This window comes from Mycolicibacterium frederiksbergense, from assembly GCF_012223425.1.
Classification (GTDB): domain Bacteria; phylum Actinomycetota; class Actinomycetes; order Mycobacteriales; family Mycobacteriaceae; genus Mycobacterium; species Mycobacterium frederiksbergense.
Window position 1 is genome coordinate 1 of record NZ_CP038798.1, and the last position, 57,671, is coordinate 57,671.

A 57,671-nucleotide genomic window follows, 5' to 3' on the forward strand; every position below is an offset into this window, starting at 1 on the left:
CAGCGTCTCGGGTCTTGTTCTGAGACTTGGCTTTTCGCTGCTTGGGTGAGTGCGGTGATGCGGCGTTCTCGGGAGTCGGTCATGGGGTGCTCCTGCGGTGGGCGTGAGATCGAGAGTCAGCGGGACTGGTCCAGCGCTGGCTCGATGACACTGGGTTTGTCGCGCCGTGGGCTGCGGAGCCGGGCGCATCGTCGAGGGCGGCCAGGAGTCGGGTAAGCGCGTGGTGTTCAGCTCGGCGGCGGATCAGCCAGACGTTGTCCTCGGGCATGGGATGGCCGTGTCGCTGTTCGAATTCCGTTGTGGCCCGGTCGATCAGGTCGGTGGTCTCGCGCGGAGTTGACGTTGCAGTACGTCGTGGTGGGTGTGGTCGGTGACGAAAAACTGAGCAGGTCAGGCAGGCGTTGCCTTTGTCGCAGGATTGCAGCGGTGGCAGCATGCACCACCCGTTGGGCAGGAACCGGTCTGCGCGGCGGAACAGGTGCAGACTGTCGTGGTCGTCGCTGGAGAGTTGGATGCGGTGCCGTCGGATCGCAGCTTGGCCGTGGCCAGGAATGCCTGCTCGGTGTTCGTCGCGGGCGGCGATGTAGTGCATCGTCATGGTGGGGGTGGCGTGCCCTGCATAGCGCTGTAGACGTGAATCGGCAGACCGAGTTCGGCCAGTCGGGTCAGCCGGGTGTGGCGGAAGCGGTGAGTGTGGCTTAACCGCACGGCGTGGCCCTTGGCGTCGGTGATCTGAACGAGGTCGCTGAGGCTGCGCAGCACCCAGTTGTAGGTACCTGCCGGATAGGGTTTGTCACCGCGGCGGTTGCCCAGACGCGCGCGAACAGATACCGCCTGCTGCCTTCTGGATGCTGGATTTGGAGCCAACGGTGTTGTTCGGCAATGACTTCGGTGACCTCGCGGTCGACGAGGATGATGTCGGGTGCGACATCGATCTTGCTCTGCGCGTAGCGGAACCTGGTCAGCATTTGGCCATCGCCCTCGGCCGCTGCGGTAGTGGCGGGCGCAGCCGAAAGGCAGTCGAAGTCGCAGGTGCGGATCTCGCTGGCCCGCCGGCCGGTGAGGATCTGCAGCAGGATCATCCGCATCGCTTGCGGGTCGTCAAGTCCGTTGGCGGTGAGGGTGGTGCCGTCGCCGCGGGTGATGGTCATCTGCTCGGTGCGCGGCAACCCGATCAGCGGCAGCGCCGCAGTGATCTGCGCGAGTGCGTGATCATCGATGTAGTTCGCATCGTTGAAACCGCGTTGATGCGGTATCCGGGTGACCCGGCCGAACCAGCTGGAGGCGTGTGCTGCGCTCACTCGTTGCCAGGGCTCGGCACCGAGAACGCTGCGAGCCTCCCCGGGATTGGCGGCAATGAAGTCCAAGAGGCCGGCCACCGCTCGCAGGTCGTCGTTGATTCCCCGGATCGGCACTGTTCTTCCGAGGTGGCGTGTGTCGGATTGGCGGGTGACGCGGTTGGCTGCCACGGCGGTCCACCGCGCGAACGCGCCGCCTGTTCGACCGCGCTCGTTGGGTCGCCCAGGATGCCAGTCGGGTCGTCGAAGCTGGCGTCAGCCAGTTGTCGAACCGGCGGAAGCTGCGCATGCGTTCCTGGCTGACCGTGGTCCAGCGCAGCGCCCGGATTCGAGCATCTGCCAGGTGCCACTTCACCGCGGCCGCACCACGAAGCTGTATATCTCCGGGTGCGCAGCCGTAGTTGGCGACCGGTTCACGATCGGTCAGTGGTATCCGCGGATCGCAGCGCGGGTGCCAGAAGTCCAGGTGCCACCACGGCCGTCGTGGCAGGCGGCGATCAGGGCGTGCCGGCGACCCGAACAGAGCGTGCACCGGCCCCGACTCGGGTGAGGGCAGTCGCTTGCCCCTGCTGAGATAGAACCAGCTCTGCAACACCGCGGCGGCGTCGTAATCCATCGCCCGGATCGACGAGGGAAATCACGGCCCTCGGTAACTGCCCGCGAATCATGTTGGCCAACTGCGCCATCGCCAACACCGAGACACGGGTGCCATCACCGGCCTGCCAGTGCGCATCCACGCCAGCTCCGCGGCGAACGGATCGGTAATTCGCTCAGATCCAAATGCGGCCAATCATTCTCGGTAATCGACGCCCAGTTCTCGATACCGGGCCGAGCACGGGCCACGCACTGTGCTGGCAGCTCGTCAAAGAGTCGCAGATCGGATCGAGGTGTCGGCACTACGCAGGCGCAGGTGGCCATGCTCGTCGATCATTCGGCCACCCGCCAGCTGCTGGCGTAGGAAGCCCAGTTGGCTCCGCTCGCAGGGCTTCGTCCGTCGCGGACCCAGCCGTAGAGGTCAAGGGTGGTCTGCACATGAGCGTGGCCAAGACGCCGGGAGACCACCATTCCGGCGTCCCGGCGAGCAACAAGGCGGTGGCATGGGTGTGGCGGAACCAGTGCGGCGTCCACCCGAGTGGTCCGATGCCCCGCCGACGCAGCGTGGCCACTTTCTCCCGGACCGTCGTCTCCCGCAATGCGGCCAACAACGGTGGTCTGGCCACATTCACCAGCAGCGGCGATGTGTCCATCAGACCGATCCCGGATTCGGCTGCCCGGCAGGCGATGTCGGTGAGATAATCGGCGAACAGCCGCTCGAGGTCAGCCCCAACATAGACTCGTCGCGGTCGCATATCTTCACCCGCGCCCCGTTGGGGTTATCCGAGCGAGGCACGATCTGCACATACGCGGTATCGCCGCGGCCGAGCACGAACTCGCCGATCCGCAGACCCAGCGCCTCCCGAGACGCATCCCGGTCTCGGCCAGCAGGGCGAACACGAACCGGTCCCGCAGGTTTCCTTGCCACGAACCGGACTCGGTATCGAAGACCGCGCAGCCATCCAGGACCGCCTGGATCTGCTCGGGCAGCAGCAAGGGCGGTCTGTCGCGGCGTCGGTCGCGGCGCACCCGCACCAGCGAGGATGCCGCGGGGCCGACCGCGCATCCAGATGCGCCAGCAAGCCCGGGCCGGTCGCTGTCGCGGAGTTCTCGAAGTAGCTGTCCTGCTACCGCCACACCGGATACTGCCTGATGCCAGCGGTAGAACGAAATCAATGCTGCAAGGCGAACTTCCAGTGTTGCAGCGGTCGGTGCCTGGTCCGACTCGGCCAGCCGATGCTCAACTGTGCGGCCATTGCGCTGCCAGGACAGAAACGCCGTGAATGCGGGGACACCGACATCGCGCCATCCATCGGATTGTCCGCGTTGTTCCAGGAAGCTCCACCACTGCGCCAACGACGTCGCATACCCGCGCACCGTGTTCGGCGACCACAGGTGCCGGTGGGCTTCTATCCACTCCTCGACGGGACCGACCGTTGCGAAGTCCTCCCCAAGCACGGTCCAGGTCCGCTTCCCTCCCGCAGGAGACACTGCCACCGGATACGCCATCGTTGCCGTTCCTTCACGTCGAAGAACACCCGCCGATAAACCGGCAACAACGATGACTTGCCCAGCATCAACCCCCTTGTTGCATACATAGATTCGAGCGTGTTGCTACCCGTTGATAACACCCGGCACTGGCAAAACGCACCTGGCCATCGGCATCGCGATCCGGGCGTGTCAGCTGGGCACCGCACCCTGTTCGGCACCGCCTCGGAATGGGTGGCACGGCTGGCCGAAGCCCACTACGCGGCCGACTTCAACCCGAACTCGTCCGGCTGGGCCGTTACCCGCTGCTGGTCGTCGAGGTGGTCGGCTACATCCCATTCGCACCCGAGGCCGCGAACCTGTTCTTTCAGCTGGTGTCGTCTCGCTACGAACGCGCCAGCTTGATCGTGACCTCCAACAAACCGTTCGGCCGCTGGGGCGAGGTGTTCGGTGACGACGTGGTAGCTGCGGCCATGATCGACCGCCTCGTCCACCACGCCGAAGTGATCGCCCTCAAGGGCGACTCCTACCGGATCAAAGACCGTGATCTCGGGAGAGTCCCGGATCGACCACCGAAGAATGAACACCAGGGGGTCAATTTTCAACCGTTGAAAAGGGGTCAGTTTCAACCGACGTTGACACAGGCAAATCGTTGCCCGGCTGTATTGAGTGAACCGGTAGGCTCCGTGGCTGTCGAAACCGGCATCTGCCAGTCGACGCTGCGCCGCTGGAAACGGTAGGCCCTCATCGACCCGGGGCCATCGAGGGCACGTCGAGCGTGGAGTCCGGCGAACACGCCGCCGCGCAAGCGCGCCCCAGAACCGAGGCCGAGCTGACCAGCGACCGGGGAGCGCGCCGAGTTCTCCTGAAGCATTCGGCACGACCTGTTCTGGTGGTCTTTGCCAACGCCGTGCCCGGCGTACTGACGGAAGGGGCGCGGACCGATGTATCCATCTCCAGATCCCGCCGGCGCCCGCTCAGCAAGGAGTGCTCCTATACCCACTAGCATAAGAGTGCTAGTTAACTAGTAGTAGACGTAAGTGAACAGCGCCCATACCGTGATCGGCGTCACTTGCCGCATGAACCAGACCCGGGAGTCACCATGCGCGTCACGCCCGCACGTCTGGGGTTCCTTGCGTCCGCAACGCAGCGGTGCTGGGCAGCAACGACGAATCACGTTTGCTGGATCGAGGTCGACCGACCTCGACTCCGACGGCGGGGGCACTACCCGGAAGTGCCGACGTCCATCGCCTTCCGGATAGAAGGATCGAGTCGGTGACATCGAATCGCATTGATTGGTCAGAGACGCCCACCATGGAGCCGTTCCGTCGGATCGGTGGATTCGTCGGGATGGCGTTGGACACGTTCGTCGCGATCTTCAAGCCGCCCTTCGCCTGCGGGAATTCCTGGACCAGACATGGTTCGTCGCGCGGTATCGCTCTTGCCGACGCTGTTGTTGTCCATCCCGTTCGTCGTGCTCACGGTCTTTACGTTCAATGTGCTGCTGGTGGAGTTCGGCGCTGCCGATAACTCCGGCAGCGGAGCGGCGCTGGGGCGGTCAACCAGATCGGCCCGTTCGTCACCGTGCTGGTGGTGGCCGGATCGGGGGCCGCAGCGATGTGCGCCGACCTGGGCGCCCGCACCATCCGCGAGGAGCTCGATGCGATGCGGGTGATGGGCATCGATCCGATCCGAGCCCTGGTTGTGCCGCGGGTGCTGGCGGCGACGGTGGTCGCGCTGTCGCTGTCGTCGTTGGTGACGCTCACCGGCCTGACCGGGGGGTTCTTCTTCGCCGTGTTCTTCCAGCACGTCACGCCGGGGCATTCATCGCGAGCCTGACTCTGATCACCGGCCTGAGTGACGTGCTGATCTCGATGGTGAAAGCGACCGCCTTCGGTCTTGCGGCCGGCCTGATCGCCTGTCACCGCGGACCACCGTTAGCGTGGACCTGCGGTGTCGGCAACGCTGTCAACGAGACCGTCGTTTTCTCGTTCGTCGTGCTGTTCGTCATCAACCTGATCATCACCGCTGTCGGATTCGAGGTGACGAAGTGACCGCGTGAACCATTGCGCAGCAACGCTTCCCCATGGCAACCCGGTCATTGAGGCGGTCCGATCGAGTTGGCGCCAATTCGGTGAACAGACCAGGTTCTACGGCGAAATGCTGGGATCGATCGTCATGGCGATGGCCAAGTATCGCTCCGAACTGTTGCGTCAGGTCGCCGCGATGAGCCTGGGACCGGATCGCTGATGGTGATCGGCGGCACCGTGGCCATCGTCGGCTTCATGACCATGTCGACCAGCGGCACCCTGGCGAGTCAGGGTTTCAATCAGCTGTCGCAGTTCAAGACCGAAGCGCTGGCGGGCTTCGTCTCGGCGTTCGTCAACACCAGGCTGGTGACGCCTGCCACCGCCGCGATTGCGTTCTCGGCAACGATCGGCGCGGGGCGACCGCGCAACTGGGCGCTATGCGCATCAATGAGGAGATCGACGCGCTCGAGTGATGGGCATCCGGGCCATCGCCTACCTAGCCTCCACCCGATTGCTCGCCGCGATCATCGTGGTAGTCCCTCTCTACAGCGTCGCGCTCTGGCTCGGTTACACCTCGGGTCAATTCGTGACCACCGTGCTCTACGGTCAGTCCAGCGGCGTGTATGCGCACTACTTCAACACGTTCTTCACCCCGGCCGATCTGATCCGGTCGTTCGTCGTGACCATCGCCGAGGTCGCTGCGATCATCATGGTGCATACCTACTACGGATTCACCGCGGCGGCGGACCCGCGGGTGTCGGCGAGGCCGTCGGGCGCGCCACCCGCACTTCGCTGATCGTCGCCGCCTTCGTCATCACGCTCGTGACCCTGGCCTCTACGGCCAGACCGGCAAGTTCAGCTACGCGGGTAAGGAGATGCCCACCCGACGCCAGAGCGGCCGGCCCGGATCGCCGCCGGCTGGCTGGCAACAGTGATGGTCGCCCTCATCGCCGGTGCGATCGCGCTCACCGTGGGCGCGTTCAACGAATCCTTCACTCCCACCGTGCCGGTGACCCTTTCGTCCGATCGGACGGGCCTGATCATGGAGCCCAATGCGAAGGTCAGGATGCGCGGTGTCGACGTCGGCAGGGTCGCCTCGATCGAGGGTAACGGCCAGGGCCGGCGAGCCTGCGGTTGGCCATCGATTCCGACCAGATCGGCAACATCCCCGCCAACGTGCAGGCGCGTATCGCTGCCACCTCGTTGTTCGGCGCAAAGTTCGTCGACCTGATCTATCCCGCCGATCCCAGCCCGCAGATTCTCGCCGCAAACTCCATCATCGAGTCGGAAAATGTTGCCACCGAGGTCAATACGGTGTTCGAGAATGTCGTCCAGCTGCTGGACACCATCGATCCAGCCAAGCTGAACGCCGTACTCGCGGCGCTGGCAGAGGGTTTGCGCGGACAGGAGAACGGATCGGCCGATCCATCACCGACACCAACACGGTGCTGCTGGCCCTCAACGCGCGCACAGATACGATGAAGCAGAACTGGCAGGCGCTGGAGGATTTCGGCGAGGTCTACGGTGCCGCCGCACCGCGCATCATCGACACCCTCAACGCCGCCAGCACGACGAGTGTCACGCTCACCGAGCAGGCCCAGCAGCTGGACGCCCTGCTGCTCGGCGTGGTCGGTGTATCCCGTAGTGGCATCGACGTTCTCGGACCGAGCAAGGATGCCCTGGTAGAGGCCGTCAATCTGGCGAAACCCACGACCGATCTATTCATGAAGTACAACCCATCGCTGACCTGCCTGCTCGTCGGTGCTCACGAGATATTGCCCGATTACGAAGCTGCCTACGGTGGCGCCAACGGCAAATCTCTCATTATGGACGCATCCCTGATGCTTGGTGACGATCCCTATCGCTATCCGCAGAACCTGCCCATCAACGCTGCCAAGGGTGGTCCCGGCGGCAAGCCGGGTTGCGGTTCGCTGCCCGACGTCGCGAACAACTGGCCGGTGCGTTACCTGGTGGCCAACACCGGCTTCGGTGCCGGGCTAGATGTGCGACCCAATCCGGGCATTGGCTTCCCGGGTGGGCCAACTACTTCCCGGTCACCCGCGCTGTCCCGGAACCGCCCAGCATCCGTTATCCGGGTGGGCCTGCACCAGGACCGATTCCCTATCCGGAGCGCCGCCGTACGGCGCTCCAATGTACGGGCCCGGCGGTGTGCCGCTGTATCCGGGATCCCGCCGGCGTCCAACGCGCCACCCGCCGCCGGACCGCCGCTGCCCGCCCCGGCGCCCCCATCGTCATGACCACCGGCCGTTTCCTCAGAAGGAGGTAAAGCGTTGCGCCGCAGTATGTCCGGAGTTATCTGGCGTCTGGCCATCTTCTTCGTGGTGTGCGTGATGGGTGCCTTCGCCCTGATCGCGATCTTCGCCCAACTGCGATTCCAGAAAGAGACCGTCTACAGCGCCGTGTTCAGTACGGTCAGCGGTCTGGCCGATGGGAACTTCGTCCGCATCGCGGGCGTGGAAGTGGGCAAGGTCAAGGACATCACGGTGACCGACGACGGTAGTGCCGTGGTCCGGTTCAGCACCGACGACTCCGTGGTGCTCACCGAGGCACCCGCGCCGTGATCCGGTACGAGGACATCATCGGGAGTCGGTATCTGTCGCTGCAGGAAGGTGCGGGCGGCACCAGGCGACTGCCACCCGGTGGCACCATTCCGCAGGACCACACGGCGCCGGCGCTCGACCTGGACGCGTTGCTCGGTGGTTTCCGGCCGCTGTTCCGGCGCTGGACCCCGATCAGGTCAACGCGCTCAGCGGGCAGCTGATCGCCGCATTTCAGGGCAGGGCCCGACGATCGGATCCATCCTCGCCCAGACGGCTGCACTGACCAACACACTGGCCGACCGGGACGAACTTATCGGACAGGTGGTGGTCAATCTCGACACGGTCCTGGGGTCGATTGGTGACCGCAGCGCGGAGTTCGGACAGGCGGTCGACTCGCTCGGTCAGCTGGTCGACGGACTGGAGGCTCGTGGCCAGGACATCAGCAACGGGGTGGCGCATGCCGACGAGGCAGCCAGGTCCATCGCGGACCTGCTCGGCGAGGCCCGTCCGCCGCTGCAGAAGACCCTGCACGAGACGGACCGGACGGCCGGCGTGGTGCTGGCCGACCATGAGTACTTCGACAACCTGCTGGCCACGCTGCCGGAAGCCTATCGGGTCTTGGGCCGGCAGGGCCTCTACGGTGACTTCTTCAGCTTCTACCTGTGCGACATCGTCCTGAAACTCAACGGCAAGGGCGGCCAACCGGTGTACGTGAAGATCGCCGGCCAGGACTCGGGCAGGTGCACACCGCGATGAAACCTTTCGTCGAACGCAATCACGTCGTCCTGGGCATTGCCGGGGTGACGGTAGCCGCCGTGGCCAGCCTGGGTGCACTGAACTACAACAGGTTGCCCTTCGTCTCGTCGGGCGCAACCTATTCCGCCTACTTCGAGGAAGCGGCGGTTTGACCGCCGGCACCGAAGTGCGGGTCTCGGGATACCGTGCGGGTCAGGTACAGAGCATCACCCTGGATCGCAATGGTGTCCTGGTGGAGTTCACGGTCGCCGACGACATCCGTCTCGGTGAACGGACCGAGGCCAGCATCAAGACCATCAACCTGCTGGGCAACAAGGTGCTGGACCTGATGACCCGCGGCGATGGCCGGTTGGAGCACACCATCCCGCTGGACCGGACGACATCGCCGTACCAACTGCCGGATGCGCTAGGTGATCTCACCGCGACCATCAGCGGGCTGAACACCGACCAACTCTCCGGCGCGCTGCAGACGCTGTCTGAGACGTTGCAGGACACCCCGCCGCAGTTGAGGGTGGCTGTGGACGGAGTTGCCCGTTTCTCCCGCACGCTCGGTGAGCGGGATTCGCACCTGCGCAACCTGCTGTCCAATGCGAGTAAAGCGACCACCGTGCTGGCCGAACGCACGGATCGAGTCGTGCAGTTGATCCACGACTCCAACGGGTTGCTCGTCGCCCTGCGCGCACAGAGTGCCGCCTTGGACGGCATCATGGTGGACATCTCCGCGCTGGCCGACCAGATCCGCGGCTTCATCTCGGAGAACCGGGATACCCTGCGACCCACCCTGGACAAACTCAACGGTGTCCTCACCATCCTGAACAACCGCAAGTCCGAGATCCAACAATCCATCAAGGGATTGAATTCTTACGCAACGACTTTCGGTGAGACGCTGACCTCCGGCCCGTTCTTCAAAGCCTACGTGGCCAACTTGATGCCCGGTCAGTGGATCCAGCCTTTCGTCGACGCAGCCTTCTCCGACCTCGGCCTCGATCCGAACGTGCTGACGCCGTCGGAGCGCACTGATCCGCAGACCGGTCAGCAGGGCACGCCCGCCATGCCCGTTCCGTTCCCGCGCACCGGACAGGGCGGCGAGCCCCGGCTGACTCTGCCCGATGCCATCACGGGCAAGCCGGGAGATCCGCGGTACCCCTACCGCGAGCCGCTGCCCGCTCCGCCACCAGGAGGTCCGCCGCCTGGAGCGCCGGCTCCGCCGACACCGGATCCCTTCGCCTCACCGGTGCCGACCCCCAGCCCGGTGTACCAGCCGGCGCCGAACGAGGCACCACCGATGGGGCCGAACCGGTGAAGCGCTCCGGGTTCGTTCGGCTCCTGCTAGCGGCCGTCCTGGTGAGCACCCTCACTGCCGGCGCGTTCGTGGTCAACAATGCGGTCGGACAGCGCAATCGCATCCATGTCGAGGCTTACTTCACCAACACCAACGGCCTCTTCGTGGGTGACGACGTTCGGATCAGGGGCGTGAACGTCGGTCGCATAGAGTCGATCGAGGCCCAGCCGGCCAGCGTGAAGGTTATGTTCTGGGTGGAGGAGCAGTACGAAGTGCCGGCCGAGGTTAAAGCGGTGATCCTCTCACCGACGCTGGTCACCGCCCGAGCCATCCAGTTGACCCCGCCCTACCAGGGCGGTCCGCTGCTGGGCGACAACGCCGTTATCCCGGTGGAGCGAACCGCGGTCCCAGTCGAGTGGGACGACTTCCGGAGCAGCTCGAGAAACTCACTGATCTGCTCGCTCCCACCGAGGCCGGAGGTGTCAGCACCCTGGGCAGTCTGGTCAACTCTGCCGCCGACAACCTACGTGGCCAGGGCGCGAACATCCGACAGACGATTCTCGAACTGTCGCAGGCGCTCTCGGCGCTGGGTGACCATAGCGGTGACACGTTCACCACCGTGAAAAACCTCGCCGCCCTGGTCTCGGCGCTGGAGGGCAGCACGACGCTGATGCGCGACCTGAACCAAAACTTCGCGTCGGTGACGAATCTGTTTACCAACGACTCGGGCGAGGTAGCCGAGGCCATCGCCGACCTGAGCGACGTCGCGAGTGAGGTCAAGTCCTTCGTCGCCGACAACCGGGAGGCGTTGGGTACCACCACCGATACGTTGACATCGGTATCCCAGGCGCTGGCCGACAGCCTTGGCGACATCAAACAGACACTGCATGTATTGCCGACAGTGGCGGCCAACGCGGCCAACATCTACCAGCCTGCCCAAGGGACGCTGAGTTCTGCTCTGGCGGTCAACAACTTCCGCGACCCCATCACCTTCCTGTGCGGTGCTATCCAAGCCGCGTCGCAGTTGGGTGCCGAACAGTCATCGAAGCTGTGTGTGCAGTATCTGGCGCCGATCGTCAAGAACCGCCAGTACAACTTCCCCCAATCGGAATGAACCCCTTCGTGGGAGCCAGCGCAAGACCGAACGAGATCACCTACAGCGAGGACTGGATGCGGCCCGACCATGTCCCACCTGCGCCAGCAGCACCCGCTGTACCGCCTCCACCGGGTGCCGATCTGCTGCCTGCCGAGGCGCCACCAGTGGCGTTGCCCACAAATCCCACCGCCGGTCTGGCCGGGATCATGGTGCCGCCGGGGGAGATCGGTGATGCGCACTGGTCGTCGTGTGGCCACGTTGGCGATCGCCGTCGTGACAATGGCTGGGCTCCCCGGATGCGGGTGGCGGGGACTGAACTCCTTCCAGTTACCGGGCACCGAGGGCAGCGGTGCGGGGGCGTTCACCGTGCAAGCCCAGATGGCCGATGTCTTCAACATTCAACAGAACTCACGCGTGCGTGTGAACGACGCCAACGTCGGTACCGTCACCAAGATCGAACGCCAGGGGTGGCATGCGTTGCTCGACCTCAAGCTCAACGGCGATGTGGTGCTACCGGCCAACAGTACGGTGAAGGTGGGTCAGACGAGTTTGTTCGGCTCGTTGCACATCGAGTTGGCGCCGCCGACCGATGAGCCACCCCAGGGTGAACTGCAGCAAGGTTCCCTGATCCGGCTGGAATCCAGCAGCGCCTACCCGTCCACCGAAGAGACTCTCTCGGCGCTGTCGCTGTTGCTCAACGGTGGCGGGGTGGGTCAGATCCAGGACATCACCCAAGCGCTCACCACCGCCTTCGGGGGCGGGAGGACGACCTGCGGAGCATGTTGGTGCAACTGGACACATTTATCGGCCGGGTGAACGAGCAGTCGGCGGACATCATCGCGGCCACGGACAGCCTCAACAGGCTGGTCGGACAGTTCGCCGCCGAGAAACCAGTGGTGGACCGGGCGCTCGATACCATCCCTCGGGCACTGGAAGTCCTGAACGAGCAGCGCGACAACCTTGTGGAGGCGGTCGACCAATTGGGCAAGTTCAGCGCCCTGGCCGCCGATTCGGTTCACCAGACCAAGGATGCCATCGTGGCGGAACTGAAGAATCTCGGCCCTGTCCTGGAGTCGCTGGCCAACTCCGGCCCCGCGCTCACCCGTTCGCTGGGCCTGTTCCTCACCTATCCGTTCCCCAAGGACACGCTGACGAAGTGGTTCCGTGGCGACTACGCAAATACCTCGCTGATCGTCGACCTGACTCTGAGCCGATTGGATGCCGGGTTGCTCACCGGCACCCGATTCGAGGGCGACCTAACCGAACTGGAGATGCAATGGGGTCGCACCGTCGGCACGCTCCCGAGTCCGTATACCGCAGATAATCCGCTACTGGCACCCTATCGCTGGGACCAAGGTCACTAGACATGCATCTGAGCAGACGAGTGTGGATACAGCTGTTGATCTTCGCGGTGATCTCGGTCCTCGCGGTGGGCGCGATCGGGCTCAGCTACCTGAAGGTGCCCGCGCTGCTGTTCGGGGCGGGGGAGTACCGCGTGATCGTCGCTCTTCCCGCGTCCGGCGGGTTGTACAGGAACGGCAACGTCACCTACCGGGGTACCGGAGTGGGACAGGTGAAGGACGTGCGCTTGACCCCGCGGGTGTCGAGGCGGTGTTGTCCTTGACCTCGGATGTCGAGATTCCGTCGGATGTCGACGCTGCGGTGCACAGCCAGACCGGTCTCGGTGAGGTTTTCCTCGAACTCACACCGCGCAGTGACCGAGGTCCCGTGCTGGTCGACGGTGACGTGATCCCGATGGACCGGACCAGGCTGCCGGCCGATATCAACTCCTTGTTGACCGCCACGAACGAAGGCCTGCAGGCGATTCCCAACGAGAACCTACGAACGGCCATCGACGAGTCCTACCTGGCCGTCGGGGGCTCGGTCCGGAACTCGCGCGAATAGTCAAGGGCACCACAGCATTAGCGTCCGATGCTCGGGCCAACCTGGAGTCCCTGACCACGCTGATCGACCGGTCCGGGCCCATTCTGGATTCACAGATCGACACCGCCGATTCCATCCAGCGGTGGGCGACCAACGTGGCCGACGTCACCGAACAGCTGCAATCGCGTGACGCCGAGTTTCGAGAGGTACTGCACACTGGTCCGCCAGCGCTGGGTGAAGTGCAGCAGCTCATGGATCGATTTCGGCCGACGCTGCCCATCCTGCTCAACAACCTGGTCAGCCTGGCCGACGTCGCGGTCGTCTATCAACCGAACATCGAACAGTTGCTGGTGCTGGCGCCCCCGCTGGTGGAGGCCATTGGCGGCTCGATGCTGGCCAATCGCCACACCAAGCAGGACTACAAGGGCGTGTACATCTCGTTCAACCTCAACCTGAATCTGCCGCCGCCGTGCACCACCGGCTTCCTGCCCACCAGCCAGATCCGTCCACCCAGCGAAGAGGATTATCCCCAGCGGCCCCCGGGTCACCTCTACTGCCGGGTGCCCCAGGATTCGGCCCTCAATGTCCGTGGAGTGCGAAACCTGCCATGCGCCAACAGGCCCGGTAAGCGCGCACCCACGGTGGCGATGTGCGAGAGCGACGAGAACTATCTGCCGCTCAACGACGGATACAACTGGAAGGGAGATCCCAACGCCACGCTGTCGGGTCAGGCGGTGCCGCAGGTGCCTGCCGAGTCGGTTGTTGATGGGCCTGCTGTGTCGCCACCGCTGACCGTGACGCGGTACGACCCGAGTACGGGTGCCTATGTCGGCCCGGATGGGAAAACGTACGTCCAGCGGAACCTCGCGCGCGGTGCGGCCCCGGGCACGTGGCAGGACATGTTGATCCCGCCGGGGGGATGAGCAATTGACCGACCGGTGGAGCCTGCTGATCGCACACCATCGCTCGGGTGCGCGCTCGGCCACCGCGATGCGCCAATGCCAGGTCACGGTTCTCCCGGGAGTCGGGACGTGGTGCACGAAAACGTCATTGGAACACGTTGGGAGGAGACAGCGAATGCACTGACCCCGATTGACCGATATCCGAACGACCGCAACTGATCGCACCGACCGAGGAGTACCGATGACAGACAATCAGGACATCCGAATGCTGATCGACGGGGAACTGGTTCCCGCCGTCGACGGCGATTGGCTCGAGTCCGTCAATCCCGCGAACGAGCGGGTGATCGCCCGGGTGCCCGCCGGTGGCGAGAAGGACATCGAACGTGCGGTCGCCGCGGCCGAGGCCGCATTCGTACCGTGGTCTCGAACCCCGGTATCCGAGCGCGCCGCCATGTTGCGTACCTTTGCTTCCCGTCTGCGCGCCGAGGGGATCGGCTGGCCGCACTCGAGACCGCGGACACCGGGAACACGATCGGCATCTCACACTTCGACGTCGCATACGGCGCCGACGTCATCGACTATTTCGCCGGACTGGCGCACGAGAGCAAGGGGGAGACCTCCCAGCCCGCTGAACCGGGTTCGCTTAACGTCTCGGTGCGCATCCCCTACGGTGTGGTCGGAAAGATCTTCCCGTTCAACCATCCCCTGATGTTCACCGCCGCCAAGATGGCCGCGCCGCTGGTGACCGGAAACACCGTGGTGATCAAACCTTGCGAGCAATCTCCGTTGAGCACGGTGGCCATGGGCGAGATCATGCGGGGGTCTTCCCCCCGGTGTTATCAACGTCGTCACCGGCGCCGGCGGCCACGCCGGTGAAGCCTTGGTGCGCCACCCGAACGTGCGTCGGCTGGCATTCGTCGGTTCGGTGCCGACAGGTCTTGCGATCCAGCGCGCCGCCGCCGAGGTGTGCGTCAAGAGCGTGAGTCTCGAGCTCGGCGGCAAGAACCCGATGATCGTGTTCGCCGACGCCGATTTCGACGCCGCGATGGCGGGTGCGATGAGGGGGATGAACTTCGGCTGGCAGGGACAGTCGTGTGGATCCACCAGTCGGCTGTTCCTGCACGACGACATCTACGATGCCGGGGTCGAGTGGCTCCGCGAAGCGGTCGGCGCTCTGCGTGTCGGTGACCCGATGGATCCCGGATCCCAGATGGGTCCGATCAACTCCAGAGAGCAGTTGGAGAAGGACGAGGCGTACATCGCGTCCGCACACGCCGACGGCGCGCGGCTGATCACCGGCGGTGGTCGCCCGTCGGGTGCGGACTACGAGAAGGGATACTGGCTGCAGCCAACCGTTTTCGCCGATGTCACCCCGGGCATGAAGATCTTCAACGAGGAGATATTCGGGCCGGTGCTGTCGGTGATCCGGTGGAGCGACGTCGAGGGGTTGCGTCCAGCAGAGTGGTGTATGAGTGGGACCTGATCAGCGGTACCGGCGTGTCGTAGCCGACTGATTGAAGGTCATCGCGTGATTCTTCGAGGGACCGTCCAAAGTCACTCGAGCAAAGGAATCGACGCGATGACCACTGCCCACAATATCGACCTGCCCGCTGTGCTGGCCGAACGACTCACCACCGCCCATCCCGATGTGCTGCGCGAGCTGCTGGCCACGTTCATCCACACCCTGATGGGCGCGGAAGCCGACGCCCTGTGCGGCGCTGGCTATGGCGAACGCAGTACCGAGCGCACCAACTCCCGCAACGGGTATCGGCACCGCCGATTCGACACCCGTGCCGGCAGTCTGGATCTTGCGATCCCGAAGCTGCGCCAGGGATCGTATTTCCCGGACTGGCTGCTGGAACGCCGCAAACGTGCCGAGCGGGCCCTGACCACCGTGGTGGCCACCTGCTATCTGCTCGGGGTCTCGACGCGGCGGATGGACCGCCTGGTCGAGACGCTGGGGATCACCAGCTTGTCGAAGTCGCAGGTCTCGGTGATGGCCAAGGAACTCGACACCGCCGTCGAGGCGTTCCGGACTCGGCCCTGGATGCCGGGCCGTACACGTTCGTCGCCGCCGACGCCCTGGTTCTCAAGGTCCGCGAGGGCGGGCGGGTGGTCAACGTGCACGCCCTGATCGCCGTCGGGGTCAACCATGAGGGCTATCGGGAGATCCTGGGCATCGACGTCACCACCGCCGAGGACGGAGCCGGCTGGCTGACGTTCTGGCGGTCACTGACCGCCCGCGGCCTGTCGGGGTCAAACTGGTCACCAGCGACGCGCACGCCGGGCTGGTGGCCGCGATCGGCGCCACCCTGCCCGGCGCCACGTGGCAGCGCTGCCGAACGCACTACACGACCAACCTCATGGCCATCACCCCGAAAGCGTCGTGGCCGTGGGTACGCACCCTGCTGCACTCGGTGTTCGACCAACCCGACACTGAATCCGTTGCCGCGCAATATGACCGGATCATCGACGCACTCGCCGACAAACTCCCGAAGGTCGCTGATCACTTGGAGGCCGCTCGGCCGGATCTGCTGGCGTTCACCGCGTTCCCCAAACAGATCTGGCGCCAGATCTGGTCGAACAACCCCAGGAACGGCTCAACAAGGAGATCCGACGCCGCACCGACGTCGTGGGCATCTTCCCCGACCGCGACGCCCTGATCCGCCTGGTCGGCGCCGTGCTGGCCGAACAACACGACGAATGGGCCGAATCCCGCCGCTACCTCGGCCTAGACGTGCTGAGCAAATCACGCACCGTCAACGACGCCCCGACCGAACAGGAGGACACCCCCGCGGCACTGACCGCCTGAACCATCACCCACGAAGAATCACACGACGACGTCGTACACCACGTCCCTGGACTTGACCCGTCGAGGATGTCATCGGGTGGGCGAACCAGGTCGAGTACGGTCTCACCGCCTCTGTCTGGTCACGGGATCTCGCCAGTGCACTCGACACCGCGAGCCGGATGGACGTCGGCTACTGCTGGATCAACGACACCAGCCGCCACCATCTCGGTGTGCACTATGGCGGTGTCAAGAACAGCGGGGTAGGTCGCGAGGAGGGGCTCGAGGAGTTGCTGAGCTATACCCAGATCAAGAGTTTGAACATCGTCAGCAACCCGACCGCATAGACTCCGGTCGCGGGCGGCCGTGGCTCTCCACCGGCCGCCCGCGAACCGGATCAGGGCACCAAGCTGTCGCTACTGGAGGACTCGCGTTCGGCGATGAAATCCAGTGCGATGTCGACGATCATGTCTTCCTGACCACCGACCAGACGGCGCCGGCCGACCTCGAGCAGTAGGTCGCGGGCGTCGACACCGTAGCGGCCGGCTGCAGTCTCAGCATGCCGGAGAAACGACGAGTATACCCCCGCATACCCCAGGGTGAGCGTCTCCCTGTCGACCTGGACCGGCCGGTCGCGCAACGGTCGCACCAGGTCGTCCGCAGCGTCCTGCAGTGCCAGCAAGTCACAGTGGTGATCCCAGCCGAGCAGATCCGCGACGGCGACGAAGGCCTCGATGGGCGTATTGCCGGCACCTGCCCCCTGACCGGCCAGTGATGCGTCGACCCTGGTGACGCCGGCCTCGACCGCGACCACACTGTTGGCCACCGACAGGGACAGGTTCTCGTGGGCGTGCACACCGATCTGGGTCGAGTCGTCGAGCACATCACGATATGCCCGGACCCGGTCGCGGATGCCGTCCATGGTGAGTCGGCCGCCGGAATCGGTCACGTAGACGCAGTGTGCTCCATAGCTCTCCATCAGCTTGGCCTGATGGGCGAGTTCCTGGGCGGGGGCCATATGACTTAGCATCAAGAACCCCGAGACGTCCATGCCGAGTTCACGCGCCTTGGCGATGTGTTGCGCGGAGATGTCCGCCTCTGTGCAGTGGGTGGCGACGCGCACCGATCGCACGCCCAATGCGTGCGCCTGCTCGAGTTCGGCGACGGTACCGATCCCCGGGAGCAGCAACGTCGTCAGCGTGGCCCGACGGACGTTGGCGGCGGCAGCTTCGATCCACTGCCAGTCGGTGTGACTACCCGGCCCGTAGGTGAGGGATCCGCCCGCCAATCCGTCGCCATGGGCGACCTCGATGGCGTCCACCCCGCGGCGTCCAGCGCCGCGGCGATGCGGCCGACATCCTCGGCGCTGATCCGGTGGCGGATCGCATGCATGCCGTCGCGGAGCGTGACGTCCTGGATGTACAACCGGTAGGTCATCTGAGCGCCTCCTGACCGGCGAGGGTGGACTGTCGGGCGAGCGCTTCCGAGACGCGCACGGCCGCGGAGGTCATGATGTCGAGATTGCCGGCATAAGCGGGCAGATAGTGTGCCGCTCCCTCGACCTCGAGGAAGACCGAGACCCGCGTCGTCACAGGCGGTGATCCCTCGGGCACCAGGGTGTGTACCGGCTCGTCGGCATCGACCGGGAGAAACTGCACATCCTGTTTGAGACGGTAACCGGGAACGTAACGGCAGACCCGTTCGACCATCTCGGTGATCGACGTCCGGATAGCGTCATGATCGGCGTCGCCGACGAGGCACAGCACGGTGTCACGCATGATGAGTGGAGGTTCGGCGGGGTTGAGGATGATGATGGCCTTGCCCTTGGCCGCCCGGCCCACGGATTCGATGGCGTGCGACGTGGTTTCGGTGAACTCATCGATGTTGGCGCGGGTGCCCGGACCCGCCGACCGGGAGGCGATGGACGCCACGATCTCCGCATAGTGCACCGGCGTTACCGCCGACACTGCCGCCACGATCGGGATGGTGGCCTGACCACCACAGGTCACCATGTTGACGTTGGGCATATCGCGGGCGGCTTCCAGGTTCACGGCGGGGACAACCAGGGGTCCGAGCGCGGCGGGAGTCAGGTCCACCAGCTTCTTGCCCAGCGGGGTGAGCACTGCGGCATTCGCGATGTGCGCCTTGGCCGATGTCGCATCCAGAACGATGTCGATCTCGTCGAAGTGTGGCATGGCGATCAGCCCGGCGACACCTCCGTGGGTGACTGGAATTCCGAGTCGGTGCGCGCGGGCCAGCCCGTCGGAATCGGGATCGATACCGACCATGGCGCCAACCTCAAGGATGTCCGAGTTCCGAATGATCTTGAACATCAGGTCGGTGCCGATATTGCCCGATCCGATGATGGCAACCTTCGACGTGGTCATCGATCCTCCTCCGAAGAAAATGTGGCTGAGACCGTCCCGAGCGGTTCGATCTCAGCGTGGATCCGGGCGCCGGGCGTCACTGGCACCATCGGTCCCAGCGCTCCGGACAGCACGACCTGTCCGGAGCGCAGCGGGTTGCCGTATGCCGATGCGGTCCGCGCCAACCACACGAGGGCATTGAGGGGGTCGCCGAGGCAGGCCTGCCCCTCGCCGGTGGAGACCAGTTCATCGTCGGCGTACAAGCGCATGACGGTTGTGCGCGGCTCGAACTCGGCAAGAGTCAGTCGTCGCGGGCCGAGAACGAACAGACCGCTCGAGGCGTTGTCCGCCACGGTGTCCGCGATGGTCAGATCCCAGTTCTCGATCCGGCTGTCCACAATCTCGAGGGCCGCGACGGCGTAATCGACCGCTGCATGGATCGTCTCCTCGCTCAGGTCCTCGCAGGTGAGGTCGCGGTTCAGGGTGAATGCGACCTCCGCCTCAGCCCTTGGCTGCAGGAGCCGACGCATCGGTACCAAATCTTCGGCCGATACGTCCATGCTCGCGAATAGCACGCCGAAGTCCGGCTGATCCACCCCGAGCTGCTGCTGTACCGAGGGTGCGGTCAGTCCGATTTTGCGGCCGACGATGACTTCTCCGCCGGCCACCCGCCTGTCGATCAGCTCCTGTTGCACCGCATATGCGGCGTCGATGGAAGTGCCGCCGATCAGGTTCCGCACCGGACTGGCAGCACGGCGTGTTGCAGCCGCGGTCTCGATGCGATCGGCGGCTGCGCGGATCAGGTTGATGTCGTGGGTGATCTCGTTGATGGCCGTCGCCTCTCGTAACGTTCGGACAGTCCGCTATCGCCGCCGCGGCGGACGGGCCGGCGGCGATGGTCCGATAATCACGAGGCTGACTGCTGCGCCAGTTGGTCGTTGACCTGTTCAGGTCGTTGCCAGTAGGCGAATGCCAGGCCGGTGACCGCATGGTGAAGTGGGATGTAGTCGACGACCTCGGCCGGCAGTGTGTCGAATGCTCCTGCGGCGGTGATCCATGCCCGGATCTCGCCGGTGCCACCGTGATAGGTGCCGGAGTCAACGGTGAACAGGTTCTCGAGCTCACGGCCTTGGCCCTCGCGCAGCTTGTTCAGCACCCAGTTGTCCAGATCGCAGTCGATCCAGCCGGCACGCGGACCTGCTGGATCGTGGGACAAGCCGCCAGAGGCCAACACTGCGACCCGTTCGGGTCGCGAATCGGCGATCTCGCGTATTGCCACTCCCAGCTCGTAGCAGCGTGCGGCCGTGGGCAGCGGATTGAAGTAGCAGTTGAGGAAGACCGGAACAATGGGGATGCCCATATCGGCTATACCCAGGAAGCGCCCCGGGCGAGTGAAAGCGTGTCCGATGCCGTGCGGCTTGCTCAGCGGCTTCAATTCGGTCATGACCGCCACGTCGAAGCTCGACTCGACAAGACCTGTTGCCAGGGCAGTGGCGAACTCGGCGCCGCATTTCATATCTATACGTTCGTCGATGCCCGGTTGGTCGGCGAAGCGCGGCAGTGTGTGCCCACTGACTTCGGTGCCGCAGTAGACCGCCAACGTCGGGTTGAACGCCGAACCAAAAACCTCGGCCTGATCGTCACCGATGATGATGAGCACGTCGGGATCGGCTTCCTGGATCACCGAACGCAACCGCGCGAGGTTCGCGTCGATCCGCCGTTTGGCAGCAGCGTTTGTCGCAGCGTTCTCCTGTGCGGCCGAAAGTGGTTGCGCTACATCACCTCGCATCAATTCGTAGGCTCGGGGCCAATCATCGACTGGCAGCAGGATGGCTGGCGCATGGGAAGTTGCGACGCCTAGCGTAAGCATTTTCAGCCCTAATCGGATAGTGTGAGGTGGATTTTCTGGTCGACGATCTGGATCGGATACGTCTTGATCGGGAATATTGCGGGCAGCGAACAGGCCCGCCCGGTGGTGAGATCGAACTTCGCAAAGTGCATCGGGCACTCGACCTGACAGTTCTCGACGAACCCCTCGGCCAACGAAGCGTCTGCGTGGCTGCAGGTATCACTCACGGCGAAGTACTGGCCCTCCGAACTAATCACGGCGATCGGTTCAGGCAGTTCCGGACGCTCGATGCGCAGCCCCTCGCCTTCTGACACATCGGTGGTATCGCAAAGATAGATCTCAGACGGGCCGAGGGTCAGCACGGTCGACTTCCCTTCGTGCTGCCTCGGCGGGTGGCCGGCCTGGTCATCTGTCAGCATGGATTCTCACTCATCGTTCGGAGTTGGATCGTGTGGGTCGGACTCATGGCGCTGCCAGGAACTCCGTTGCCACCCGGTTGAATTCCTCCGCCTTCTCGACCTGAGCCCAGTGGCCGCACCGTCGGAACACCAACAAGCGGGATTCCGGGATCTCGCGGAGTAGGAGCAAGCCAATTTCGAGCGGATTGACCCGGTCCTCTCGGCCCCAGATGATCAATGTCCTGGCCTGGATCTGCGTTAGCTCGGGGGTCTGGTCACGCCATGGTGCTGCAGATGTCCCGGTCGGCGTCTCTCGCAAGGGTGACCGCTGGGACGCTTCGAGCCGTCGCTCGAAGGCTTCGGGAGTCATCACCGACGGGTCGAAGAGCATCACGTCGACCACGCGTCGCACAGTTTCCCGCGTCGGGTTCTCGGCGGCGGCCCGGATTGCTCGATGACCTTCGGTGGGCTGCAGAGCGGTGATGGTCGAGAGTGTGCCCCCGGCACCCATGAGGACCAGACGTTCAACCCGGTCCGGGAAGTCGACGGCGACAGCCATGGCGACCGAACCACCCATCGAGTTGCCGACGATGCTGGCGCGGTCGATACCGAGCACATCCATCAGGTCGCGCACCACCTGTGCCCGAATCGTGGTGGCAGCCTGGGAAGTATCGGTGATCGGATCCGAGAGACCGAACCCCGGCATGTCCAACAGGATGGTCCGGTGCGATACGGCGAACGCTTCGATGTTGCCGGAGAAATTCCCCCACCCCGTGGCGCCCGGCCCTGCACCGTGCAACATGATGACCGCCGGTCCGTCACCCGCTTCGTGATAGTGGACCCGGTACGGTCCGGCCTGAACGAACTGGCCGGTGCTCAGGTCTTGGGCAATGCTCATTTCTCTCTCCGATGGTTGATGATAGAGCTCGGCTGTGGCGGGAAGGCGTTCCGAGCTCGCTAGAAGAAGATCGAGAGCCCACGTGGCAGGATCGTGGCGTCGAGCAGGATCTCCCGCCGCGCGATCTGCCATGAACCATCGAACCGGCGCAGACGGTCGATCCGCCGTCCGGCCCACCAGGCTTCGTCACGCAGCTTGCGCGACTGGCGCACGGTGAACATGCTACGGACCAGAACATCGGTGCAGTCCGGGACCTCGTCGACCACAATGTTGCTCAAGAGGTGACAAGTCATCGACGCAGGCAACTCGGAGTGCGAGTAGCCTGTGGCGTCCTTCGCCAAGCGAACGCGCAACATGTCCTTGTCGTCGTGGATGATCGGATGACCGGCCGGTGCCACGTCGCCTTGCACGTATTCTTTCAACGGCATGATGTACTCGGCGTCCTCGGCGAAAAGATCGAGCCATTCCTCGAAGCGACGCTCGTCGAGAAGGTGAGCCTCCCTGGCCAGGAAGTCCTCGACCTCGAGCTTCAGTTCCCATTTGGACGTGGTGATCGTCATCGCTGCTCCATCAATTCCAGCCAAAACCGGTAAAAGTTCCGTTGATCGGCTTCACTCGGGTTGGGCCCAAGTCGACCAGGTAGGTCGGACGCTACGTCGGATTCGTGCCCCAATTGCATACCGTAGTAGTACGGCCTCTCCCAGTTATGTTGCGGTGCAGAAGCGTCCACGATGCGTTCGTAATTCTCGACATCGTCGGGTGCCACCACCCCGCCATGTGCTGCCCTGGTACACCCGCTGGATTGCAATGTCCTTGACGACCTGCGGCGCGTCTTTCTCGACCATTGTCCATTGCCAGCCCTCATGTGCGCGCACCCCCCGCGGGTGCCACAGCTGGAAGTGCCGGCCGAGCATCGGCGACAGGAAGCCCATGAGGGAGATATTGGGGAAGATGCCCGCGTTCATGAAGCCGTACATCTTGGTTTCACGGTCTTTCTGCAGGTTCTGCAGCACGTTGTAGCGGTGTTCGACCCACTCGACGGCCTCGGGGCCAAGTCGCTGGGCCCCTTCAAAATCGCGCTTGAAACCTACGTCATCGGCAATGACCAGGCCCATGCCGACGGGCACACTGCCCTTTTTCAGCCCGGTGCTGATCTCGTAGAGCGTCGAGCCGTCTCCGGTCGGATATGTGGTCATCGGCACCGCGATGCCACGCTCCACGAAGTCGCGGCACACGGCCAACCACGCCACATGGGTGGCCACGAAGACGTGATAGTTGTCGCCGATGAAATTCTCGGCGTTCAACTTCCAGTTACCGGGTGAGTAGTACCGGTGGAACCCTGGCAACAGCTCTAGACCGCCCAGATCGAGCGAGAGCACGAAATGCTCCAGGTACCAGATCGTGTCCTCGCCGAGCCAGTCCTCCAACGAGGGGGCGTTGGCATCGAACGTTGCAAAGATCAAGCCATGGAAGTTGGCCACCCTAACGGTCTCCAAGCCGTGCTTCGACTTGTCCAGGCCGTCGGGATAGACATGCTGCTCGATTGGCACACCGGTGAGGGCGCCGTCGAGTCCGTAGCTCCACCCGTGGTAGGAGCAGACGAATCCTCGGGTCTGACCACGGTCGAACAGGCAGACCTGGTTGCCCCGATGCGCGCACCGGTTGACCAGCACGCGGATCCCGTTGGTGTTGTCGCGGGTGATGATCACCGGGACCTCACCCATGTAGTTGGTGACGAACGAGCCCGGGGTTGGGACCATGTCCGCGTGGCCGACCAGCAACCATGAGCGCTCGAACACTCGTTGCAGTTCGACCTTGTAGATCTCTTCGTCGAAATGGATTGCCGACGATACATAGCCGTTCTCCCAGTCGACCAGATCGTTGAGTTGGTCAATTGCCGTCATTGCCATTTGTCCCTTCGAAATTCCACATGGCCGACGGGCACTCGATGTATGTCGAGTGCGCGCATTGTCGCGGGTCTCACACCGGGCAGGGGGCTGCCGACCGGGCCATGCGGCCAACCTTATGATTGCCGTCACATCGTGTCTAGAGGCATATATTGCATATCAAGTATGCATCTCAGGTACTGATAGAGAAGCCACCGTTCGCGCGGTGTGGCGGTTGACATCGCCATTGACCTGGGATTCGATCCTAGCGCGGCGCTGGGCTCGCACAGGGAGCGCTCTCTAGCCAATCGATGCGCCGCCGTCGGAACGGTGGTCGCCGCCTGGGCGATGAGCGAATGGTGGTCGTTCGGCGCCCATTCCCGCGCCGAGTGGCGGGCGCAGCGCGGGATTCACGCCGCGAATACTTCCTTTTTATAGAAGCTATTCGATTTCGCTACCTAGACGAAGAAATGATGCTTTCAATAGAGTCACGATCGGCGGACCGCTGTACGAACCCTGTAAGACTCACGCAGCGCTGCTGATCCTGAAGGCTTACTACCGAATGAGGACAGACGGTTGAACGGCGCGCAAATAACCGTAGCGGCACTCGAGCGGGAGGGGGTCGACCATGTCTTCGGCCTGCCGGGCACCACAGTCATGCATCTCATCGATGCGTTGTGCGACAGCTCGATCCGTTTCATCTCGGTGCGTCATGAGCAAGTGGCATCGATGATGGCCGACGGGTTCTCCCGTTCATCTGGAGGACTCGGCGTCTGTCTGGCGTCCCGTGGCCCGGGGGCGGCCAACCTTGCGATCGGCGTGCACAACGCGCACGCCGAATCGATCCCGATGCTCGTGGTGGTTGGGCAGGTCCCTGATGGCATTGCCCACCGCGACTCGTTCGAGGAGATCGATCTGGTGCGGTTCTTCGAGCCGATGACGAAGTGGGCCGTGGAGATTCACGACACCGAACGCATCCCGGAGTTGCTGCAGCGCGCCGTTCGCACCGCGATGTCAGGCCGTCCCGGTCCGGTCTTGGTGTCCTTGCCGCTCGATGTCCAGGTGAATGAGGCAGGACCGGCTCTGCAGCCGCGGTTCCGGCTGACCCCGGCTGCGCCGCACCCCGTCGCGGTGGCCTCGGCCACCGATCTCCTTGCCTCGGCGGAGCGCCCTGTCGTTATCGTCGGCGGCGGCGTCCGAGGTGACGCTTTCGACGACAATCTTGTGGCTATCGCCGAGCAGTTCCATCTACCGGTGGTTACAACCTGGGGACGAAAGAGCGTATTTCCCAACAGTTCTGAGGTCTTCAGCGGAAGTCTGGGTTACGGGGCGCTGCCGACCACCGAGTCGGCGGTGCGTGATGCGGACGTCGTGCTGGCGTTGGGCTGCAAGTTCTCCGAATTCAGTACCAAGTCGTGGAGCCTGCTCGGCGAGACGTCGCAGCTCATCCACGTCGACATCGACGAGAATGTGCTCGGGCGGGTCTACCCGCCCGAGGTATCGATCTGCGCCGACGCGCGCGGGACGACGGCCGCGCTACGGTTTGCGCTCGAAGCGCGGACCGGACATGCCGACATATCCGACCGGCGCAGGCTGCGGGTCAAGACATTGCGCGCGGCGTACCTCGGTGAGGCCACTCTGTCGGCACCGGCGCGGACCTCGGTCGGTGTGACGTCAGCAGAGGTGATCACTGCGCTGCGCGAGATTTTGGCGTCCAACCGATCGATCCTGGTCAACGATGCTGCCAGCATGGGCCCCTGGCTGCAGAGGTACCTGACCACCGATCGCGTTGGCAGCTATCAGCTCGCCGCGGGTGGCTCGATGGGCTGGGGCCTTCCGGCGGCGATGGGCCTCCAGCTCGGACGCCCGGACGAGCGCATCGTCGCAGTGTGCGGCGACGGAAGTTTCTGGATGGTCGCTCAGGATCTGGAAACTGCTGTGCGAGAACAGATTCCGATTGTCATTGTGATCACCAACAACTTCGCGTTTGGTAACACGCGGGACCGCCAGCGTTCGTCGCACGGTGAGAGGTATCACGGGGTGTTCTATGGCAACCCCGACTTCGCAGCGTTCGCGCAGCTACTCGGGGCATATGGTGAGCGCGTCGAGAACGCAGAAGATCTCGCGCCGGCAATCGAACGTGCGCTGGCCAGTGGACGCCCCGCAGTGGTTGATGTGATCCAAGACCGCAACGAGGGGCTACCACCCGATCTAGTCCCGCTGTCGGCGACTGCCGCGTCGTAAACGTCGGCTGAAACCGAGGGCTGGAAAAGGAATAAAATTGCAGTGAGCGAGCGCGCCCTATGCTGAAGTCTCACCATGGAGCGGCGCCGGTCCCGCGGGCGTAGGGGTCCAACACCCGACGTTACCAACTGTGTACCTACGGCTTATTCGCTATGTTGTTGTTTCTGAGTAGTTTTCGACCAGATTGGAGAAGGGATGTCCATGGCTGAGCAAATACTGGGCAAGGTGGCTTTCGTATCCGGAGCCGCACGCGGCATCGGCCGCGCCGTTGCGATCAGATTGGCCCAGGAGGGCGCAGACGTTATCGCGGTCGATGCCGCGAAGGCCGTGCCTTCGCAGGGCGGCCCGGCCGCCACCCCGGAGGACCTAGCCGAAACCGTAAGGATGGTAGAGAAATTGGGACGGCGGATCATCTCACGTCAGGCCGACGTATCTGATCTGTCCACCCTCACCGAGGTGGTGGAAGAAGGGACGGCCGAGCTCGGTCGCTTGGACATTGTGGTCGCGAACGCCGGCGTGGGGGGTAATCCAGCACCGCTCACAGCGATATCGGCGCAGGAGTGGCAGAACGTACTCGCCACCAATCTCACCGGGATGTTCAACACGGCGCGAGCGACAGTGCCGCACATCATTTCGGGTGGGCAGGGCGGGTCGGTCGTGCTGGTCAGTTCGTCCATGGCACTACGGGCTCAGCCGGGCATGGGGCCCTACACGAGCGCCAAGTCCGGGCTGGCGGGCCTCATGCAAACGCTCGCACTGGAGCTCGGTGAACACCTTATCCGGGTCAATTCGGTACACCCGACCACGGTCCGTACGCCACTGCTGCTCAGCGATGCGAACTTGCGGCTGTTCAGACCCGACCTCGAGAATCCTACGGCCGCCGACGCCGAGCCGGCCTTTCGCACTATCAACGTTCTTCCGGTCCCATACGTCGAGCCGGAGGACGTTGCCAACGCCGTGTACTTCCTCGCCTCCGACGAGGCCCGATATGTGACCGGTGTCCGACTTCCCGTCGACGCCGGTTATGCGCTGAAGTAACCTCTCTGTCTGAATGCGCCAGGCGAAGAAGCCGCGCGCTGGTGACCCCGGCCCTCACCAGTGAGCGGGCCTAGAAGGCTCGGTATGGCAGGTCTCGCCGCACATGGCCATCGGAAGGGGCCGGAGCATTCTCCGATCGGCTTCTCGGGAGAGAGCATTGGTCCCGCGAACGGACATCGGTAACCGCGCAATCGGCTGCGCCACAGAGCCATCAGTCCCATGGGAGGTCGCATGGACGCGCTGGCGCACCCGGCCGACGAAGTCGTCCGGGGGGGCTGTGTTCGCCCGGGACGCTGGCTCATGCCCCATCGGTAGTAATTGGCAGATGTAGTCAGGGCATCACCTGGCAGTAGGTGAAAGACGAACGGCGGCCGATGTGTTTGTCGAGACAGCTCCCCTAGGTGCAGACAGTCCTGCGCTCGGCGGTAGCTTTCGATCACGTCGCAATCGACCAGCTCAGTCTTGCCCGCGATCGCGTGGGGCCCAGCATTGATGTGAATCAGGTCTGCCCCCGTGCTTACCGGTCCGTGCTAGGTGCGCCGTTCCGGTAGGTCCGCGGAGCCGAAGGGCAGTGCGGAGTGCGCCGCGGACCAATCCGGACGAAGTCGCGGTCAGGCTCGGGCTCACTGGGTGGTCCGTGTTACGGGGTGCATGCCCGCCAGCGATTCTGTGCCGACTCATTGCGTCAAACGGCAGCATCCTCGATTAGCCATATGAGTGTGGTCATCTGACTTGGCCCCACTTCGGCCGTTGTTCTTCACGAATGTTGGCCCCACCGGGGTGGTGATCATTGCTGGCGGGGTGGGGCGGTGTGTCCTCAATGTTGGCCCCACCCTTCGTTCGGATTGTTCCTGTCGCCCGTCGTCCTTGGCGGTCGCGGTCAGGGAGGGTCGGTCAGGATGCGGTCACGCGTGGAGTTGTTCGAGAAGATCAGGAGGGATTGGCGGGTTGAGGGCCTGTCGATCCGGGTGTTGGCCGATCGGCACGGCACTCATCGCTGGACGGTGCGTCAAGCGCTTGATGACGCGGTCCCGCCGCCGCGCAAGGCGTATTCGGCGCGGCCGCGTCCGGCGATCGATCGTGGGTGACGGTGATCGATGCCTGGCTGCGCGCCGATGAGGATGCTCCGCGCAAGCAGCGCCATACCGCTCGGCGGATCTGGCAGCGTCTGATCGCCGAGCATGGGGCTGCCTGCTCGGAGGTGACCGTGTCTCGGTATGTCGCGCGGCGCCGGTCCGAACTCGGAGGGCTTGAGAACGAGGTGTCGGTGCCTCCAGAGCCCCGAGGCCGGCGCGGAGGCCGACGTCGACTTCGATGAGTTCTTCCCCACGATCGCCGGGCTGGTCGTGAAGTGCTGGATGTTCATGATGATGCGAGGGGGTGTCAGATGGTCTGTGTAAGTCCTGACGGAAGGATCTTAGGACATGCGACAGGCAAGGACGAGGATTTGCAGTTGGGTGAGGTGGTTTCCACCGTGGAGATGGCCGAGGCGCTTCGGGCTTCGGGTGCGGTGGACGATTTGCTGGCTCAGATCGATTCCGGCGAGGTGGCGCTGACGGTGAGGGTGGTCTGCTGCCCGGCTGTTCAAGTTGGCTCTCGAGCGGGTCTGGCCGCGGATTGACCGATCATCTGTTCACCGGCCGACACGGCTACAGTGGCCGACAGAAACCCGAGACACTCATCGCGCGGATGCAGCCTCATCTATTGTCGGCCAGCGAGGGCACTGTGGCCGGTAAAGCATTGGCAGCCAAAGTATTAACAGAACAGCTCGCGCTACTCAACGCTCATCTTCGAGCCCACGACAAGCGGCTGGGCGAGCTGCTCGACATGCACCCGGACACTCCGATCTTCACCAGTTTCCCTGTACGTTTGAGTGAGAAGACGGCCGAATAGCTAATTAGCGGAACTAACCGATAATAGCGATTATGTCAGGTATTGGTTTCCCAATAGGGAAATTGTGTCTTGTCATGACGTGCGATCTAGGTGCACACTCGGAGCCATGGTGACCCCTGCAAGCAGCCACCTGGGGCGTCTCATTGACGAGTATCAGCGTCGTCACAGCGCCAGCATCGGCGGCCTGGCCGACCGGATCGGCGTCAGTCGGCAGACCCTGAGGCAGTGGCGTGTCGGCGAAACGCGTTCCCTCCCTACGCAAGCCAATCTAGCCGCGCTCGCGACCGAGATCGACTACCCGTACGTCCGCGTGCTCGAGGCAGCCCTGCACGATGCTGGCTACCTTGGTACGGACGACATCAGCGTGGCCGACGTCAACGCCGTGCGGACTGCCGCGGCCCCGTTCATTCAGAACGCGCTGATTGCCGAGTATTACTCCGGTGTTGTGGGCCACCGAATTCACGAAACGGCTCACGGACCCGGAGTCTGGACAATGGCGCACCGTGGGTACAGCGGATCGCGGCGCCTGGATCTCTGGGTCTATCCCGACGAAGCCTCCGCCCTTCGGGCCGCCGCCCGCCTCGGCCTGGACTGCGGCCTCGACGAAGACACCGAGGCAGTGAAAGCCTTTGCACGGGAGGACTATCGAACTGTTCTCGACCGTCACCGCGAGACAGCACCGGACTGGCAGATCCTTGAAGTCACCCTCACGCCGTTCGTCACGCTGGACGGTGAGCTGGTGGTGACGTCGGCGGCGATAGACGACGCTCCCCCGATTCAATCGGGTGAATCATCGAACGCCGAGGAGCCGGCCCTGTTGGACGGGGACGACGAGTTCGGCGAGATCCTAGCGACGATCTCCGATCGACAATCGAGCCTCATCGCTGTCGCGGCAGACGACATCGCGGCCGCAATCCGCGCCGACGACGCCACCCTTGGCTCCGCCGCGGTCGCCGAGCACACCCATGGTCGGCTCCAGGTGCTCCAGACGCTGCCGGCGATCACCTTCGGTCAATCACGGCTATGGCGCTGTCAACTCGCCGCCGCAGCTGAGCGCCTGGCGGCCGACACGCGCCTGTGGGGCGCGCCCATCCCCCGGTGTACCGGGGAAGAGATGGTTCTGCACCTGATCCTGCGGCGCGCCCAGGCCGCCGCCCGCCCCCGCCAAGTCCGACCCGGATCGTGGGATGAGTTGTCCGAGTATCTGTTTCAGGACCACGACGTGCTGATGCTCTACGATCTGCCACCCGATGCCGCCGAGTCGTTGGTGGGCGGAGTCAACCTGCACCCTCTGCGCTGGTTCACCGAGTTCACCCTGCCGTTTCCCATGCCGGATCGACCCAGTAGCTCGATCTGATATCGCCGCGTCAGATAATCGTGATCCAATCCCACCCTGACCTGAACGGGGGCTGCATACTGATGCGCATGGGGATGGCAGATGATGCGCGTCGCGTCGTTGAGCAGAACAGAAGATCGAGTCAGCAGTCAGATTCCGCAGCGGCACAGGTCGAGTCCACCGTCCGTCAGATAATCAACACCTGCGCTCGTGAGTTCGCCGCGTCTGCACACGAGATGAAGATCAAACCGATGAAGCGCTTCGCTGGGGGCATGCTCGCACCGAAGTACTTCATGATTCCGATCGTTCTGGACTACGTAGTCGGCGAGGGGCACAGCAAATGGGTCATCTTCGTGAATGGCGATGGTTCTTGGCGCTACTCACCTGAGAGCTTGGCGGGATCAGACCGCCCAGTTTTTCCTCCTTCGTTGCCCGCGGACGCAGAAACAAAGATCCGCGCCGAATTCACGAACGCCCTTGCCCTTCGTGCAGAAGGCTATCCGGAAAGACATTCAAGGCGGGGCAACTCCTAGCTGCAGCACCGGTTCGTTCCGAGTATGGTTCTGTCAGCGCCGATTCCGGTGGAATCTGGTCTCAGCGAGTGTGTCCGGCAGCCGTCGGAGATGGGGTGTGAGGGCCTGGACGCCGGGTTGGCGTTGTTGGTCCTGGGCATTCCGGGATTGATGGTGTGGCTGATCCTGGCCGGGAGTGCCACCACGATGATCGCCAAGCAGCGTCCCACGCGCTCAGCGGTGTGGTTGGCGGTTGTGTGGTGCCTACCGATCGTGGGCGCGCTGTGCTGGTTTACCTACCGGGTAGCGACCCGCGCGTGCGGGCGCACCACTGCGGGCTAACCGGCCCTGCAAGATCTTTCGTCACAGAAGTGCACGCCCCCACAACCGTTGTCTGTGAGGACAAGTGCTTCCTTTGAGATGACGGTCGACGTCCGACACTTGGTGTGGGGTGTCGCCATACTGGCGTGCCGCGGTGGTCCCAGTGTCTTTGGATTAGCAGATCGTCCCAACCCCCAGACCATGTCCCCCGGGACCGGCCCTCCGATTCTGCTCTAGCGTTTTGTTTCGTGTCTTTTGTTTTGTTACGTTTCGTTTAGGCTCATACGGTGACGAAACGTGTAAGATTGGGCAATGAGCGAATCGGTGGGGGCGGCAGCTGCACTGCGCGCGACACCGTCGCCGCCGCCCGGTCAGCCCCCACCGGTCAACCCGAAGACCCGCAGACGGCGATCCGCAGAATGCTCAAGCGCCTCCCCCACCACGACTACGCGCTGCTCGCGGCGCGGGGCTGGACGCTGCGCCCCGCGAGCGCTCCTGTGACCGCCCGGCAGCTCGGCGTCTCCGCCGTCCACGTGCAGCGCCAGACACCCCGCGCCTACGCCCGACTCCACGATCTCCTTGCCGAACCTGCCCACGCCATCGTTGGCGAGTACGCGACCACACTCCGCGCCCGCCTGGGTTCGCTCACTCAGGAACACACCGCGCGAAGCGAACTCAACGATCTCGGCCTCGACATCGCCACCGACTTGGGTCAACTGCTGCTGCATCTTGCGGGCCCGTTCACACCGAAAGGCGTCTGGCTGGAAAGCGCGACGGGACCCACCCTGGTCGCGGCCCTGGCCACCCTCGACGGCGTGGTCGCCGAACACAAGGCCCCCACCACCGCCACCCTGCGCGCTGCCCTCACGCACCTCCAGGTCGCAGCTCCCATCGCCACCAAGGTCCTCGACACCCACCCGACCCTGCGTCGCTTCGGTGACAAATGGGTGCGCTGGGGATCGGACAACGCCGACAAGGTCGAAGCCGTTCTACACCTGCTCGGGAAGCCGGCGACCCCCGCCGACGTCGCCGCCATTGCCGGTGACGCTCTCACCGAGCAATCCGCGCGCAATGCCCTGGGCAACGAGCCTCAATTCACCCGCACCACCAAACAGACTTGGGCGCTGCGGGAATGGGGCCTGCGCGAGTACACCGGTGTCTACGCCGAGATCTCCACGCGCCTCAAGGCCGCCAGCCGACCCGTCAGCATCACCGCGATCGTCGACGAGGTCAGGGCGGCCCTACCCGACGTCGCCGAGAGCTCGATCCGAACCTATCTCAACGCCCCCGGTTTCGTCGTCGAGAACGGCACGATCCGCCACCGCCGCGACGACGATGGCTGGCCAAAGGTCGCCCCCCTCAACACCATCCGCGGCGCATTCCACGACGGAACGACCAATGTCCGCTATGCCATACCCGTAACCGCAGAAGTGCTGAGAGGCTCCGGCATCACCGTGAGCGGGGCGGTGGCCACCGCCCTGGGCGTAAACCCCGGACACCGCCGGACCTTCACCGGACCACAGAACGAACTCACTCTGACCTGGCTACTGTCGGTGACCAACGGCGCGAGCTTCGGCTCCCTCCGCGGGCTGGCGACCACACTGGGCGCCCTTCGCGACGACACGATCGTGCTGGCCTTCACCCCCGACGACGGCACCGTCACCGCGACCCTAATTGCCGCCGACGCCGACACCATGACCCGCCTGAGGATGCTCGTGGGTAAACGCCAGGTGCGTAACCCCATCGCCACCCTCAGCCGGGCGCTGCAGTGCACACCAGACGAGGTCATCGCACTGCTGACTCACCGCGGCGAGAACGACCTGCTGACACTGCTGCGGGAACCCGACTCATGAGCCGAACCCAGGGCGACTCGACCCTGTGCTGTTGGCGCCATGCCGCGCACACCGTGCGCCGCGAGCCCGCGACAAAAATTGGTGCACTCAACGGTGCTGCGCCGCCCACATACTCAAGATGTGAGCATTCCCGACACTATCTCCATGAATCACCCGAGGTTTTGTGCCGCCTCCATTTGGGGCTGGCCCTCGGGATTGAGGGCAGCGTAGTAGAGCGACTCGTACTCGTTGGGCGGGACCAGGCCGATGGACGAATGCAGCCTGCTGCAGTTGTACCAGTCGACCCAGGCCGCCGTCGCGAACTCGACGTCGGCGATCGTCCTGTACGGGCCGGCATGGAAGATCGTGGTGCGAATGCACTCGGTCTTGTAGAGGCCATTTGCTGACTCGACCAACGCATTATCGTAGGCATCGCCGACCGACCCGATCGATGCCGCGACGTGTTCCAGTGACAGCCGCTCGGTCAGCCGAACCGACGTATATTGCGACCCGGCATCCGAATGATGAACCAGCTCACCATCTTTCACTGGATAGCCATCGCGAGCACGTTGCCACAACGCCATCCGCAGTGGCGTGATGACCAGGCTGACGCCCTTGCTCGTCGAGGCATGCCAGGCCACGATTCTGCGGGAGAACACGTCGATGATGAACACCACGTACACCCAGCCCGCCCAGGTGCGCACGTAGGTGAAGTCGGTCACCCAGACCCGGTTGGGTTCCTCAGCGCGGAACTGCCGATTGAGTAGGTCGCCGGCACGGATCCCATCCGCGGCCGGGATCGTAGTGCGGATTCCCTTCGACCGACGAATACCTTTGAGCCCCAATATCTTCATCGCACGATCCACCGCCCCATAGGACACACCCGACATCGTGGTGCGATCCAGGTGGGCGCGCATCTTCACGCGCCCGTAGAGCCCTTCCGGGGTCATCCGACGACAACCGTGGTGATCGACGCGCCAGGCGACCTCACGCACCGCATCGACGGTCTGGGCGTCGGTGATGGTGCGGGCGGCGGGTCGGCGACTGCGCCATGCCCGGTAGGTGCGTGCGGCGACCTGGCAGCCCTGTTCGCACAGAACTCGGCAGACCGACTCGACCGCAGCACCCTCGGATCGCATCTGATCGATGAATCCGATGATCATCGGCTGCGGGGGTCGGTGAAAGTCGGCCCGGGACGCGGTGACAGTCGTTGTGGCTGTTCCGTTTTCCCGGGCCGCTTCCCGAACCCGGCGTGCACCTTTCAATGCACCGGGCTCTCCACAAGACCCAGTTCAGGCTGCTGCGGTGTCCTGATCGATATCTGGCCAGGGCGAGGGGATGACCGCACCGCGGTAGCGGTAGCGGGTCGTGCCGATCTTCTCCAGATCGATCAACACGTGGTCCTCGGTGGCTGGCCACCAGCCGCCACCGCAATACCGGCGACGCAACTGTTTCCAGGTCGACTTGCGGTGTTTTCGGCGCAACCACCGCCATACCGTCTGCCACGTGTAGTGACTCAGGTAGGAGAAGGTCGCCGAGGACACCCCGGCCCGGAAATAGCCCGCCCAGCCCGCCAACGTCGAGTTCACTCGACGCAGCAGGTCATCAAGCGGCTGGTTGGGTTCGACTGTTCGGCATAACGTCTTGATCTTCCATTTGACCGCCAACACGGCCTTGGTAGACGGATGAACATAGACGTAGCTGTTGCTGGTGCCCCGTTTACGGCGACGCTGGATGCGCCACCCGAGGAAATCCAGCCCCTCGTCGATATGGGTGATCAGGGTTTTCTCCGGTGACAGAGAAAGCCCCATCGTCGCCAGCACGGCGGCGATGTCCTCTTGTAGTGCTTCGGCGTGGGCTCTAGTTCCCCGCACCATCAGACACCAGTCGTCGGCGTAGCGGACGAGCCGAAAGTTCGCTTGTCCGTGACGAAGTCGTGTAGCGCGCTCGGCTCTGCCGGTGGCCGGTCCACCCGGCAACCCGGCAATGTGTTCATCGAGCACCGACAACGCCACATTGGCCAACAACGGCGAGAGAATCCCACCCTGCGGAGTCCCCGCGGTGCTGTCTGCCAGCAGGCCCGCCTCAGTGAGGATGCCTGCCTTCAGAAATGCCTTCACCAAGCCCAGGACACGGTTGTCACCGACGCGTCGACGCACCCGACCCATCAGGGCGGTGTGGTCGATCTCGTCGAAACAAGCCTTGATGTCTCCCTCTACGACCCAGTCATAACACCTGGGACGTGTCGCGAGATAGCGCACCTCAGCCACCGCGTCATGTGCCCGGCGTTTCGGACGGAAACCGTAGGAACACGGCAGGAAATCCGCCTCGAAGATCGGCTCCAACACCAACTTCAACGATGCCTGGACCACCCGATCGGTCACGGTCGGAATCCCCAACCGACGCAACTTGCCGCCAGCCTTGGGGATCATCCGCTCGCGCACCGGCAACGGGTGAAAACTACGGTCCTTGACACTGGACCGTAGTTCGTCGAGGAACACCTCGACCCCATCAGCAGCCGCGATGGACGACGCGGTGCGCCGATCCACCCCAGCCGTGGCGGCACCCTTGTTTCCGCTCACCCGATCCCACGCCACCAACAGAAACGCGGGATCGGCAACGAGGTTGAATAGATCATCGAACCGGCGATGAGGATCATCGCGAGCCCAACGGTGCAGCTTGGTCTGGATCTTCAGTACCCGTTGCCGCGCCACCATCAGCGCCAACTCAAGTTCGTCGGTATTCACCGGCGACATCGCGCTTCCTCCTGATCTTCCAGTTCTCGTGCTGCATGTCTTGCTGGCCCCCTTCGCCCTGCGACCGCCTTTCTCGGTCTCCGCGGCGGGCACGTCACCGCCCGCGACTACTACGAGGCCTCCGCCCCACCCGTCGCGGTCCTCGACTCCGAACTCGAGTCTTCTCACCCCACCCAGATTGGCTATCCGGTGGAGATGAACGGTCCCGCAGGATGGTTCCCACGTTCACCAGATCATCGATTGGTCAGGGAGGCGCCCAGCTCTACTCCGACAGCATCGCCACGGCTACGCCGCAGGCCTTCACCGTGGCCTCCCCACCGCTGGAACTAAACGGCTTCGGAGTCGAACCCCACCTCGGGATTCGTGCGCTGCACACCGGCCCATATCCACCAGGTTGGAGCCGGCTTCGCGGTTACGGAGCGTCTAACACTGGTTCGCTTACGCTGCACCTTCTGACCTCGCTCGACGAGCCCGCACCGTCTGGCAGTACCAGCACGGCTCGCCTTCTCGGGGCCGCTTGCCACCAATCACCGTCGTTCCCGGCGACCGGCTGCCCCGACGCTTCATCAGGCCGCTGCGACGACCCAACAGAGACGGTCTCTCACCACCTCTCGATTCACCTGGCGCCTCGTGGCGCACAGTTCCCCCGCGAAGAAAGTCGTCGCCGCCTTCAGGATCATGACATCCTCACGCAGCTGCCGGTTCTCGGCCTTGAGCTTCTTGATCTCAGCAGATTCCTCCGAGGTGACACCGTGGCGGAGGCCACCGTCGATCTGCGCCTGCACCGCCCACCGACGGACCGTCTCCTTACCCACTCCGAGCTGCTTGGCGATGGCCGCGGACGCCGCAGTCAGCGACGGATACTCCCCGCCATGAGTCTCCAACAACCGCAGCGCCCGCTCACGGACCTCCGGCTCGATCTTCTTCGGCATGATCGTCATCCTTCCTAACTCAGAAGGAAACGGCACAAAACCTGGGGTGATTCACCAAGACGACCGCGGCATTTCTCGTTCAGTGCGTGGCGGCGTTTGGGGTCAGCTTCGTCGCGACCGTGGTGGGCATCGTGTTCCTCCCATTGGATCCCTGGCAACGATTGTTTCTCGCCGTCAGCGTGTTGTTCTTGGTCTCGAGCACCTTTGGCTTGGCCAAGGTGGTCCGTGACCAACAAGAGGCGTCGACCGTTCGAGTTCGTGTCGACGCGGCGCGGGTGGAAAAGATGCTGACCGAACACAATCCACTGACGTCGGTGGTCTGACAGCTGCACCCGCGCCGACCAGGAATAGAAAGGGGGCGGTGACCACCACCATGGCCCACGACGAGGACACCACCGCACAGGTACCCCAAGAGCGCACCGTGGCGCCACCTCAGCCCGATGCTGAACGGACCCAACGCATTACCCGGGAGACACAGCCACCTCCGCCGCCGGCCCCTCGAACCTCACCGTCGGTCCGCCAGCCACCATGGGGTGCTGCTCAGCAGCCCCCGACCGTCTCACCCGGCGGCCCACCCCCACAAACCCCCGCAGCCCCCGGCCCACCCCCGCAGTGGGTCGGACCCGGCCGGTGGGACACCGCCCCGGCCCCAGGACCACCTCCGCCCTACGGCGCCACGCCGCCGCCACCGCCGTGGTATGGGCCACCGCCCCAACAGCATTGGGGACCCCACCCGCCGCTCGGACGTCCTGGGCCTCCGCATCCGCCGCGGCCCGCGCGCAATTCCAACCGGAAAATACTCATCGTGATGGGTGCGGTCGTCCTCGCCGTCGTCGCGTTGATACGCATCACCGGCTCCGACACCGTGAGCGATGCCGACCGTGCATCCAACGCCAAGCCTGCGACCTCGGCTGGCGACTTCGATTCTGTCTGCACGGACGGCTCGGTGAGCAACGCCGCCGCCTACAGCGAGCCGTACAAGGTCATCGCGTTCCAACAGGGCTTCTCGGCCTTGTCCTTCGAAGCCGACCACATTTCGTGGAGTCAAGTCACCCTGGATCGCCGACCCGGCATATACGACACCGACGACCCGGTAACCGCGATCACCGTCGTGGCATGCGTGACCCGCCAGAAGGGCAGCGAAGTCAGGTCCGGGTCGTGTGACTTCGACTCCAGCGGGCGCAAGGTCACTGCTGAGCACTACGCCGTCAAGTGGGACGTCGAGCTGCGCGAGGCCAAGACCGGCAAGTCCATTACCACCCTCGAACCGGTCGACGGCCCGGCCACGGACTGCCCGCTCTTTGCCACCTTCGACCCCGATCACCCCAAGGTCTACGCCGACCCCGACACCTTCGCACTGACCGAGGAACTGCGCACGTTCCCCGGCAAATAGCACCCCACGGCGCCGTAACAATGGCTTCACGACGCAGGCGGTCCGGGCGGGTGGCTGTGGCATCGTGGGAATACCGTCCGGTGATCAAAGAGTCTGCCGGGTTCACTTCCCTGCCTCCCGTGGAGCTTTCGGCTCCTGGCGGCCCGTCAGCGTGGCGACGGCGCTCACTTTCGCGACGACGAGCTCCGCTTGGCGATCACTCGGACGGCCAGGCCATATGCTGTTCACGCCATACTGCGTGCACTGTGCGCTACCGGCCGACGGCAAACGAACGCGAGACGAGTGACCGAGATGAGTGAACAGCAGGCCCGCCTCCGACGGGTTGGCGCGGTGCCTGTGCGGGTCGACGATGGGCTGACCGACGCGGGTGGGCGGGAGTTCGCGGTTGCCGCAGCTCACAGCAGTTTTCATGCCAATGGCCTGGCCGACATCCGCAGGGCGTCGCGGCTCACCCAGCAGCAGGTGGCGGAGGTGCTGGGTACTGACCAGGGCACGGTGTCCAAAATCGAGCATCGTGAGGACCTTCTGCTCTCCACCTTGCGGGAGTACCTGACCGCCACGGGCGCGGTCCGGCCGAAGATCGTCGCAGAGAAGGACGGCGTGGAGATTTCGTTGGAGCTGGACGTGTTTGGTCCATCGTCGGCACAGGGGCGGGGTCGGTGACATGACCCGTGAAAGGCCGGAAGCCAATCAGCGAGGAGTCGGGGGTGTGATGCGGACGGCAGCGGTACTGGTCGCGACGGTCGTGTTGGCGGGATGCTCGTCGTCGCCGATATCAGGAAAGGCGGTCAAGGCCAGCGACGGGGACGCCGCCGTGGTGGCCTTGATGGACACCGGCGCCTACACGGTGACCCCAAGCCATCCTTTCGGCGCCGTGGGCGACAACGTGTCCAGCCAGAATCTCATGGAAGCCCACCGCATCGCGGAGTTCACCGTGGGCCCCTGGGAGGTCGACGACGCGCTACGCGCGATGCCCGGTGGATTCGACGCTGGTCTGAACTCTCCGCTGAGTTCGGTGAAGATGATCCGCGACAACGGAGTCATGCCCAATCCGTGGCCCGACATCGCCGAAGCTCACGGATTCCGGTCCGGCTTCGCCTCGGCGCGCGTCACCTCGACCGGGCCAGAGCGTTCATTGCAGAACGTCGTGTTGGAGTTTCCCGACGCCGCGGCTGCCGCCGCGGCAACTGCGGAGATGGTGGCTCAGGCGCCACCGCGGCTCGACGTCGCGCCGGGACCTCCTGCGCCGCTGCAAGATACCCCCGAGAGCCTCGCGGTGAGCTATGCCTTGCCCGACGACGTCACCCGGGTGGACAGTTTCACCGCGCACGGACCCTACGTGCTCTACCAATCGGCGGTCAGCCCACGGCTGTCGACCGGCGCAAACGCCGCCCTACTCGCAGGCAGTGCGCTGAATACGCAGAAGAAGAGGATCGACGAGTTCACTCCGACCGCGCCCGCGGATCTGCCGAAGCTTCCCCTCGATCCCACCGGGCGGCTGCTGTCGCTCACCCTGTCCGGGCCCGACAATGCAGCCCCCGTCATGGCCGGGGTGTGGGCACCCCAAGGATGGCTGAACTTCGAATTCGACCCCGTCACCGCAGCCGCGCTGTTCAAGACCGCTGGAGTCGACGCCGTCACCCAACGGCTGACCACGGTCTACCAGGCCGGAAACGCCGACGGCGCGGCGCGCATCGCCCAGGAGTTCATCAAGCAGATGGGCACCCTGGTGGACGTCTCCCCAGTCGACGGTGTTCCCGGGCTCCCGTCTGCGAAGTGTTTCCAACGCAACAAAGGTTCCCTTCCGGCGACCGCGGCGATGACCTGGCAGCGCATCCTGTGGCATGTCAGGTGCGTCGCCACGGTGGACCGTTACGTCTACACCGCGTTCTCCGCCGACGTCGCCGACGTGCGTCAGCAGATGGCCGCGCAGTACCGCATTCTGGCCGGCGAGTGAAGGCCGACAGATGGTTCTGAATGCTGGTGAGGTGGTGGCGGGGTACACCATTGAGGTGGTCCTGGGGGCCGGTGGCATGGGCACCGTGTATCGGGCTCGGCATCCAACGTTGCCGCGCAGTGACGCGCTGAAAGTCCTTTCGCCGCAGCTGTCTCAAGATGCTCACTTCCGGGCACGGTTCGAGCGGGAAGCCGAATTGGCGGCCACCCTCGACCATCCGAACATCGTGACCGTCTACAACCGCGGCGAAACCGACGGGCAGCTGTGGATCGCCATGCAGTACGTCGCCGGCAGCGACGCGGACAAGGAATTGGCGGCGGCGCGGATGACGCCGCAGCGTGCGGTTCACGTGGTCGCCGAAGTGGCCAAGGCATTGGATTACGCCCACCGCCGTCACCTTCTGCACCGCGACGTCAAGCCAGCCAACTTCCTGCTGGCGCCTGACGACGAACGAGTGTTCTTGGCCGACTTCGGTATCGCCCGGGCCCTCGACGAGGTGGTGGGTCTGACCCAGACCGGAATGGTCATGGCCAGCGTGGCCTACGCAGCCCCGGAATCGTTGACCGGTGAGCCGACTGATCACCGTTCCGACATCTACTCACTGGGGTGCTCGCTCTACCGAATGCTCACTGGCCGTGCGCCGTACGCCCGGTCGGGGGGTATGGCCGCCGCAGCCGCGGCGCACCTCACCGAGCCCCCACCCCGCGTCACCGACATAGATGCGAGCTTGCCGGCGGCCCTGGACGCGGTGATCGCGACGGCGATGGCCAAGGAGCCCAACCAGCGGTATCAGACCGCGACGGACTTGGCCCGTGCGGCGGTTCGCGCGCTGGACGAGTCCACCGAGACGGTGCGGCAGACCCCACGGACGCCGATGGCCCCGTCGTGGTCTGGGGAGCACAGCCCCGGCCGGTCACAGCAGGGGCCGTCGTGGTCTGGAGAGCACAGTCCCGGCCGGTCGCAGCCGTCGTCGGCACACACTCCGCCTCCCTTCCCGCCGTACGCGCAGCCGTATGGCGGTGCGCGGCCCCCCTGGGTCACGGAGGCGGCGCGAGCGATCACTCCCCCGCCCCCTCGGCGGCGTCGCGTGCTGCCCATCGCGATCGTGGCGGTGGTGACGGTGTTGGTCGCGGCCGGTATCGGCGGCTACGTCGCGTTCAGTGGGGACGATGCAGCACCGTCTTATCAGGCGCAGACGTTGGTCCACCAGCATGGGCAGGCGCAGCTTTCCGCCGCGCCCAGCGCCGTGGTTGCCGCGGGTTCCGGTGACGGCGACGCGGTGCTGTCGTTGGGTGTGCAACCGGTCGCCATCGTCTCCCCCGGAGGGGCCCTGCCCAGCTGGGAGAAGCAGAAGGTCACCGGGGACGTGCAGGTCCTTGCCGAGGCCGATCCGGCGGCGATCGGCGCCACCAAACCCGACCTGATCATCGACACCGGCGAGATCGACGACGCCGCCTACAACGCTCTGGCCGCCGTGGCGCAGACCGTCACCCGCCCGCCAAATGCCAGCGGGTGGACGTGGCAGGCGCAGCTGGAGTGGATTGGCCGCATCCTCGGCCGCAGTGACCAAGCCAAGAGTCTCCTCGACGGCGCCGCCGCCAAGCAGGCCGACATCCGTGCGGCCCACCCCGCGTTCGACGGCAAGAGCGTTCAGGTGGTCCTCGTCGCCGACGACGGCGTCAGTGTCGCTGTCGCGCAGTCAGATTCGGCCCGGTACCTCCAGGGGCTGGGGTTTCGCTATCCGTCTGATCTGGGGGCCGCCGGAGCTGGCGGACTGACGCGGCCAGTCCCGGACCCGGCGCAGCTCAACGCCACACCCACCGACGTGCGTCTGGTGGTGCGCACCGATCAGGGCGCGGGCGGAGGCAGCTACAACGGTCTGCCGCAGCCATTTTCGTCGTACAAGGGCATCACCGTGATCATCGACGATCCCGCCACCGTGGCGGCCCTGAACGTCCCCGGCTATGCGGCGACCGACTACCTCAACACCGCACTGGTCAACCAGTTGGCGCGCCAGATTCGGTGACGGTCACTTGATCTTCGCGGCGATGTCGGACGCGAAGTCGTAAGCGGCGCTGTTCACGTTCGGCGCGCAAGCACGCGTGTCGACGACGACGTTGCCGCGAACGGTGAGAGCCCGTTCGCACCGTTGGTTCGCAGTCTTGGAGTTCGTCGAGGTGAACTCCAGGGTCATCACGTCGCCGGACATCGCGGGCACGCCAAGGTCGATCTCATCGATCTTCGCGTCCTGCTTGTCGTCGTAGGTGATGTGGCTGGACTTGCACGCCGACCAGTCCGCGGAGCGCTGGTCGAAGAACGCCTTGGCGGCGCCCGGGTCGGGGAACGCGACTACCCCCTGAACCGCCTTCACCGCTGGCTCCAGCGCCACTCCTTGCAGCGCAACTCCGGTGAAGCCCGACCCGTTGAGGGCGTCGGCGGCGACGGGGACGAACGTCGTGACACAGTTCGCGGGGGTGACGCCGCCGGGAATCGGGTTGCTCAGCACCGCGGTCGGGACCATGCCGGGGGTGTTGAGCCGTTGACTGATTTGGTCGGGTGAGAGCAGCAGTCCGGGCAGGGCGTCGGCGGCCACGGTCGGCGCAGGCGGAGCGGGTGCCGGTGGCGGCGCAGCCGGTGGTGAGGGTTTTGGCTGCATGGTCGTGACGGGGGCGGCGGGCACCTGCGCGGCAGTAGTCGACGTGGGGCTGGCCGTGGTGGCATCGGTATCGCCGCGGTTCACTATGAAGGCGACTCCGCCCAAGGCGGCAACCAGCACGACGGCCCCGCCCACGGCCCACCACCTCCGGTCATTCATCATCGCCGATGCGCGACTCGGCTTGGGGGAAGCGTCGGCGGGTAACCCGGGTACGGCGGGGGCTGTACCCCCGGCGGAAGCGCCGTACGGCGGACCAGCCATCCCGGCCGGGGGCTGATTCTGAGCCGGGTACGCCGCCGGGGTCTGTGGCCACCCCGAGGATCCCGCCGGTGGATGCTGCACTGGTGGGCGGGTGAACTGCGGCGCCTCTTGGGTGCTCTGCTCGTGCACGTCCCACCCACCTGCAGGCGGTTGTGGTGCCGCCGGTGGTTGCTGCGGTGGGCGGGTGAACCGACCGAACTCCTGAGTGGCTTCCTCCTCGCCGGACGGGCCGGGCGACGGGGCTGGCGCTGACGGGGAGGCCTGCCGCTCGGCAGGCGAAGCGCCGCTCACCGGCCAATCGGTCGTCTCGCCGCTGTCGTGTCCGCTGGTCGGATCATTCGGGCGCAACACTTCCCCCTCATTTGGCACCGGTGACGCCCCGCTGGGCGTGCCGCGCGTCGACTTACTGCGGCGTGGATTCAGTCTCGCACGCCGTCTGCAGGGTCACATGCACCAAAATTCGTTTGCGGAGGCTCGTCGGAATCCTGCGTGCCCACGCCCGACCCGGGCGTGACCTACCCCGGCGGAATGTGCCCGCTTCTCCCTCGCCACGGGCCTCTAAGCCTCGATCCACCGGTGAGCTGTCGGTGTGAAGTCGATTTCGATTGTGTGCGTTGGGCCCGGGGTGTGCCGTGAGGTGGGTGTGTGTGATGGCCCGATCTCGGTATCGGCTTGTTCCTGTGGGTCTTTCGTCTCGTGCGGGCGGTTGGGGTTGCTCTGTTAGGCCAGCAGTGGCCGGTTTCGGCCAAACAGACTGTGGAACAGGGTGTTCCACGCGGTTTCCCAGGGCCAGTTGCGTGGCAGGTGCAGGGTCAGGCGTCGGGCCGAGGAGGCGATGCGTGCCGGCACGCTGATCAGGGTGCGGCGGATGGTGCCGGTGCGGGCTTTGGCCAGCGCTGGTCCGGTCAGGGTGGCCGCGGCGCGGGTGAGGTTGAACGCCATCGCTGCGCACACCAGCCAGGCGGCGTTGGCGCCGAATCGCCCCGAGGGCAGATGGGCCAGAGCAGAGTCTTTGAGGTCGGCGTGGACCTGCTCGATGAGCGCGTGGCCGCGGTGGGTCTTGTCGGCGGTGACGGTATCGAGGTCGGTGGTGGTGAAGAAGGCATGGAAGCGCCAGGTGTCGAACAGGGTGGTCTGCCCCTCGCCGCTGGCGGGGTTGAGGTCGGGGATGCGCCGCACCACCAGCCTGCCGGGGATCTGCTCGCTGGTTTTGCGGGAGCTGAACGCGGTGAAGTCGATCTCGGCGACCTCGGCGCGCGAGATCCAGCGCTGGGTGTTCTCGTCGTAGATCGCGTCGGTGTACTGGATCGAGATCCAGGCGTCCTCGGGTATGGCGGCGATGGCGGCTTTGACTTTTGGGTCCAGGCGCACGGTGATCGACACGTCGGCACCACCGCGCAGAGCAGCCGCCACGGTTGGGTAGCCGTAGAACGCCGAGTCGGCTCGCAGCAGCGGCCGGGTGGCTGCCGCCGAAGAGCGCAGTCGTGTCACGGTGGCCAGCGTGTCGCCGACGATGCGGGCAGCTCCACGTGCTGATCCGCAGGCGCCTTTGCGTAGGCGTTGGCCGCAGATGATCGGTGCACCATGCTCAGTGGTGAGCGTGGCGATCAGCGCATTTAACCCACGGACCCCGGAGTATCCGTAACCAGATCCCTGTTTGGTGTAGCCGTGCACTTCGATGATGGTGTCATCGAGATCAACACACACCGGACCGTCAACACCGGCCAGCACCGGAGTGCGTTCGTGCAGACCGGCCAGCAACCGCGCCGCCACGGCGTCGAGTTGGCGGACATGACCGAAGCTGAATTCGCGCAGGAACGATCCCAGCGTCGACGGGGCGTACGGGCGGTCGAACACGGTGCCCATCGCGCCGTGGCGCAGCAAGGCCATGTCATCGATGCTGTCAGCACCAGCTACCATGCCCGCGACCAGCGACAAGACTTTCGCCCCGGCGTTGGCGCCCTTGTCGGTCGGCACCGTGATGTGCTCATCAGCCAGGCTGCTCAACCCGCACTGATGAGCCAGAGCGGCCATCGGGACCAGCCCGGCACACGACACCAGATTGGGGTCATCAAAGCGGGCTGACGCCACAGGACGAGTGTGAGATAGTTGCATCTACGAGATGCCCTTCGTTCTGACCGAATGTGATCCTAGACAAATCCCATTCTTTCACCGCGACAGGGCATTTCGTTTTTACAACCCGCCCCAACTCCTATTCGATCGGTGGATCAAGGCTAAGATCAGGTCGCTGACCCGTTCGGGTGCCTCTGCAGGGGCCAGGTGCCCCACTTCGTCGAGCACCACCAGTCGGCCGTCCTTAACCCGGGATATCAAGTCCCGCAGACCCTCCGGAGGAGTAGCGACATCCTGTGCTCCCGCGACGGCGAGCAGGGGTGTGGTGATCTCACCGAGTCTGCCGGTCACGTCGAAGTCGGCGAGTGCCTCGCAGGCCGCGGCGTAGGATTCGGCATCGGTACGGCGCAGTGCGTCCAAGAGTGCTGTGGCCACCTCGGGTTGGCGGTCGACGAAACCGGGGGCAAACCACCGCGCCAGCGCGGTGCCGACCACCGGATCGGTACCACCTGCCCGTACCGTGGCGGCACGTGATCGCCAGTCCGCTGGCGTCCCGATTGCCGAGCCGGTGCACAGCAGTGCCGCCGAGAGCAGCCGCTCGGGAGCGTCCAGCAAGAGCTGCAGGCCTACTGCGCCGCCGAGGGAGTCGCCGGCGTAGTGGAACCGCTGTCGGCCGGCGTGGCGATCGGCAACCGCGAGCACCGCGGCGGCCAGCTCGGGCATCGAGAACCCCGCGGCCGGGGCGCTGTAGCCATGCCCGGGTAGATCCCAGCCGACGACGCGAAGGCGGCTGGTCAGGCGCTGGGCTGCTGAGGCCCAGAGCGTGACCGAGGAGGTCCCCAGTGACGGGCCCACGAGCAGCAGCTCCCCGTGTCGGGGGCCACCAAAGTCCGTGGTGGCAATCTGTGGGACGGTCATACGGCTCCATCGAGGTGGCGGTGTGCCCGCTGTAGCGCGGCCTGGACGAGGTGCTCGGACGCACCGGTGTAATCGGGACCGGCAGGGCGGCCGGTCAGAGTTGCCATGGTGCGCTGCTCGCCGAGCAGGTCGCCCGCGGTGTCCAAATTCGCTGCGGCCCGCTCGGTGTCGATGCCCAGTCCGGCCAGTAGCTCGCCGGTGTGGGACGCGGCGACGACGGTGCGTCGGGTCAGGGTGCGCAAGGCCGACCATTCGGCGTGCCAGCCGCCGTCGGCGCGCTCGTCGACACTGGCTGCCGATGCGGAATGGAGGATGGCGGCCAGATGGGGCGCCGTGATCGCAGTGCGGCGGATGAGAACCGACAGCACCGGATTGTCCTTGTGCGGCATCGTGGACGATCCCCCGCCGTTCCCCTCGGCGAATTCGCCGATCTCGCGCCGACTGCCGGTCGCGGTGTCGGCTGCGATGTGTCCCCAGGCGTCACAGCAGGTGACAAGGGCGTCCCCGGTTCTGGTGACGATCGAGCGTGTGCTGTGCCACGGCGTCGCGGGCGTCAGTCCCAGCCTCCGGGCGAATGTCTCGCTTAGCGCTACCGCCCGATCGGGCGAGCCGGTGAGTTCTGTACTTGCGGCCAGTGTTCCGGCCGCGCCGCCGACCTGCACCGGTAGGACGGGCACGGCGGCGAGGACGTCGGCAGCGTCGAGGACCCCGGTCAGCCAGCTGGCGGTTTTGGCTCCCACTGTGCTCGGCAGGGCGGGCTGGGTGAGGGTGCGGGCCAACATCGGGGTGAGCCGGTACCGGGCGGTGAGCTCGGTCAGCACCCCGATCTGCCGGTCGAGTTCAGTGCGGATGTGCGCGAGTGCGTCGCGCAGGCAGAGGATCAGTGCAGTGTCCAGCACGTCCTGGCTCGTCAGGCCCCGGTGCAACCACTGCGCGACAGGATCGCCGGTGCGCGTCCGCAACAGCTTCACCAGGCCGGTGACCGGGTTTCCGCTGTCCTCGGCGCCTGCGGCCAGCGGTTCCACGTCGGCGCTACCGATGAACCCCGACAAGTCGGTCTCTGCTTCCATTGGGGCTACCTGCGCTTCGACGAGCGCAGCCAGCCACGTGGTTTCCACCGAAACCATCGCTCGCAGGAATGCTGCCCCGGAGAAGAGGTCTCCGGCGCGGTGATCACCCGGCCAGAAGGGGTCGGTCAACGCCCTGGTCCGGAGTACTGCAAGAACACTGTCTCCTCGGCTTCGTGGTCGCCCTGCAGCCTGATGTCGAAACGAAAGCCGTGCTCATCAGGGATCGCGATCAGCGTTTGGCGGCGGGCTGCAGGCAGTGCGGCCAGTAACTTGTCCCTGCCGAGCTGGCAGCCGGGTAGGTATGCGCGGGTGAACAGCCGGTTCAGCAGGCCGCGCGCGAATACCGTCACAGCGAAGAACGGTACCGAACCCGGTCCGATGGCACCGGGCGTCACCGTGGTGAAACTGTAGTGCCCACCGGGGTCTGTGCTGGCCCGCCCCCACCCGGTGAAGGTCCAGCCGTCGCGGCCGAGCGATCCCGGCGCCTTCTGCAGGACGCCCTCGGCGTCCGCCTGCGAGATCTCCAGCAGTGCGTCGGGTACCGGCGCGCCCTCGCCGTCGGTGACCCGCCCGTGTAACTGGATCGCACCTGGGTACCCGGGTGGCACGAGTTCGTGGGCTTCCCCGACCTGGAGCGCGAAGCCGAAGAATGGGCCGACGGTCTGACCCGGGGTCGCGGTCAACACGGTGCTCATCGAGTCTCCATCGGAGTGCTGGTGCTACCGGTCAGGACTATGTCCCACCGGTAGCCTGTGGACCACTCGTGGGAGGTGACGCCGTGGTCGTAGGCGGCCACGAGGCGGTCACGCGCCTTCTGGTCGGTGATCGACTGATAAATGGGGTCCAGCCCGAACAACGGGTCGCCCAGGAAGTACATCTGGGTGACCATCCGCTGGGTGAATTCGTTGCCGAACAACGAGAAATGGATGTGCGCGGGCCGCCACGCATTGTGGTGGTTGCGCCACGGGTAGGGGCCGGGCTTGATGGTGGTGAAGCGGTAGACGCCGTCGTTGTCGGTCAGACACCGGCCGACGCCGGCGAAGTTCGGATCGATAGGGGCTGGATGCTGGTCGCGCTTGTGGACGTAGCGCCCGGCGGCGTTGGCCTGCCAGATCTCGACGAGTTGACGGCGCACCGCGCGGCCTTCTCCGTCCACGATCCGTCCCATCACCACGATCCGTTCGCCGATCGGCGGGGCGTCCCGCTGGATAGTCAGATCTGATTCCAGCGAGTGCACATCGCGATCACCGAAGCAGGGCGCCCATAGTTCGACCCCCTCCGGGTCGGCACGGTAGAGCTCTTGGGTGGGGTGGCGGAGAATGCTGCTGCGATAGGGCGGGTAGTCCAACCGGGGTTGGGTTTCCTCGACCCCGGCACGCTGGTAGCTCTCGGAGATCTCCGAGATCTCGGCGCTGATCTCGGCCTGACTGGCAGATGCGCTGTCCGGGTTCGTGTCGACAGGTGCTGTCATGGTTGGCACGGTAGCCGCCCGCGGCCGTTCGATTGAAGGATAGAATTTCACTCAGCGGAAAAGGTGGGACATTTGTGGCGGGCAACGTCTCGACTCCGGGCGCTACCGTGGCTTCCAGATTGCTGGCGATTCTGGCTGCTTTCGACGAGCGGCACCGGGTGCTGACCCTGACCGATCTGGCCCGGCGGACAGATGTTCCGGTGCCCACGGCGCACCGTCTGGTCGGCGAGCTCGTCGCCGGAAAGGCGCTGCAGCGGCTCGACGACGGTCGCTACGCCATCGGACCGCTGCTGTGGGAGGTCGGTCTGCTCGCCCCGGTATCGGGTCCGCTGCGGCAGCTCGCAGAGCCCTACCTGCACGATGTCTATGCCGCCACCAAGGCGACGGTGCATCTCGCCGTACGCGATGGCGACGAGGTGCTCTTCCTGCACCGGATGCGGGGCCTGGCCTCGTTGCCGATCGTGAGCTCAGTGGGGAGCCGCCTGCCGATGCACGCGACCGGTGTCGGAAAAGTACTCCTGGCCTACGCGCCCGTAGACGTCCAGGCACGCGTGCTCGCCGATCTGACCCGGATCACCCCGCACACCGTCACCCAGCCGCAGGTGCTGTGGTCTCAGCTCGAACGCGTCCGCCGGGACGGCGTGGCGACCACGAGCGAGGAAATGTCGTTGGGGGCGTGCTCGTTGGCCGTACCGGTGAGGCGCTCGTCCGACGGTCAAGTGGTGGCGGCGATCGGCATGGTGCTGCCCTCTCTCAGGCGTGACCGCCAGCGTCTGCAGGGGGCACTGCAGGTGGCCGCCGGAGGCATTGGTCGCAGGCTCTGACCGGCCGCGTTGCGGGGGCCGTTCGGACTAGTATCTCTGTTGTGCAGAAAAGGTGGTCGACATGAGCGACGCATCCGGTCCTGCCGCAGATCCTCCGGTGCCGCAGTATCCGATCGAATCGGTGGACAAGGCGCTCAGACTCGTCCTGTTGCTGACCGATCGGCCGGAGATCCGGCTGAGCGAGGCTGCGCGGTACCTCGGTGTCGCGTCCTCGACAGCACATCGGCTTCTGGCAATGCTGCAGTATCGCGGATTCGTGCGTCAGGACTCGTCGTCGAAGATCTTCCGGGCAGGTCCCGCTCTGATGGGCTTGGCGTTCGCCGTGTTCGGACGCATCGATGTCGAGGACGCCGCCAAGCCGGTGTTGCGCCGCCTCAGTGAGCAGCTCAACGAGGCGGTTCACGTGGGGATGCTCGACGGTGCGAATGTGCGGTTCATCGCTGCCGTCGAAGGTCCTACGGCCGTTCGGGTGGCGTCCCGACTCGGGCGAACGATGCCCGCGCACTGCACCTCGACAGGGAAAGTGCTGCTCGCCGAGCTATCCGAGGCTGAACTCGACAACGTCTATCCGCGTGAGAATCTGGACCGAATCACTGAGCACTCGATACGACGTCGCACTGAACTGGACCTCGAGCTCGCCCGTGTCCGCGAGCGGGGATACGCCGTCAACAGGGAGGAAAGCGAGGAGGGAGTGACGTTGTTGGCGGTCCCGATCTCCACTCCAGCGCCCGGTCTGCGACTGGCCTTGAATGCCGCCGCGCCCGTGCACCGGTTGACGGCGTCGATGTATCCGGAGGTGGTATCCACATTGGCCGATGCTGCGGCAGAGATCGGCCGACGGCTCGTCTGAGTGGACGCTGGGAGTCCGAACTACGAGCCCAGCTGCGCCATCTCGAACTTCCAGGCGGCGTCGGTGTTGAATTTCGCTCCGAGGTCGGGCAGATCATCCCAGTCCGCGTCGTCGATGTCGCGAGGGGTGCCACCCGCGGCCACTATCCGCATCGACATGCGAGCGAGCTGGTCGACGCTGATCGCCTGCAAGACTGCCTGCTGAACCGTCTCTGCGGCACTGACGATTCCGTGACCGCGGCAGATGGCCACGGGGTGATCGCCCATCGCGGCCACCATCTCCCTGGCGAGACGGGCATCGCGGATCAAGACCGCCCGTTCATACACCGGCACCCCCGCTCGCGCCATCCAGGCCCCCGGGATGTCGAATGCGCCGTAGATCGGCCGAATGGTGATGCCGGCGAGGCTCGCCGCGACGACCTCGGGTGGGTGCAGATGTGCCACGGCCTGGTTTTGCGGCTTGGCCCGCAGGCATTCGGAATGGATGGGCAGCTCGTTGGGCACCCGGTAGCCGTCGAGTTCTCCTGCTGCGCCGGCTGATCCGTCGAAGTGGACGAGCCGGATGTCCGAGCTCTCGGTGAAGGCGACCCCGCGGTCACCGTCGCTGCGGCACCGCACCAGCATGAGATCGTCGCCGATGCGCAGGCTGACATGGCCGAGAATTCCGTCGACCAGCCCACGTGCGGCAGCCACCCGACAGGCATCGGCCACCAATTGGCGTTCTTCGTGCAGGTGGCCTGCGAATGGCACGGTCACGCTCCTTTGGCGGCGGGGGACGGCCGCTGTGCGAGTTCCAGCAGGGATTCTCTGACCAACGAGTAGGCGGTGCCGGCCGAGAGGGCCTTGCGGCCGGCGATCAACGCGCGGGGCCAGTTGACCACGACCAGCCCGGTGAGCGTATCGCCGTCGTGGTAGAGCGCCGCAAACCGATTGGAGTCCGTTTCCTCCCCGAGGATTTCGACATGTCGGCCCTCGGTGTGACCAGGGTTTCCGGCGACCCGGATCTTCCAGTCGTACTGGTCGCTCCAGACGTATTCGACAGGGGAGTAGTCCAGTTGATCGTCGGGATGGGTGATGTTGTGGGCAACCAGCGCGGCCTGCTCGATGGCGCTGGTCCAGTGCTCGATTCGGGTCAGCCGGCCGGTTTCCGGGTTGCGCCAGCGCGCGACATCGCCGACCGCGAAGACCCCGGGTGCATCGACGGCTTGGCAGCGTTCGTCACACACCACACCGTTGTCGATCAGAAGACCCGACGACGCCAGCCAGTCGTCGTTGGGGATGGCGCCGATCCCCACCAGGACATAATCGGCGTCCACGGTGCGACCGTCGGTCAGGCCGATGCGGAACTCTCCGCGATGCCCGGTGACCTCGGCGACGCCGGCCCCGAAGATCGTCTGCACGCCGTGGCGTTGGTGCAGCGCCGCGAAGCGTTGGCCGACCTCGGGTCCCAGAACTCGTTCCATCGGGGCCGGAAGGATATCGATCATGGTGACCGCCAGGCCCATGGACCGGGCGGTGGCCGCCGCCTCGGCACCGATGAACCCGCCTCCGATGACGGCCAGTCGCCCGCCGCGTTCGAGGTCGGCACGCAGCCGCTGTGAGTCGCCCAGCGTGCGCAGCAGATGCAGGCCCTCGGGTTGCCCCCATGGCGAGGGCCGGGCCCGCGCCCCGGTGGCGATGACGAGCTGGTCGAATCCGACCCGGTCGCCGCCGTCGAGCTCGACTTCGTTGCGTGACAGGTTGAGGGTGCTGGCACGGCTGGACAAACGGAGGTCGAGGCCGAGCTCGTTGGCGGCCGCCCGGGACAACAGGGTGACGTCTTCGACGCCGGTGGTGCCGGCCAGCAGGGCCTTCGACAGTGGTGGTTTGTCGTAGGGCAGTTCCGCTTCCTCGTCGAGGATGACGATCGTGCCGTCGAAGGCGTTGCGGCGCAGCTCCTCGGCAACGCGAACACCCGCGACAGAGGCGCCGACGATCACCACGGTCGACCTCGTCGTCATTTGTCCAGCCACAGCGCCGACACCGGGCAGGACCGGGCGGCCTCCTCGACGCGTGTCAGGTCGGAGTCCGGCACATCTGTCTTGAGCAGAACCACGATACCGTCGTCGTCGATGTCGAAATAGTCCTCGGCGCCAGCCACGCAGTTCGCGTAGCCCTGGCATGCGCTCGGGTCGGATCGGACTGTCGCCATGGCTGTTCCTCCTTGCAGTATCGCGGGATATGAGATGTGTGTGCGAGTCAGTTGCGTGGTTGCGGTTTCGGCGCGCCCATCCCCGACCCGCCGTCAGGGTGGGTGCTGGTTGCGGTGATGCCCCGGGATCGATCCGAGGCCAGGAAGACGAAGCTCCAGGCGTGGTCCTCACCGGACAACGCAACCTGCAGCGGGGTGCGCGCGGCCAGGTCCTGTGCACGGTTCGGGGTGTCGTTGAGCCGAATGGTGTCCAGGCCGAGGCTGTCGAGCCCGCGTAGATCGGTGTTGAGGGTGCCGCCCGGGGCCACGCCGTTCACTCTGATGTGGGGCGCCAGTTCGTGGGCGAGCGTGGTCACGAGGCCACGGACCGCGAATTTGGAGGCGACGTACAACACCCCACCGCGTCCGGCGTAGTACGAGGAAGCCGACTCGGTCAGCACGATCGAGGATCCATTGCCCGTTCGTAGCGCCGGCAGCGCGGCCTTGACCGAGTGCAGGTGGCTCAGCACGTTCGTCCGGAACATCTCGTCGAACGCCTGGTCGAGGTGGTCGGCGTCGATATCGCCGATGCCCCGGTAGAAGTCGAAGACGCCGACACAGTTGACCAGCGTGTCCAGGCCACCGAACGCCGCCACGGCCGATGCGACGGCACGGTCGTTGGCGTCGCGGGTCGAGGCGTCGCCCTCGGTGACGGGAACCTCGGGCAGTGCCGCACGCAACGCTTCGCACTTGTCGTGGTCGCGTTCGAGCACCGCCACCTGGGCGCCCTCGGAGCGGAACGCGTCGACCACCGCTCGGCCGATACCCGAGCCTGCGCCCACGACGAGGGCCCGCTTGCCGTCGAGCCACCCCGTCATCGATGCGCCTCCGGACCCGGCAGCAGGGGTGCGTTGATGTTGCCCACCATGGCTTCCAGTGTCTGGGGGTTCTGCCACGTGAGTGCTTCCACCTCGAGCGCGTCGAGGCTGATCCACTGTCCCGTCTTCGGTGAGCAGATCAGTAGTCGCGAACCGTTGCGGGTGTCGACGCGGCGCACTTCGACGTCTGAGAACTCGTTGGCGATCCGCAGGGGCTCGCCCACCGTGCGGCTCACCAGCTCGGCGAACCCACCCGCCCGGGCCGCCACGGTGACACCCTCGGTGTGCGCGTCCGTCGGTATCACAGGAACACCGCCAGGTTCTGCATTCGCAAGACGGATTCGTCGATGGAGATCGTGCGACGCGCCAGTTTCCACCCGCCGTCGTTGCGCAGCAGGTCTTCGCGTCCACAGGACACCAGCGCAGACTCGTTGACGTCGCCGCGACTGCGGAAGAGGAGTTCGGCCGACTCCACAACGAGGTGGTCGGCGTCGTCGGTGGCGAAGGTACGGACGTTGGTCACGTAGTGCCGCAACCGTGACGGCGGATCCTCGGTCCATGCATGTTCGGTGCGAAACCGGGCGACCCGGCGGCTCAGCGAGTCTTTGTTCTCGTCGAAGTGAGCCATTCCTGGTGAGGTGTCGAAGCCAGCGCCAAGGGCGGTCGTGACCTTGACCGGCATGATGTAGTGGATGTCCTCGGTCAAGGTGTCCAGCCACTGCTCGTAGTGCTGGGCATCGAGCAGATAGGCCTCGTCGACCAGGAACTGATGCGCCGCGAGGTGACGTTCGTCGTTGAACGGCAGGGGCTTTCCCGCCCGCTGCTGCCGAGGCGCGTTCTCGCCCAGGATCGCTTGTTCCGAATAGGTCGAACCGTGTCCGGCCCGGCTGTACCCGTTGGGGGAGGGTGTGTCGATCGCGGTCATGACTGTGGCACCGCCTGTCGTTCGGGGCCGCTCTGGCCGTTGGTCTGTGTCAGTGGGGTGATCCCACCGGGGTTGTACGCATCGACAGCCTTCACCGCTGCCTCGACCGGAGGGGCCTCGAGATGCTCGGCCCACAGCCGTAGCAGTGCCCGCTGGTTGCGTTCGTTGTATCCGATATAGGAGGTTCCGGGGCCGTGGAATTGCTCATGGGTGAGCAGTTCGCCGACCGTGCTGTCGTCTTCGAGCAGCCCCATCCTGCTATTGAGCAGCAGCCGCCTGGCCATGGCGCCGGATGCGGTGTTGGTCAACGACACCCAGTTCTCGACATCGTCCTGCTCGAACATCCCGGTCGAGCCGAAGCACATCAGATACGCCTTGTAGGAGAGCTTCTTGTATTCCTCGGGTGCGCTGGAATCAACGGCGAACCACGAGTAGACCTCTGTTTCGTTCTCGCTGATCGGCTGCCACATCCGGATCGAGATGAACGGCAGGACGTCCTCGTCGGAGCCGTCGACCTTGGGCCAGTTGTGTACGAAACTCAGGTTCGGAAAACACGACGCGGCCGAGATCATGAACCCGTCCTTGCCGATCAGGTCCTGTTGATCGGCCGACCACACGGACTTAGCCCGCTCGATCATGTCCTGGGTGTAGCCGACGTAGCGCATCCGTTCCTCGAAGTCGCCCGGCGGAAGCTTGTAGGTGGTCCCACCACCCTTGTCGGCCCAGTAGGTGGTGCCGTCCTTGCGCTTCTCGGCCTTCGGCTCCCGGAACAGGCCGATCTCGACGACCGACATGTGCGTCTGCGGGGTGTGGTACATGTCGCCGGCGAAGTTCTCGGCGCCGATCTTCCAATTGGACTTGATCCGCCAGCGCTGCGGGCCGCGGACTTCGAGACCGTTGGGGCTCTGTTTGGTGTAGAAGTCCATGTAGAACTTGAAGTCCCCGAGGTAGTCCTCGAGGGGTTCGGCGTCGGGGTCCATGCTGATGAAGATCAGCCCGTTGTAGCTGGCGAGATTCGGTGCGGGAAGAAGGGCCTGTCCCTTCTTCTTGAAGCCGTCCTCACCGCCGTAGGCCTCTTGGTGGAACGGCAGGCCGAGAATGCGGCCGTCGTTGCGGTAGGACCAGCCGTGGTAGGGGCAGCGGAAGTTCGAGGCGTTGCCCATCTCTGCCCGGCACACCTGCATGCCCCGGTGCAGGCACATGTTGAACATCGCCCGGATTTCACCCTTGGAGTCACGGGCGATGATGAACGAGTCGTCGAGTACCCGCCGGACGACGTAGTCGCCGTCCTGGGGGATCTCCGACTCGTGGGCGACGAACAGCCAGGCCCGGCTGAACAGACGCTCCTTTTCCAGCTCGAAGATCTCTTTGTCGTTGTAGATGTGCGCGGGGATCATCCCGCGACGGACGTCGTCGAAGACGTGAAGGTAATCAGTCACTTGCGGGCCTCCAGCTCCAAGGATTCTGTATAGCAGAGACTGGCTTCTGCTCCAAAGAGGAGCGTAGCACGCCTGGGAGGGGCGGCTCAGTGACGTTGACAGGTTCCCTCATCGTCGACGTCCGATTTTCTTGCGCGACCAGCTCTAACCGTCGAAACATTTCATGTTTATGTTGGTGCGGCGACACCTGTTTGAACGTTGGGTGCATGCTGTCGCCTGCGGCGGGGTCGGCACCCCGACCCTGTGTCTGCAGCTCGCCTGAGGGCTTCTTGACGGCGTCGAGGGACTTGGACAGACCGTCGACTAGCAGTGCGATATCGGTGGAGTGCCGGTGCGAGAAACGGATCAGCTTGTACAGCAGCCCGCCGCTGATCTTCTTCGGCGTTGCCGCGATCGCGAGCGTGATGGCCGTGCCGTCTGGGGTTCCGCGCAGTGACGAGGTGCCCATGCCGGTGTGCGGGCCGACGTGGTGTCGATAGTCGATGCGATGGGGCTCCTGCGCGCCCGTTCGCGCCCACCCTCACCGTGATGCCGGGCCCGGGGCGGAAGATGACCGCATCCGGTGCGCACTCCACGCGGAAGTGCTCTGGCCACCACTCGCCGTAGGTCTGGAATTCGCGCAGCCGCCGGTACACGTCCTCGACAGGGAGGCGGGACCACGAGGCCGTCGCTGACGTGAATCGCCTGCACCGTGATCGCTCCACTTCTCTCGTGACCGGGTTCCTGCCCACCGGCCGCCGGGATCGGATCCCCTGCGCAGGGCGGAAAACTTTCTCAGTAATAAAATTTTGCACTATCGCGCAACTTTCTGCAGACTGTGAGCCGTGACTCAAACGGGTCTGCGTGACCGCAAGAAACTCGCGACGAAGGAGGCGCTCGGCCGGGCGGCACTGGACCTCGCTGCGAAGAACGGTCTGAGCTCGGTCACCACCGACGAAATTGCGAACGCCGCCAATGTGTCGGCGCGCACCTTCTTCAACTACTTCGCCTCCAAAGAGGAGGCGGTGATGTTCGTCGTTGATCGCGCAATGGCCGACGTGATCGCTGCATTCGCCCGGCGCGACCGCACCGAACCGGTGTTGGACTCCCTGGAGTCCACCATGCTCGAGTTCGTCGAAGTCAGTGACGACTTCTTCCGGGTGGTCAGTGTCGTGCGGTTGATGGCTGACCACCCCACTCTCGCGCCCCATCACGTCAGCCTGCAAGACAGCGCGACGACGACCATGCTCGACGAAATCGCCAAACGAACCGGTCACGATCCCCGGGTCGACGTATTCCCTCGTTTGGTCTTCCACGCCGCGCAAGCCGTGAGCTTGGCTGCGATCGAACTCCACGTGATCGGCACCGGTGAGATGCCCGACCGGCAGATCATCGCTGACTCCATGAGGACCGGATACCAGCAATTGCGCGACGGACTCGTTCAGCCGCGCCAGCGGCACAGGACAACGGCGGCCGGAATGGACTGAAGTGCGTGGCCTTTGTCGGCGCCCTTCTCGACCGAGGCCGCCGTCACGAGTTTCTGGATAACCTTCTTCTCGCGAAAGGAGATCTCACAGTGCGTTGTATCTGCCCACGCGGAGGACGCCTGCGCGAATCTCGTAGTGGCCGCATTCCGCGCGGCCCGTCCTGGATCTATCGCACAACAAACAACGTCGTGCTGGACCTCGCCGAGGCCGGGGAGCGATGAAAATCGTTCGACGGGTTTGGATCCCCCTGCTCATGATTGTGGTGGTCGTGGTAGCAGGGTTGGCCGTGCACCGGATTCGCGGCTATTTCGGGTCGGAGGGTACACGGGTGACCCCAGTGAATTTCGCTGATGACCCAGAGCCATTTGACCCCAAGGTCGT

41 protein-coding genes and 17 pseudogenes (1 of these 58 running past the window's edge) are annotated in these 57,671 nt (G+C 64.9%); 31 read left to right on the top strand and 27 right to left on the bottom strand.

Annotation, left to right across the window (positions count from 1 at the left end; translation table 11 throughout):
• Positions 1–698: 698 nt before the first annotated feature.
• Positions 699–1,469 carry a site-specific integrase gene (locus EXE63_RS32685; protein ID WP_234904131.1) on the bottom strand — a complete coding sequence of 257 codons (771 nt, stop codon included), beginning with the start codon at positions 1,467–1,469 and terminating at the stop codon, positions 699–701.
• Between the two features lie 756 nt (positions 1,470–2,225).
• A pseudogene (locus EXE63_RS33575) lies at positions 2,226–3,401 on the bottom strand (tyrosine-type recombinase/integrase).
• Between the two features lie 142 nt (positions 3,402–3,543).
• Here EXE63_RS33575 and EXE63_RS01790 point away from each other — a divergent pair.
• The 13 genes and pseudogenes from EXE63_RS01790 to EXE63_RS01850 form a co-directional block, all read left to right on the top strand.
• Positions 3,544–3,963 (top strand): annotated as a pseudogene (locus EXE63_RS01790) (ATP-binding protein); the annotation flags it as partial.
• 731 nt (positions 3,964–4,694) lie between these two features.
• Positions 4,695–5,434, top strand: a pseudogene (locus EXE63_RS01795) (MlaE family ABC transporter permease).
• Positions 5,435–5,540: 106 nt separating this feature from the next.
• Positions 5,541–6,279 (top strand): annotated as a pseudogene (locus tag EXE63_RS01800) (ABC transporter permease); the annotation flags it as partial.
• Between the two features lie 65 nt (positions 6,280–6,344).
• Positions 6,345–7,668 (top strand): annotated as a pseudogene (locus EXE63_RS01805) (MCE family protein).
• 45 nt (positions 7,669–7,713) lie between these two features.
• Positions 7,714–8,727: pseudogene (locus EXE63_RS01810) on the top strand (MCE family protein).
• A pseudogene (locus tag EXE63_RS01815) lies at positions 8,724–10,030 on the top strand (MCE family protein). Before EXE63_RS01810 ends, EXE63_RS01815 begins: the two co-directional pseudogenes overlap by 4 nt.
• A pseudogene (locus EXE63_RS01820) lies at positions 10,027–11,326 on the top strand (MCE family protein); the annotation flags it as partial. The pseudogenes EXE63_RS01815 and EXE63_RS01820, both read left to right, overlap by 4 nt.
• A 10-nt stretch (positions 11,327–11,336) precedes the next feature.
• Positions 11,337–12,469, top strand: a pseudogene (locus EXE63_RS01825) (MCE family protein).
• 2 nt (positions 12,470–12,471) lie between these two features.
• Positions 12,472–13,912, top strand: a pseudogene (locus EXE63_RS01830) (MCE family protein).
• Positions 13,913–14,156: 244 nt separating this feature from the next.
• A pseudogene (locus EXE63_RS33210) lies at positions 14,157–14,767 on the top strand (aldehyde dehydrogenase family protein).
• A 4-nt stretch (positions 14,768–14,771) separates the two neighbouring features.
• Positions 14,772–15,374 carry an aldehyde dehydrogenase family protein gene (locus EXE63_RS33215; RefSeq protein ID WP_272955785.1) on the top strand — a complete coding sequence of 201 codons (603 nt, stop codon included), beginning with the start codon at positions 14,772–14,774 and terminating at the stop codon, positions 15,372–15,374.
• A 96-nt stretch (positions 15,375–15,470) separates the two neighbouring features.
• Positions 15,471–16,703 (top strand): annotated as a pseudogene (locus EXE63_RS01845) (IS256 family transposase).
• A gap of 71 nt (positions 16,704–16,774) precedes the next feature.
• Positions 16,775–17,026 (top strand): aldehyde dehydrogenase family protein, encoded by a 252-nt coding sequence (locus tag EXE63_RS01850; RefSeq protein WP_168140722.1) that lies wholly within the window; start codon positions 16,775–16,777, stop codon positions 17,024–17,026.
• Positions 17,027–17,076: 50 nt separating this feature from the next.
• Here the strand turns inward: EXE63_RS01850 and dmpG are convergent.
• The 8 genes and pseudogenes from dmpG to EXE63_RS01885 form a co-directional block, all read right to left on the bottom strand.
• Positions 17,077–18,116: pseudogene (dmpG, locus tag EXE63_RS01855) on the bottom strand (4-hydroxy-2-oxovalerate aldolase).
• The gene (locus EXE63_RS01860) at positions 18,113–19,066 is read right to left on the bottom strand and encodes an acetaldehyde dehydrogenase (acetylating) (RefSeq protein WP_168140553.1); all 954 of its coding nucleotides are present in this window, start codon (positions 19,064–19,066) and stop codon (positions 18,113–18,115) included. The pseudogene dmpG and the gene EXE63_RS01860 overlap by 4 nt, the downstream one beginning before the upstream one ends.
• Positions 19,063–19,875 (bottom strand): 2-keto-4-pentenoate hydratase, encoded by an 813-nt coding sequence (locus EXE63_RS01865; protein ID WP_436277504.1) that lies wholly within the window; start codon positions 19,873–19,875, stop codon positions 19,063–19,065. Before EXE63_RS01865 ends, EXE63_RS01860 begins: the two co-directional genes overlap by 4 nt.
• A 77-nt stretch (positions 19,876–19,952) precedes the next feature.
• Positions 19,953–20,915 carry a DODA-type extradiol aromatic ring-opening family dioxygenase gene (locus EXE63_RS32710; protein WP_366515278.1) on the bottom strand — a complete coding sequence of 321 codons (963 nt, stop codon included), beginning with the start codon at positions 20,913–20,915 and terminating at the stop codon, positions 19,953–19,955.
• An 8-nt stretch (positions 20,916–20,923) separates the two neighbouring features.
• The gene (locus tag EXE63_RS01870) at positions 20,924–21,313 is read right to left on the bottom strand and encodes a bifunctional 3-phenylpropionate/cinnamic acid dioxygenase ferredoxin subunit (RefSeq protein WP_168140554.1); all 390 of its coding nucleotides are present in this window, start codon (positions 21,311–21,313) and stop codon (positions 20,924–20,926) included.
• A 43-nt stretch (positions 21,314–21,356) separates the two neighbouring features.
• Positions 21,357–22,190, bottom strand: coding sequence for an alpha/beta fold hydrolase (locus EXE63_RS01875; protein WP_168140555.1), 834 nt, complete (start codon positions 22,188–22,190; stop codon positions 21,357–21,359).
• 59 nt (positions 22,191–22,249) lie between these two features.
• The gene (locus EXE63_RS01880) at positions 22,250–22,750 is read right to left on the bottom strand and encodes an aromatic-ring-hydroxylating dioxygenase subunit beta (protein WP_168140556.1); all 501 of its coding nucleotides are present in this window, start codon (positions 22,748–22,750) and stop codon (positions 22,250–22,252) included.
• Positions 22,751–22,894: 144 nt separating this feature from the next.
• Positions 22,895–24,094, bottom strand: coding sequence for an aromatic ring-hydroxylating oxygenase subunit alpha (locus EXE63_RS01885; RefSeq protein WP_168140557.1), 1,200 nt, complete (start codon positions 24,092–24,094; stop codon positions 22,895–22,897).
• A 558-nt stretch (positions 24,095–24,652) separates the two neighbouring features.
• Here EXE63_RS01885 and EXE63_RS01890 point away from each other — a divergent pair.
• The 9 genes and pseudogenes from EXE63_RS01890 to EXE63_RS01930 all read left to right on the top strand — a co-directional run bounded on the left by EXE63_RS01890 (position 24,653) and on the right by EXE63_RS01930 (position 33,273).
• Positions 24,653–26,320, top strand: a complete 1,668-nt coding sequence (locus EXE63_RS01890; RefSeq protein ID WP_168140558.1) for a thiamine pyrophosphate-binding protein — start codon at positions 24,653–24,655, stop codon at positions 26,318–26,320.
• 201 nt (positions 26,321–26,521) lie between these two features.
• A complete protein-coding gene (locus tag EXE63_RS01895; protein ID WP_168140559.1) occupies positions 26,522–27,358 on the top strand; it encodes a mycofactocin-coupled SDR family oxidoreductase in 837 nt (278 codons plus the stop codon).
• A 911-nt stretch (positions 27,359–28,269) separates the two neighbouring features.
• The gene (locus tag EXE63_RS32715; RefSeq protein WP_234904135.1) at positions 28,270–28,446 is read left to right on the top strand and encodes a hypothetical protein; all 177 of its coding nucleotides are present in this window, start codon (positions 28,270–28,272) and stop codon (positions 28,444–28,446) included.
• A 2-nt stretch (positions 28,447–28,448) separates the two neighbouring features.
• Positions 28,449–28,676 (top strand): hypothetical protein, encoded by a 228-nt coding sequence (locus EXE63_RS33655; protein WP_494546308.1) that lies wholly within the window; start codon positions 28,449–28,451, stop codon positions 28,674–28,676.
• A gap of 69 nt (positions 28,677–28,745) precedes the next feature.
• A pseudogene (locus EXE63_RS01905) lies at positions 28,746–29,029 on the top strand (IS256 family transposase); the annotation flags it as partial.
• A 328-nt stretch (positions 29,030–29,357) separates the two neighbouring features.
• Positions 29,358–30,608, top strand: a complete 1,251-nt coding sequence (locus EXE63_RS32480; RefSeq protein WP_209999707.1) for a helix-turn-helix domain-containing protein — start codon at positions 29,358–29,360, stop codon at positions 30,606–30,608.
• 68 nt (positions 30,609–30,676) lie between these two features.
• Positions 30,677–31,120, top strand: coding sequence for a hypothetical protein (locus EXE63_RS01920; protein WP_168140560.1), 444 nt, complete (start codon positions 30,677–30,679; stop codon positions 31,118–31,120).
• Between the two features lie 24 nt (positions 31,121–31,144).
• Positions 31,145–31,441 (top strand): PLDc N-terminal domain-containing protein, encoded by a 297-nt coding sequence (locus EXE63_RS01925; RefSeq protein ID WP_168140561.1) that lies wholly within the window; start codon positions 31,145–31,147, stop codon positions 31,439–31,441.
• Positions 31,442–31,707: 266 nt separating this feature from the next.
• Positions 31,708–33,273 carry a hypothetical protein gene (locus EXE63_RS01930; RefSeq protein ID WP_168140562.1) on the top strand — a complete coding sequence of 522 codons (1,566 nt, stop codon included), beginning with the start codon at positions 31,708–31,710 and terminating at the stop codon, positions 33,271–33,273.
• 149 nt (positions 33,274–33,422) lie between these two features.
• On the opposite strand, the pseudogene EXE63_RS01935 reads toward EXE63_RS01930, so the two are convergent.
• From EXE63_RS01935 to EXE63_RS01945, 3 genes and pseudogenes are all read right to left on the bottom strand, one after another.
• Positions 33,423–34,529: pseudogene (locus EXE63_RS01935) on the bottom strand (IS3 family transposase); the annotation flags it as partial.
• A 15-nt stretch (positions 34,530–34,544) separates the two neighbouring features.
• On the bottom strand, positions 34,545–35,999 hold the full coding sequence (gene ltrA, locus EXE63_RS01940; protein WP_168140724.1) for a group II intron reverse transcriptase/maturase: 1,455 nt from the start codon (positions 35,997–35,999) through the stop codon (positions 34,545–34,547).
• 653 nt (positions 36,000–36,652) lie between these two features.
• A pseudogene (locus tag EXE63_RS01945) lies at positions 36,653–36,940 on the bottom strand (transposase); the annotation flags it as partial.
• Between the two features lie 56 nt (positions 36,941–36,996).
• Between EXE63_RS01945 and EXE63_RS01950 the strand changes: the two are divergent.
• From EXE63_RS01950 to EXE63_RS01970, 5 genes and pseudogenes are all read left to right on the top strand, one after another.
• Positions 36,997–37,263: pseudogene (locus tag EXE63_RS01950) on the top strand (YiaA/YiaB family inner membrane protein); the annotation flags it as partial.
• Positions 37,264–37,748: 485 nt separating this feature from the next.
• Positions 37,749–38,333 carry a hypothetical protein gene (locus EXE63_RS01955; protein ID WP_168140565.1) on the top strand — a complete coding sequence of 195 codons (585 nt, stop codon included), beginning with the start codon at positions 37,749–37,751 and terminating at the stop codon, positions 38,331–38,333.
• Positions 38,334–38,624: 291 nt separating this feature from the next.
• The gene (locus EXE63_RS01960; protein WP_168140566.1) at positions 38,625–38,996 is read left to right on the top strand and encodes a type II toxin-antitoxin system RelB family anti-toxin; all 372 of its coding nucleotides are present in this window, start codon (positions 38,625–38,627) and stop codon (positions 38,994–38,996) included.
• 49 nt (positions 38,997–39,045) lie between these two features.
• Complete coding sequence (locus EXE63_RS01965) at positions 39,046–40,290, top strand: DUF7373 family lipoprotein (RefSeq protein WP_168140567.1); 1,245 nt, start codon at positions 39,046–39,048, stop codon at positions 40,288–40,290.
• A 10-nt stretch (positions 40,291–40,300) separates the two neighbouring features.
• Positions 40,301–42,316 (top strand): serine/threonine-protein kinase, encoded by a 2,016-nt coding sequence (locus EXE63_RS01970; RefSeq protein WP_168140568.1) that lies wholly within the window; start codon positions 40,301–40,303, stop codon positions 42,314–42,316.
• A gap of 3 nt (positions 42,317–42,319) precedes the next feature.
• On the opposite strand, the gene EXE63_RS01975 is transcribed toward EXE63_RS01970, so the two are convergent.
• From EXE63_RS01975 to pcaH, 6 genes are all read right to left on the bottom strand, one after another.
• On the bottom strand, positions 42,320–43,081 hold the full coding sequence (locus tag EXE63_RS01975) for a sensor domain-containing protein (protein WP_168140569.1): 762 nt from the start codon (positions 43,079–43,081) through the stop codon (positions 42,320–42,322).
• A gap of 846 nt (positions 43,082–43,927) precedes the next feature.
• Positions 43,928–45,322, bottom strand: coding sequence for an IS1380 family transposase (locus tag EXE63_RS01980; protein WP_099961824.1), 1,395 nt, complete (start codon positions 45,320–45,322; stop codon positions 43,928–43,930).
• A 78-nt stretch (positions 45,323–45,400) separates the two neighbouring features.
• Positions 45,401–46,198, bottom strand: a complete 798-nt coding sequence (locus EXE63_RS01985; RefSeq protein WP_168140570.1) for an alpha/beta fold hydrolase — start codon at positions 46,196–46,198, stop codon at positions 45,401–45,403.
• Positions 46,195–47,397, bottom strand: coding sequence for a 3-carboxy-cis,cis-muconate cycloisomerase (pcaB, locus tag EXE63_RS01990; RefSeq protein ID WP_168140571.1), 1,203 nt, complete (start codon positions 47,395–47,397; stop codon positions 46,195–46,197). The genes EXE63_RS01985 and pcaB overlap by 4 nt, the downstream gene beginning before the upstream one ends.
• On the bottom strand, positions 47,394–47,963 hold the full coding sequence (gene pcaG / locus EXE63_RS01995; protein WP_168140572.1) for a protocatechuate 3,4-dioxygenase subunit alpha: 570 nt from the start codon (positions 47,961–47,963) through the stop codon (positions 47,394–47,396). The genes pcaB and pcaG overlap by 4 nt, the downstream gene beginning before the upstream one ends.
• Positions 47,960–48,739 (bottom strand): protocatechuate 3,4-dioxygenase subunit beta, encoded by a 780-nt coding sequence (gene pcaH / locus EXE63_RS02000; protein ID WP_168140573.1) that lies wholly within the window; start codon positions 48,737–48,739, stop codon positions 47,960–47,962. Before pcaH ends, pcaG begins: the two co-directional genes overlap by 4 nt.
• A 74-nt stretch (positions 48,740–48,813) precedes the next feature.
• Here pcaH and EXE63_RS02005 point away from each other — a divergent pair, with 74 nt between their 5' ends.
• Complete coding sequence (locus EXE63_RS02005; protein WP_168140574.1) at positions 48,814–49,563, top strand: IclR family transcriptional regulator; 750 nt, start codon at positions 48,814–48,816, stop codon at positions 49,561–49,563.
• Positions 49,564–49,624: 61 nt separating this feature from the next.
• Positions 49,625–50,413: an IclR family transcriptional regulator gene (locus tag EXE63_RS02010; RefSeq protein WP_168140575.1), complete on the top strand. Its 789-nt coding sequence runs from the start codon at positions 49,625–49,627 to the stop codon at positions 50,411–50,413.
• 20 nt (positions 50,414–50,433) lie between these two features.
• Here the strand turns inward: EXE63_RS02010 and phtC are convergent, their stop codons facing one another.
• Genes phtC through EXE63_RS02050 form a run of 8 tightly spaced genes read right to left on the bottom strand, consistent with a single transcriptional unit; the run spans position 50,434 to position 56,272 of the window.
• On the bottom strand, positions 50,434–51,162 hold the full coding sequence (gene phtC / locus EXE63_RS02015; RefSeq protein WP_168140576.1) for a 3,4-dihydroxyphthalate decarboxylase: 729 nt from the start codon (positions 51,160–51,162) through the stop codon (positions 50,434–50,436).
• Positions 51,163–51,164: 2 nt separating this feature from the next.
• Entirely contained in the window at positions 51,165–52,412 is a 1,248-nt protein-coding gene (locus EXE63_RS02020; RefSeq protein WP_168140577.1) for an NAD(P)/FAD-dependent oxidoreductase, read from the bottom strand.
• Entirely contained in the window at positions 52,409–52,603 is a 195-nt protein-coding gene (locus EXE63_RS02025; protein WP_168140578.1) for a ferredoxin, read from the bottom strand. Before EXE63_RS02025 ends, EXE63_RS02020 begins: the two co-directional genes overlap by 4 nt.
• Before the next feature lie 47 nt (positions 52,604–52,650).
• The gene (hcaB, locus tag EXE63_RS02030) at positions 52,651–53,460 is read right to left on the bottom strand and encodes a 3-(cis-5,6-dihydroxycyclohexa-1,3-dien-1-yl)propanoate dehydrogenase (protein WP_168140579.1); all 810 of its coding nucleotides are present in this window, start codon (positions 53,458–53,460) and stop codon (positions 52,651–52,653) included.
• A complete protein-coding gene (locus EXE63_RS02035; RefSeq protein ID WP_234904165.1) occupies positions 53,457–53,729 on the bottom strand; it encodes a dihydrodiol dehydrogenase in 273 nt (90 codons plus the stop codon). Before EXE63_RS02035 ends, hcaB begins: the two co-directional genes overlap by 4 nt.
• 32 nt (positions 53,730–53,761) lie before the next feature.
• Positions 53,762–54,385 (bottom strand): 3-phenylpropionate/cinnamic acid dioxygenase subunit beta, encoded by a 624-nt coding sequence (locus EXE63_RS02040; RefSeq protein WP_168140580.1) that lies wholly within the window; start codon positions 54,383–54,385, stop codon positions 53,762–53,764.
• Positions 54,382–55,782 carry a Rieske 2Fe-2S domain-containing protein gene (locus tag EXE63_RS02045; RefSeq protein ID WP_168140726.1) on the bottom strand — a complete coding sequence of 467 codons (1,401 nt, stop codon included), beginning with the start codon at positions 55,780–55,782 and terminating at the stop codon, positions 54,382–54,384. Before EXE63_RS02045 ends, EXE63_RS02040 begins: the two co-directional genes overlap by 4 nt.
• 34 nt (positions 55,783–55,816) lie before the next feature.
• A complete protein-coding gene (locus EXE63_RS02050) occupies positions 55,817–56,272 on the bottom strand; it encodes a hypothetical protein (RefSeq protein ID WP_168140581.1) in 456 nt (151 codons plus the stop codon).
• A 376-nt stretch (positions 56,273–56,648) separates the two neighbouring features.
• Here EXE63_RS02050 and EXE63_RS02055 point away from each other — a divergent pair, with 376 nt between their 5' ends.
• Both EXE63_RS02055 and EXE63_RS02060 read left to right on the top strand, forming a co-directional pair.
• A complete protein-coding gene (locus EXE63_RS02055; RefSeq protein WP_168140582.1) occupies positions 56,649–57,290 on the top strand; it encodes a TetR/AcrR family transcriptional regulator in 642 nt (213 codons plus the stop codon).
• Between the two features lie 217 nt (positions 57,291–57,507).
• Positions 57,508–57,671, top strand: partial view of an MmpS family transport accessory protein gene (locus EXE63_RS02060; protein ID WP_168140583.1) — the beginning only. The gene runs 262 nt beyond the window's last position; the window shows 164 of its 426 coding nt (coding positions 1–164); the start codon lies at positions 57,508–57,510; its stop codon lies off the right edge, out of view.

Bases quoted from the DNA above. Each gene is read 5' to 3' on its own strand.
- EXE63_RS01860 (WP_168140553.1), bottom strand. From the start codon at position 19,066: ATGACCACGTCGAAGGTTGCCATCATCGGATCGGGCAATATCGGCACC.
- EXE63_RS32710 (WP_366515278.1), bottom strand. From the start codon at position 20,915: ATGCTTACGCTAGGCGTCGCAACTTCCCATGCGCCAGCCATCCTGCTG.
- EXE63_RS01870 (WP_168140554.1), bottom strand. From the start codon at position 21,313: ATGCTGACAGATGACCAGGCCGGCCACCCGCCGAGGCAGCACGAAGGG.
- EXE63_RS01875 (WP_168140555.1), bottom strand. From the start codon at position 22,190: ATGAGCATTGCCCAAGACCTGAGCACCGGCCAGTTCGTTCAGGCCGGA.
- EXE63_RS01880 (WP_168140556.1), bottom strand. From the start codon at position 22,750: ATGACGATCACCACGTCCAAATGGGAACTGAAGCTCGAGGTCGAGGAC.
- EXE63_RS01885 (WP_168140557.1), bottom strand. From the start codon at position 24,094: ATGACGGCAATTGACCAACTCAACGATCTGGTCGACTGGGAGAACGGC.
- EXE63_RS01895 (WP_168140559.1), top strand. From the start codon at position 26,522: ATGGCTGAGCAAATACTGGGCAAGGTGGCTTTCGTATCCGGAGCCGCA.
- EXE63_RS32480 (WP_209999707.1), top strand. From the start codon at position 29,358: ATGGTGACCCCTGCAAGCAGCCACCTGGGGCGTCTCATTGACGAGTAT.
- EXE63_RS01920 (WP_168140560.1), top strand. From the start codon at position 30,677: ATGGGGATGGCAGATGATGCGCGTCGCGTCGTTGAGCAGAACAGAAGA.
- EXE63_RS01925 (WP_168140561.1), top strand. From the start codon at position 31,145: ATGGTTCTGTCAGCGCCGATTCCGGTGGAATCTGGTCTCAGCGAGTGT.
- EXE63_RS01955 (WP_168140565.1), top strand. From the start codon at position 37,749: ATGGGTGCGGTCGTCCTCGCCGTCGTCGCGTTGATACGCATCACCGGC.
- EXE63_RS01960 (WP_168140566.1), top strand. From the start codon at position 38,625: ATGAGTGAACAGCAGGCCCGCCTCCGACGGGTTGGCGCGGTGCCTGTG.
- EXE63_RS01965 (WP_168140567.1), top strand. From the start codon at position 39,046: ATGCGGACGGCAGCGGTACTGGTCGCGACGGTCGTGTTGGCGGGATGC.
- EXE63_RS01970 (WP_168140568.1), top strand. From the start codon at position 40,301: ATGGTTCTGAATGCTGGTGAGGTGGTGGCGGGGTACACCATTGAGGTG.
- EXE63_RS01980 (WP_099961824.1), bottom strand. From the start codon at position 45,322: ATGCAACTATCTCACACTCGTCCTGTGGCGTCAGCCCGCTTTGATGAC.
- EXE63_RS01985 (WP_168140570.1), bottom strand. From the start codon at position 46,198: ATGACCGTCCCACAGATTGCCACCACGGACTTTGGTGGCCCCCGACAC.
- pcaG (WP_168140572.1), bottom strand. From the start codon at position 47,963: ATGAGCACCGTGTTGACCGCGACCCCGGGTCAGACCGTCGGCCCATTC.
- pcaH (WP_168140573.1), bottom strand. From the start codon at position 48,739: ATGACAGCACCTGTCGACACGAACCCGGACAGCGCATCTGCCAGTCAG.
- EXE63_RS02010 (WP_168140575.1), top strand. From the start codon at position 49,625: ATGAGCGACGCATCCGGTCCTGCCGCAGATCCTCCGGTGCCGCAGTAT.
- EXE63_RS02020 (WP_168140577.1), bottom strand. From the start codon at position 52,412: ATGACGACGAGGTCGACCGTGGTGATCGTCGGCGCCTCTGTCGCGGGT.
- EXE63_RS02025 (WP_168140578.1), bottom strand. From the start codon at position 52,603: ATGGCGACAGTCCGATCCGACCCGAGCGCATGCCAGGGCTACGCGAAC.
- hcaB (WP_168140579.1), bottom strand. From the start codon at position 53,460: ATGACGGGGTGGCTCGACGGCAAGCGGGCCCTCGTCGTGGGCGCAGGC.
- EXE63_RS02040 (WP_168140580.1), bottom strand. From the start codon at position 54,385: ATGACCGCGATCGACACACCCTCCCCCAACGGGTACAGCCGGGCCGGA.
- EXE63_RS02045 (WP_168140726.1), bottom strand. From the start codon at position 55,782: ATGATCCCCGCGCACATCTACAACGACAAAGAGATCTTCGAGCTGGAA.
- EXE63_RS02050 (WP_168140581.1), bottom strand. From the start codon at position 56,272: ATGGGCACCTCGTCACTGCGCGGAACCCCAGACGGCACGGCCATCACG.